The following is a 40756-nucleotide window of genomic DNA, read 5'->3' on the forward strand; positions in this document are numbered from 1 at the left end:
TCCTCCTTTACCCCGCTGCGCAGAGCGCCCGGCACTCGCGAGCCGCAGCGCAGCGTGGGGTGCGGTGGGGGAGGTGTTCGACCGTCCGCGTGCCACAGAGGGGGAGGTCACCGGGTGTCCGGCGCAGCGGCGTAAAGGAGGAGGGGCGGCGAAGCCGCCCCGGGGGACAGCCGCGGAGCCGGGCACCCGGTGGCCTCCCCCGTTCGCGCCGGAAACCAAGAAAGGCGCGTGAACCCTCAGTTCGCCACCGTGAAGCGCTGGCGGGTGTGTTTCGGGTTTTCGATCTCGTCCACGATCGCCACCGCCAGATCGGCCACCGAAATGCCCGACGGCTGATCGCCCGAACCCGGCAACGGCCGGTCGCCGCCCGTGCGGTATTGGCCGGTGCGTTCGCCCGGTGCGAGGAGGATCGGGGGCGAGAGGAAAGTCCAGGCCAGCGCGGTCTCGCTGCGCAACCGCGTGAGCAGGTCGCGCGCGGCCAGTGCACCTTGTTTCCATTCGGCCGGGAACTCGGGCGTGTCCACCAGCTGCTGGCCAGGCGCCACTTCCAGGCTGCCGGCACCGCCGACCGCCAGCACCCGCTGCACGCCGGCCTGCTTCGCACCGGCGAGGATGCCGTCGTAACCCAGGCCGAACAGGCGGTAGATCTCAGGCTCGCTCCAGCCCGGGTTGTAGGCGCTCACGATGGCGCCGTGGCCGGCCACGGCCCGGGCCACCTGCGCGGCGTCGGTCACGTCGGTCTTCACCACCTGCAGCCGGGGCTGGGCGGCCAGCTTGTCGGGGTGGCGGGCGAGGGCGGTCACGCTGTGGCCGCGCGAAAGCAGTTCGGTGAGCACGGCGCTGCCGACGAAACCGGTGGCACCGATGAGGGCGATCTTCATGACGGGACTCCTGAAAAGGTTGGGATGGATCTAGTGTCCTGGCTACACGAAAAGCGCGGTAGGCGGCAAAATCCGCTTTCTTCTTGTAGAAAATCTAATCAATGAGCAGCGAAACCACCGCCTGGACCGACAAGCTCAAACGCATGGCGCTGTTCGCGGAGATCGTGGACAGCGGCTCGCTGAGCGCCGCCGCTCGCCGCCTGGGCAGCACACCCTCGGCCGTGAGCCAGCAGCTGCGCCTGCTCGAAGAGGCCCTGGGACTGGTGCTGCTGCACCGCTCCACCCGCCGCCTCACGCTCACCGAGGCCGGTGAGCGTTATTACCCCGCCTGCGCCGCCATGGTCGCCCAGGCCCGCAGTGCCGACCAGGCGCTGGAGCGCCTGCGCGACGAACCCGAGGGCGAGCTGCGCCTGGCCGCGCCGATCGGCTTCGGCGAGCTGCTGGCCAGCGCGCTCGAACCGCTGCGCCGCCACCCCCGGCTGCGGCTGCACCTGCTGCTGGACGACACGCCCATCGACCTCATCGGCGAGCGGGTGGACCTTGCGCTGCGCATAGGCCGCTTCACCGATTCTTCCCTGGTCGCGCGCCGCCTGGGGGAACTCCAGCGCCAGCTCTGCGCCGCGCCGCGTTACCTGGCCGAACGCGGCTGGCCGCGCCACCCAGGCGAACTCGCCGGGCACGACTGGCTGGGCCTGCCGCCGCGCGGCACGGCGGTGGACACGCTGAGCTTCCAGGGCCCGCAAGGCGAGCGCGAAGAGGTGCGCGTCGAAGCGCGCCTGCTGGCCTCGCAGGTGACCGCGCTGCAGGCCATGGCGCTGGCGGGATGGGGTCTGTACGTGGGCATGGCCGACGACGTGCGCCAGGCCCAGGCCGAAGGTCGGCTTGCGCCCGTGCTGCCGGACTGGCGGCTGGAGCCGGCGGCGGTGTTTGCGGTCACGCCCCGGCGCGGCGAACAACCGGCCAAGGTGCGCCATGCGCTGCAGGCCCTGCAGCAGCACTTCGCGGCCCGGCCGGGCTGAGCGCCTCTTACAGCGCGGCGAGCTTCGCCATGCCCCAGGCGACCACGCCCACCTGCACCAGGTTGAGCAGGATGCCCGCCATGTGCAGGCGCCGGAAACTCGGGATGGCGGAGGCGTCTCCGCCCGCGATCCGTTCCCGCAGCGCGTCCATGCGCGGGACGACCCAGCGGCGCACCGCGAAGACAAAGGCCGCCACACCGCCCATGGCCAGCCCCACCGCGACGCGGCCCACCGCCAGCTGGCCCAGGCCCCCGAGGCTGGCGGCGACCACCACCACCGAGTAGTAGTAGTTGAACAAGCCCCGGACGAAACGCGCGTCCTGCGGCGTGTCGTGTTTCAGGATGAGCAGTGGCGGCGACGCAAAGGTGAAGAACACCATGGGAAAGATCAGCGCGACCAGCGACAGCAGCACGACAGCCTTGGACAGCATGGGGTTCTCCTTGCCGCGGTGGTCTCGGCTGGGGCGCCGCGGGCCATGGGGGCCGGCTGATGCTCATCCGCCAAACTGACGGATGACTTACATCGCACGGCCACCTGTCCGCTGCGGTGCTTGCCGCCACGGGCCTCAGAGCGGTGCGTCGCTGGAAGGGGTCTTCGTGCTGTGGGTGAGGCCCATGTGGATCCCGCTGCCGGCATGGGACCACAGCCGCTTCGCCAGTTCTTTCGAGTGCCGTTGGGCCGCCCGGTCCTTCAGGGCCGACAGCGCCATCAACAGGTCGAGGGGCCCTTTTTGGGCGGCCTCCTTCAGCCCCTCCTGCCAGTCGCTCGGCAGCGGCACGCCACGGGACCTGAAGTGGACTTGAATCCACTGGCGGGCTTTCTCCGTGTCTCGGTGGATGGCCTGGCGCAGGGCGGCCACACCCATGCGGCTCAAGGCCTGAAGCGACTTCACAAGGCCCTTGTACGAGCCTGCCGCGATCTCTGGATGGAGCGCCCGCATTTTCTGCAGTTCGGCGGCGCCCGCGATCTTTTGCGACCGCAGGAACTTGGCCGACCAGAAGGGATTGCCCGTGGCGTGGCCCCTTTTCAGCTGGTCGAGCTCGGTCTGGATCGCCTGGATGTTCTTGGCGCGGGCGGTCTTGTTGGGCCACGCCAGCGCGGCGCGGTAGAAATCGAGCCGGTTCGGGTCCAGCGGGTGGCCCAGCCTCGGTGTCGACGTCGCCACGCCGTGATGTTGGGCGAGCTTCTCCAGGCGAAAGAACGCCTGCAGATGGGTGACGCAGCCGGATGCGTCGGGCGCGGCTTCCGCGCGCTCCCTGGCGGTGTGCAGCTGCGCCTCGAGGCAGGCCAGGGCGGTCTTGCGCTGGCGAGGGTCGCGGCTCTGGAGCGCCTTCTCCAAGGCCCCAGGGGCGCTGTACAGCGCGGCCTGGTGCGTGGGGTCCGCCGACGCCAGCGACAACTTCCCAAGCGAGGTGGAGGACAGGTTCAAAGGGGAGAGGGGGCTGCCCAGGCAACGCTCGAACAGGTACCGGATGAACGCGCCTTCATCGTTCAGGCGGTAGCCCTTAAAACCGAACACACCACCGCCTTCGCCGGCACCGATCGTCCAGGTGTCCAGTTTCTGCCCCGACAGTTGTCGGGCCATCGCCAGCGCGTGCTGGACGTCCGGGTCCTCCACGGAGCGGCCCGCCGTTTCGCAGCGCAGGCGGAGCTCGCGCAAGGCCGCGAGGCGGCAGAGGGCCTCGGGAAAGCCGCCACCCGTGGGGTAGGCATGCAGTGAGGCTACCACCTTGGACAGGGTCTGGCCCCGCAGTTTTTCGGACACGGACAGGAATTGCTGCAGCAACCGCAGCACGGCATCCACGTTGCGTGCATCCATGTCGTGGAGGGAGGTGATGCCCAGCGCGGCATAGAACGCCTCGCCTTCTGAAGGCATGCCCTCGACGGTGGCTTCCACGAGCGCCTGCACGTGCGGCACGAGCTGGCGTTTGCCGGCCGCATCGCTGGCCTGGCAGATGGACATGAACGACGCCAGCGTGTCGGTCTGCAAGGGCGCGGTCCGAGCGTGCCCTTGCAGGACGGTCAGAAAGCCGCCCGCGTCCCGCGGCGAGATGCCGTAGCCGTTCTGAAGGACCTGCTGGTACTTGACGTTGGCGAAATCGTGGTCGTCGCGCAGGCATATTTCGATGTTGCGCCACTGGCCGCCGGCGATCCAGCCGGCGACGGTGGCGCGCGCCTGCGCCTCCTGTTTCGCCTCGTGGCGGCGGGTCTGCAGCAGGTCCCAGGCGTCTTGCGGCGTGTTCATCACCTCGTGGGTGTGCACACACAGGCGGCGCAGGAAGGGCTGGAAGCCCTCATCGTTCCAGTGCCGGTGGATGAGCCGCGGGGTCAGGGACGATTGGCGAAGGTCCCCCATGCCGGAGCCCGGCGCGAGGTGCCGGGTCCAGCGCGGTTGGACCGGCTCGGCCGGGCGGGCGATGTCCGTCGGCGCGTGGCCGAGGGCCTGCCACCGGTCCAGGGCCATCAGCTGGTCCCAGGCGGAAACGTCCGAACGCGCATGGAAGCGCCGCAGCGCCTCGGCCTCCGACGGGGAGCTGGCCTGCGAGCCCAGCTGCACGATGAGCCGGGTGAGCGGCTCGCGGTCGCCATGGATGGCCGCGTCGATCACCGAGGGCGAGAGGCCGAGGGCGATCAGCATCTGCCGGGTGCGGTGTTGTGTGGTTGGCGCCAGAAGCCGATCGACCAGGCTGCGCGCGATGGCCTGGATCGGGCGACCCTGGTCAGGGTCGGCCAGGCCCGGCATCGCGCCGGTCTTGCGGTCGTGGTGGGCCGCCACCGCGCGGCAGGCCTTGTCGTGGCGCTTCTGCTCAGCGGCCCTGACCTTGGCGCGAATGCCGTACCACAGCATGTAGCCGCCCGCGAGGAGGATGCCCACCAGGCCGGGGATGCCCATGGTGGCGGCGCCGAACAAGGCGCCGCCGCCCAGCGCGGTCAGCGCTGTGGCTGCCACGGCACCCCCCAGGCTGGTGCCGCCGTAGATGCCGCGGATCCAGCCGTGCAGGTCCAGCAGGTTGGCGTCCAGCCGTTTCAACTCCCGCCATTGGTGGCGGTGCTCCATCAGCTCCAGCAACTCGGGGCAATCCGCGCCGTGGGCTTCGAAGACGTTCTTGTCGAACCGCTCGGCCAACAGCAGCGTCTTGCGCTCGCGGCGGGCATCCATGCCCTCGCAGACGGCCTGCAGGATGTGGAGGACGCCCGTCACCATGTTCATGGAACCGGAGAGGTAGGGCAGGGCGACGGCGATGTCCTTGGCCGCGCCGGTCAGCGGCCCGCTGGTCGACAGGCCGCTGACCACGGCCGACGGGACGGTCTTGAGCAGGGAGAGCGAGCCGAAACCGACGTCGCGCACCCCGGCCAGCAGGCAGCGGGGGATGAGATGGCCCGGCTCCAGGCACTGCTTGAACGTCGCCGCGTGGGTGTCCGCCAGCGCCCGCAGTCTGGCCTGAGCTTCCTTGAGCAATGACAGGTCGCGCGGGTTCTGCGCGCCTGGAGGCCGTCGCAGGAACTCCGCCTCCAGGCCTGCCAGGGCCTGGAGGCCGGACGCCGCGCTCAGGTAGACGCGGCAGGCTTCCAGTTCCTGCTCGCGGCCCGCCAGCGCGCCGCGGATGCCGTCCCAGGTGATCTTGGTGTCGCCCGCCTGTCCCAGGCCGACGACCATCGCCGGCAGGTTGTGCAGCCCCGAATTCGGGTGCTCGGCGCCCGTCTGGAAATCGATGCCCGTCCCGAAGCCCGCGCCGACGGTGGCGTACAGCAGGACGCACCACACGGGGTAATAGTGTTGGGCGGAAACGAGGGGGTCGAGGTCGTCCTTCAGGGGGGTGAAGGCCACGCTCTGGAGGATGTCGGCCACCCGCTGCTGGACGTCGAGGGAGGGCCCCTCGGCCTGCAAAAAGGACGGCCGCAAGAGCTCGAGGGGAATCTGGCTGGCCTCCCAGGCGGAGTCGGAGGGCGACGATCCGTTGGCCGGGGAGTGGGCGTCTTCGATGAGCGTCCTCTCATCGGAGTCCACCGTCTGGTCGCCGAAGGGCAGAGGGAATGAATAGACCGGCAAGCAGGCGCTGATGGTGCTCAAAATGTCCTCCCTGTTTCAGTTTCGTGGGTGAAAGAACTGAAACAGGGAAGTGATCCGAATCTCTTGGGGGGTTCGGTCTGGCCACCTCGGGATTTCCCAGGGGAGGCGCCCCGGGCCGCCGAAAGGCCTCGTTCAGCCGCGCCGGCTCACCAGCACGATGCCCAGCGCCACGCCCACCAGCGCCACCACCAGCTGTGGCGTGAGCGGCTCGTTGAGCAGCACCACGCCGAACACCAGCGCGAACACCGGGGTGAGAAAGGTGAAGGTCGACATCTGCGTGGCGGGGTAGTGCCGCAGCAGCCACATCCAGGTGAGGTAGCTCGCGAAGGCGCCGACCACGGTCTGGATGCCCAGCGAACCCCAGGCGCGCGCCGAGTAGTCGAGCGACCACACCTCGCCCAGCGCGAGCGAGATGAAAGGCGCGACCACCGCCGTCACCGCCACCTGGTAGAACAGGGTTTTCTCCGCGCTCGCGCCCGAGAGCTTCGTGGCGCGGATGGTGAGCGTGGTCAGGCCCCAGAGCGTGCCGGCGGCCAGCGCCATCGCGTCGCCCAGCCACGCACCGGCCACCGGCGAGCCGTGCATGAAACCTTCGCTGAAGGCCAGCGCCACGGCGGCGAAGGCGATCACCAGGCCCACCCACTGGATGCGCCGCAGCCGCTCACCCGGCACCACGCGCGGCAGCAGCAGGGCCACCACGAAGGGGCTGGTGTAGAGGAACACCGTGAGGCGCGAGGCGCTGGTGTGCAGCAGCCCGAGGTAGATGAAGGCGAACTCGCCGGCGAACAGCGAACCCGCGAGCAGGCCGGCCTTGAGCGTGCCGTCGCGCGCGAACAGCGGCACACCGCGCGCCTGGCACCAGGCCCAGATGAGCACGGCCGCGCCCCAGAAGCGCAGCGAGGCCTGCCACAGCGGTGGCACCTCGGCCACGGTGTCCTTGATCAGGATCTGCTGGAAACCCCAGAAGGCGCAGCACACCACGAGCAGGGTGATGGCGAGGGAGTCGAGGTGGGTCTTGCGGTCGGCCGGTGAAGTCATGCCGGCGATTGTCGGCGCGCGCCGATGTCCCGGCTGTCGCGTGGGCTTCGTGCGGGGTCAGCCGGGCTGCGCGAGCCGGCGCAGCTGGTCCTTGAGCCGGCGCACCTCGGCCGCGCTCAGGGTGCCGAGCACCGCCGCCTCGTGCTCGCGCGCCTGCGCGATCAGCGGCGTCACCTTTTTCTGGCCGGCGGGGGTGATGTTAACCAGCGTGCGGCGCTGGTCGGCCGGGTCGTCGCGCAGCGCCACCCAGCCCTGGGCGGCCAGGCGCTGCACGAGCTTGGTCACGGTGGGTTGCTGGCTCAACACCTCGAACGCCAGCTGGCCCACCGGCATGGGTGGACGGCCGGTGAGCGTGGCCAGCACGCGCCATTCGATGCTGCTCAGGCCGGCGTCGCGCACCACGGCGTCGAAGTCCTTGAACAGCGCATGGTTGGCCTGCCCGAGCAGGTAGCCCAGGTAGTCGTCCGTGAAGCGCTCCGCCGTCATCGCCTTCAGAGCGGGTGCTCGGTGTAGAAGCGACCGCCGTGGAACAGCAGCGGCGAGGCCTCGGGCCGATGCCGGCAGCGCTCCACCTCGCCCACGAAGATCACGTGGTCGCCTTCGGCGTACTGGCTGCGGTTGAAGCACTCGAAGCTCGCGGCGGCGCCGTCGAGCAGCGGCGCGCCGCTGGCCCCGCTGGTGAAACCCACGCCGGCCCAGCGGTCGGTGTCGCGCGCGGCAAAGCGCTCGGCCAGCGACTGCTGGTCGGCCGCGAGCACGTTGATCGCGTAGTGCCGGCCATTGGAGAACGCGGCCATGGAGCCCGCCACGCGCGCCAGGCTCCAGAGCACCAGCGGCGGCGACAGCGAGACCGAGTTGAAGGAGTTGGCCGTCAGGCCCACGAGATCGCCGCTGTCGGTGCGCGCGGTCACGATGGTTACCCCGGTGGCGAACATGCCCAGCGAGGCGCGGAACTCGTGCGCCGAAAAGTCAGGGGGCCGGGCCTGGTGGCCGGCGGAGCGGGCTGGGGACATGGTTGGAATTTATATGAAAATTCATGAATAATGGCAACGCCGGCTGCAAGACCCTGACGCGGTCCGGCCCAAGACAAGGAAAGCCCATGCTGCAGGAGCGGACCGAACCCGCCTGGATCGATGCCTTCGAAACCGTGCTGCGCCGCTGCGCGGTGCAAACCGGCGATACGGTGGCCATTCTCGGCGAAAGCCAGAGCCGGCCCGTGCTGATGGAACTGGCGCGGCTCGCGGCGGCCCGCCTGGGGGCGCGCAGCTTCACGCTCACGCTGCCCTCGGTGTTCAGCACCGGCGAGCCGGTCTCGCGCTCCACCGGCGCCAGCCCAGCCCTGCAGCAACTGGCGCCGGTGATCTCCGCGCTGTCGGGTTGCACGCTGGTGGTGGACTGCACGGTCGAGGGCCTGATGCACGCGCCCGAGCTGCCCGCCATCCTGAAAGGCAATGGCTTCACCCAGCCGCGCGTCGTCTACGTGAGCAACGAACACCCCGAGGCGCTGGTGCGGCTGCTGCCCGACGACGCGACTGAGGCGCGCGTGAAAGACCACGTGAAACGGGTGCGCGGCGCCCAGGCCTTGCGCGTGAGCTCCGCCGCCGGCACCGACCTCACCATCTCGCTGCAGGGGGCGGTGGTGGGTGGCAACTGGGGCAGCACCACACGCGCCGGCACGCTCACGCACTGGCCCGGTGGCATGGTGCTGGCCTTTCCGGCGGCCGGCAGCGTCCACGGCACGCTGGTGCTGGCCGAGGGTGACGTGAACCTCACCTTCAAGCGCTACATCGAGCGCGCCATCACAATGACCATCGAGAACGACCACGTGACGCGCATCGACGGCAGCGGTGTGGACGCCGAGCTGCTGCGCAGCCACTACGCGGCGTGGAACGAGAAGGAAGCCTACGCGGTGAGCCATGTCGGATACGGCCTCAACGAAGCCGCGCGCTGGGACAGCATGGCGCTCTACGACAAGCGCGATTTCAACGGCACCGAATTGCGCGCCTTCGCGGGCAACTTCCTCTACAGCACCGGCGCCAACGAAGTGGCCGGGCGCCACACGCGCGGTCACTTCGATTTCCCCCTGCGCGGCTGCACGGTGGCGCTGGATGGCCGTGTGGTGGTCGACGCCGGCCGGGTGGTGGCCGCATGATCCCGCGCTTCACGACCCTGGGCAGCGGCCCCACCGTGCTGATGCTGCACGGCATCGGCGGCGGCCACGTCGCGTTCGCGCCGCAGGTGGAAACGCTGGCCGCCGCGGGTTACCGCGCGGTGGCCTGGGACATGCCGGGCTACGGCCACAGCGCGCCCATCGAGCCCTACACCTTCAAGGGCCTGGCGCAGAGCTGCATCGACCTGATCGACGCGCTGCAATGCGAGCACGTGGTGCTGCTGGGCCACAGCATGGGCGGCATGGTGGCGCAGGAGGTGGTGGCGCGCCGGCCCGAGCGCGTGAGCCGGCTGGTGCTCTGCGGCACCTCGGCCGCCTTCGGCAAGCGCACCGACGGCCGCAGCGCCGACGCCTGGGCGCAGCAGTTCATCGCCCAGCGCACCGCGCCGCTGGACGCGGGCCAGAGCATGGCCGAGGTGGCGCAGCGGCTGGTGCCGCAGATGGTCGGCCCCGGCTCCCTGCCCGAAGGCCTGCGCCTGGCCGAGCACTGCATGGCCGGCGTGCCCGCCGCCACCTACCGCCGCGCGCTGGATTGCCTGGTCACCTTCGACCGCCAGGCCGCGCTGGGCGACATTCGCGTGCCCACGCTGCTGATCGGCGGCGAGTTCGACCGCGTCGCCGCGCCCGCGGTGATGAAGCAGATGGCCGAGGCCATTCCCGACGCGCGCTACGCCGAACTCAAAGGCATCGGCCACCTGATGAACCTGGAGGCGCCCGACGACTTCGACGCGCTGCTGCTCGACTTCCTGGCGCAGACGCGCGCGCTGCACTGAGCGGCACTTTCCAAGGCGGTCCATGCGGCGAATCCACCTTGCTCTGGCCACCGCTCTGGTGCTGGCCGCGCTGGGGGCCGGGGCCGAGCCCGACGAGGCGCTGCTGGGCAAGGCCCAGGGGTATCCGGTGGGCAACGCCACCACCTGGGGCAACAACCCCTACCGCGTCGGGTCCTGGTCGGCGCTGGACCGTGTGCCGGGCGTGCACGTGGCCCGGGTGGCGCCGGCATCGCACGCGCGGCCGCTGCCCGCCATGGCCGCGCCGCCCGCCGTGCACTACCGCCACCGCGAGCACAGCTACTCGCTGGACGACTACCTGGAGCACCAGCGCGCCACCGGCCTGCTCATCCTCAAGGACGGGCAGATCGTGGCGGAGCGCTACCGCTACGGCCGCGAACCCGGCGCGCGCTTCCTGTCCTTCTCCATGGCCAAGAGCGTGACCTCGCTGCTGGTGGGCATCGCCCAGGCCAAGGGCCTCATCGCCTCGCTCGACGACCCGGCGGAGAAATACGCGCCCGCGCTGGCGGGCACGCCCTACGGCGCCACGCACCTGCGGCACCTGCTCACCATGACCTCGGGCCTGCAGTTCAGCGAGCGCTACGACGGCAACGACGACGTGACGCGCCTGGCCGTGGCCTTCATGCAGTCGCCCCGCGGAGCCATGGAGGTGTTGCAGACCATCACGCAGCGCAACGCGCCGCCCGGCGAGCATTTCGCCTACGCCAGCGGCGAAACCGAGGTGCTGGGCTATGTGTTGCGCGGCGCCACCGGCCAAGGCCTGGCCGCGCTGACCCAGGCCTGGCTGTGGCAGCCCATGGGTGCCGAGCACGAGGCGTTCTGGCGCACCGGCGGCGACGGACAGGAAGGCGCCTTCGCCTTCTTCAACGCCTCGCTGCGCGACTGGGGCCGCCTGGGCGTGCTGCTGGCCGACAACGGCCGCGTGGGTGAGCACCAGGTGGTGCCGCGCGATTACCTGATGGACGCCACCGACGAGTACCGACAGAGCCACGCGCTGCGGCCCGGCCGCAGCATCCCCTATTACGGCTACGGCTACCAGTTCTGGCTGCTGCCCTTCAAGGAGCGCACCTTCCTCATGCGCGGCGTGCACGGGCAGCACCTGTTCGTGCAACCCGCCAGCGGCCTCGTGATGGTCGTCACCTCGGCCTGGGAGCACCCCGGCGGTGGCGGGGACGACAACGCCCGGACTGAGACCGACGCGCTCTGGCGCGGCGTGCTGGCCTCGCTCGGCGGGCGCATCGACTGACCTTTCTTTCCCCCTCGTTTTCAAGGGACACACCCATGGACGCCTTCCCCTCCCTGAGCTTCACCCCCGCCGTGGGCGACCTGCCCTTCACCCCGCTGCAGCGCGAGCTGCTCCAGCGCGCCCACACGCTCGGCCGCGACCGCTTCGCCGCGCGCGCGCCGCAATGGGACCGCGAGGCCAGCTTCCCGTTCGCCAACTACGACGACCTGCGCGAGGCCGGCTTCCTCCGGCTCTGCGTGCCCACCGCACACGGCGGCCTGGGCGCCGACTACGCCACCTACATGATGGTGGCCGCCGAGATCGGCCGCTTCTGCGGTGCCACCGCGCTCACCTGGAACATGCACATCTGCAGCACCATGTGGACCGGCGTGCTGGCCGACGGCATCGCCATGACCGAGGCGCAGCGCGCCGAACACCTGGCGCGGCGCGAGCTGCACTTCCAGCGCATCGTGAACGAGGGCGCGGTGTATGCGCAGCCCTTCAGCGAAGGCAGCGCCGCCGCCGCCGGCCGCGCGCCCTTCGGCACCACCGCGAAGAAGGTCGAGGGCGGCTGGCTGGTCAACGGCCGCAAGATCTTCGCCAGCCTCTCGGGCGCGGCCGACTACTACGGCATCCTCTGCACCGAAGACAAGGGCGACGACCACCCCGACGCGCGCGACACGCTCTACATCAGCGTGCCCGCCACCAGCGCGGGCTTCTCCATCAGCGGCGAATGGGACCCGCTGGGCATGCGCGGCACCGTCAGCCGCAACCTCGCGTTCAAGGACGTGTTCGTGAGCGACGCCGAACAGCTCATGCCGCGCGGCATCTACTTCAAGGGGGCGCAGACCTGGCCCGCCATGTTCTTCACGCTCTCGCCCACCTACCTGGGCATCGCCACCGCGGCCTACGACTTCACGGTGAAGTACCTGCGCGGCGAGGTCGAGGGCGAGCCGCCGGTGAAGCGCCGCCAGTACCCCACCAAACAGATCGCGGTGGCGCAGATGCGCATCCAGCTCGAAAGCATGAAGAGCCTCTTCCAACGCGCCATCACCGAGGCCAAGCCCAACCCCACGAAGGACGAGAAGCTGCGCCTGTACGCCGCCCACTACAGCGTGATGGAAGGCGCCAACGACATCGCGCGCCTGGCCATCCGCACCTGCGGTGGTCAGAGCATGATGAAACACCTGCCGCTGGAGCGCCTGTACCGCGACAGCCGCTGCGGCGCGCTCATGCTGCCCTGGACCGCCGAACTCATCCTCGACCGCATGGGGCGCGAGACGCTGTACGAGGCCGGCGAGCGCGACGAATGAACTGGGAACGAATGGCGGGGCCGGGCTCCTAGAATGCCGGGATGTTCCAAGCCCGCCGGTTCCCTTCCGTTCTGCCGCTGTGCCTGGCGCTGCTGGGCCTGTTGACCACCCCCGCCCAGGCGGCGCCGGCCCACCCCTGCGAGGCCCTGGTCGCGCGCCTGCCCAACCTCAAGCGGGCGCTGTGCGACGCGGCCGAACTCAAGGCCACGCCCGGCCGCTCGGTGCAGGGCCGCACGATCTACGCGCGCGACGTGAGCGCGCCCGACGCGAAGCTGCGCGTGCTGGTGGTGGGCGCGATGCACGGCGACGAACTCTCGTCCGCCGCCGTGGCCCTGCACTGGATCCAGCACGCCGTGCAGATGCCGGCCAACGCGCACTGGCGCTTCATCCCCGCGCTCAACCCCGACGGCCTGCTGGCCCGCCCCGCGCGGCGCACCAACGCCAACGGCGTGGACCTCAACCGCAACTTCCCCACGCCCAACTGGCAACGCGAAGCCAAGGTGTACTGGGAGCAGCGCACCCGCAAGGACCCGCGCCGCTGGCCGGGCTCGAGCCCGCTGTCCGAGCCCGAATCGCGCTTCCTGCACGACGAGATGGCGCGCTTCCAGCCCCACCTCATCGTCAGCATCCACGCGCCCTATGGCGTGCTCGACTTCGACGGCCCGGGCGTGCCGCCGCCCAAGCTCGGGCGCCTGTACCTCGATCAGGTCGGCATCTTCCCCGGCAGCCTGGGCAACTACGGTGGCGTGCACCAGGGCATGCCGGTGGTCACGGTCGAACTGCCCAGCGCGCTGCGCACGCCGCTGGACGCCGAGATGCGCCAGATGTGGATGGACATGCAGCGCTGGATGGGCGAGCGCCTGCGCCCCGAGGACGCCGCCCCGATCGTGCTGCCGGTGAAGACCGCCCGCAAGACCGGCTGAAGGGTCAGGGCGCGGGAGTGGCCGCGTTGCCGCGCACCAGCGACCACAGCGCTTCGGCCGACTCGGTCATCTCCATCGGCTGGCGGTACAGGCGGATCTGCATCGCCAGCGCCCATTCCTCCCCACCGGCGACCACGAGCTGACCGCCCGCGAGCTCGGCCGCCACCAGGCTGCGTGGCAGCCACGCGATGCCCCGGCCTTCCAGCGCCATCGCCTTGAGCACCACCGCGTGGTGCGCGGCGAACACCGTGTGGTGGGGCACCTCACCACCGAGCAGCGGGCGCAGGCAGGCCTGCAGCATGCGGCCCAGGCCCGACGAGGCGTGGTACGCGAGGATGGGCAGGGGCTCCTGCGCGGGCGTGGGTTCGCCCAGGCGGAAGGCGGGCGTGCCATCGGGCCGCGCGGCCGCGACGGGCAGCAGCGTCTCTTCACCGATGGGGTGCATGGGGTGGCCCGAAGCCTCCAGCCGGCCCGGCACCTCGGGATGCCCATAACAGAGCAGGAACTGCACACTGCGCTGCAGCATCAGGTCTTCGCAGGCCTCCAGGTTGTTGGAATGCATCTGCACCGTGCGCGGGCCCAGTGTCTGCTCCACGCGCGAAAACCACGATGGAAAAAATGCCAGCGAGAGCAGGTGCGTGGCCGCGAAACGCAGGCCGGCGGCGGCCTCGTCGTGCGCCGCGCGCGCCAGGCTGCGCGCCGACTCCAGCCGGCCCAGCAGGTCTTCGAGCAGCGGTTTGAAACGCTGACCGGCCGGCGTGAGCACGGCGGGGTGCGCGCTGCGGTCGAACAGCGGCACGCCCGCCCACTCTTCGAGCGACTTGATGTGGCGGCTGAACGCCGGCTGTGCGATGTGGCGCGCCTGCGCCGCGCGCGAGAAATTGCCGCTCTCGGCCAGCGCGAGGAAATCCTCCAGCCAGTCGAGGTCAAGGGGTCGGTTGCCGGGGCCCATGGGCGAAGAGATAGTTGTATGCGATTCAGGTATTGGACGCTGCGCGGCCCGCCGGGAATGATGCCACCCATTCCTTCCTTCTCCACCCCTATCAGCCGCACCATGAAAATCGTCGACATCGCCGAATCCACCCGCCCCATCAAGTCGGACATCCGCAACGCCTACATCGACTTCTCCAAGATGACCTTGAGCCTGGTGGCCGTGGTCACCGACGTGATCCGCGACGGCAAACCCGTGATCGGCTACGGCTTCAACTCCAACGGCCGCTACGGCCAGGGCGGCCTGATCCGCGACCGCTTCCGCCCGCGCGTGCTCGAAGCCGACCCGGCCAGCCTGCTCGACGCCACCGGCGACAACCTCGACCCGCACAAGGTCTGGGCGCAGATGATGATCAACGAAAAACCCGGTGGCCACGGCGAACGCTCGGTGGCCGTGGGCACCATCGACATGGCCGTGTGGGACGCCGTCGCCAAGATCGCCAACCAGCCGCTGTACCAGCTGCTCGCCGAGCGCCACGGCACTGGCACGCCCAACCCGCGCGTGTTCGTCTACGCGGCGGGCGGCTACTACCACCCCGGCAAGGGTCTCGATGGTTTGCGCAAGGAGATGGAAAGTTACCTGGAGCGCGGCTACTCGGTGGTGAAGATGAAGATCGGCGGTGCTTCGCTTGCCGACGACTGCGAGCGCATCGAATCCGTGCTCAAGATCCTCGGCCCTGGCCAGCAGCTCGCGGTGGACGCCAACGGCCGCTTCGACCTGAAGACCGCCATCGACTACGGCAAGGCGATGTCGCAGTACCCGCTGTTCTGGTACGAAGAAGCCGGCGACCCGCTGGACTACGAACTGCAGGCCGAACTCGGCAAGGTGTATGCCGGCCCCATGGCCACGGGCGAAAACCTGTTCTCCATGCAAGATGCGCGCAACCTCATCCGCCACGGCGGCATGCGCCTGGACCGCGACTGGCTGCAGTTCGACTGCGCGCTGAGCTACGGCCTGGTGGAGTACCTGCGCACGCTGGAGATGCTCAAGCAACACGGCTGGTCACCCAACCGTTGCATCCCCCACGGCGGCCACCAGATGTCGCTCGCCATCGCGGCCGGCCTGGGCCTGGGTGGCAACGAGAGCTACCCGGATCTGTTCCAGCCGTATGGCGGCTTCCCCGATGGGGTGAAGGTGGAGCAGGGTTATGTGAGCTTGCCCCCGCTGCCGGGGATCGGGTTTGAGGGCAAGTCGGATCTCATTTCGGAGATGCGGGCGCTGGCAAGTTGAGCCCGTCTGCCATCGGAGCGAATGGCATGGGCACTCGCCTTCTCTTGCGCACGATGACGGGAGCGGGTTGTGGCTGGGGTTGCTGAAAGCCTGAAGACGGGCGATGGTCGTTCTGCGCGCTCTCTGCCTTGCGAAGGGCCGTGCGCACCTTGGCGGCATTCTCTGCGCCGCGAGCAGGCTCACCGTTTCTCTGAGTCGTCAGATTGAGGGGAGGTGTCCTGTTCGAAGCTTTTTTTGCCTTCCTCCAACCCATACGTTTGTGAATGGAGAGAGCCCCACGGATTCTGTAGCGGCAAGCTCCTATTAATCGATCGAATTATCAGATTGAGAATCGGACTTAGGTGATTCATAACTCTTTTTTGCTTTGCGCCATCCAAGAGGATCATGTGTAAAAGCTCTTAGATCCAGTGTTGCCGATTTTGAAGGCCCTCTTTAAATAGCGCCCTTAGCTCGCGATCCTCAAGCATTCCGGATGCCAATGAGGTGAGTGGTCCAACTGCTGAGGCAACTGTGCCTGAAGCACCAAGCGGGTTTGCGACTACTACAACTGTGGAGGCCTTGCCGATATCGTCAAGTATCTTTTTATCAAGGGCCATCACGTATGCCCGAGTCTCAGGGTCACTCATATCCAAGTTCTGCCCCCCACGCACGCACTCGGCAGTAGCACAAGGGAAGTACTTGGGCGTGTAGGTCTCATAACCGTCGATGGGATTGCCCACATCCACGCGCACGGTGTAGCGTCCCTTGTCGTCCAGAGGCAGGCCCGTCAAACGATCACGGCTCGGGTCCAGCGCATCCGGGTTGGTCTGAGGTTTGATCGGCGTTCTCACGATCAAGCCGGTGATGGCCGGATCGGCCAGTCCCTGGTTGATCCACGCTTGGTTCTTCTGCTCCACATCGGCATAGAACAACTGCTGCGCCCCTCCAGGTTGCCCACTGGTTCCGGGCAGCGTGAGAGTGCCGTTCTTTTGTTGATAGTCGATCTTGAGCTCCTGCAGGAACGCATCGGCTGCTTCGAAGTAAGGCACTTCAAAACCCCAGTTGCTGTCCACCGCGTTTTGAGCCGTGTTGGTGAGCATGGCTTGCGCGGCTTCTATTTGCTCACTCGTGGGTTGATTGGTGCCGTAGAGCCTTTGGGCGAATCGGCGCGCGTTCTCCTTGATGAGTTTGGCTTCCGTGGGGTGCAACTGCCGGTTGTTGGCATCCACAGTTGCGGCGCTGGCCGCGCCATAGGCACCACCCACGGCAGCCCCCATGCCCGCCGCCGTGAGCGTGGCGATGCCTTGGGCGATGCCCTTGGCAACACCGTCGCCCAGCCCGGCTTCTTCCAGGCTCTCTTGAAGGTTGTCCTGCATGGCCTGAAGCAGGTTGGCACTGGCACCGCTGACGGCGGCCCCTGCGGCACCGCTCCATCCTCCACCGAGCGCACCCACGGCCGTGTGCAGCGCCACGCGGTACGCACCGCCTTCCTTCCATTTGTCGATCTCAGCCTGGAGCTCTTCTTTCTTGGCCGGGTCAGTTTCATCCTGCAGTTGCTGCGTCAGCGCCCGCCCCCGCGCGGCGGCGTAGCTGGCCACCGCTTTGGGGGCCTCCCGGCTGAAGGCCTCAGTGATCCTGGCCTGGGCCTCAATCTCCTTCTGCACCCGCTCCTTCTCGAAGATGCGCGCGATGCCGGCTTCTGCATCCGTGCTTCGGATGGCCTTGTCACCGGCGATGCCCGAGATGCCCGCCGTGGTGACGCTGCTGGCGTGCCCCGAGTCGCTTCCCACACCGACCCCGACACCGCTGATACCCTTGTTCTTGCCGTCGGTGCCACCGCCGGCGCCCACGCTGGTGCTGCTGGCGCTGTAGTCGGCCTTGTTCTGGATGTCGGTGGTGGTCAGTTCTCCACCCGTGCTGAAGCTGTTCCGGTCTTCTTCCACCGCGCTCTGGTTGCTCGCAATCGCTCCGCCGATGAGTTCGGTGTCGCCCTGCACGTTCACCCGGAAGCCACCATCACCCGCCTTGAAGCCGCTTTGCTCGGCCACGCTGGCGAAGTCGCTGTTGACCTTGCTCTTGCTCGCACTGAAGCTCCCGCTGGCCCCCGCGCCGACCGTCACGCTGGCGCTCACGCTGCTGTGCTGGCTGTCGTAGGTGCTGGTGTCCTGCAGGCTTTCGATCTTGAGGTTGCCACCGATGTCCGCCTGAATCGTGTCGGCTTTGACGAGCGCGCCTTGCAAGGTGGTGTCACCCCCGCTGGTGATGTTGACCTTGGGGTTGCTGGAGTTGACTTCGTTCAGGATCACACGAGCGGGCGTGCTGATCCAGGGATTTCCAGAAACGAATCCGCCGATCTGCGTCTGCACGCTGGTTCGACTGTTGTTGAGGATCGCTCCCCGGCCGTCTATATCGAATTGGCTGTACGAGTTGCGCGAGACGCCGGCCGCGCTGGGCGTCTGGATGTTGACCTGGGGCAGGCCGTTGGCGGTCTGAAGGATGGTCGGGCGCTGGTTGCCGGGGGCCGAAGGGTCGGCCACCACCTGGGCCTGCGCAGGGGCAAGAAGCATCAGCAGCAGAGCTGCGAACGCCAGGGCAGGCGTCGGTGGCGACGAAGGGCTTCCGTGGGAGCTGGCGGTCTCGCACACGGCCATGTGCTGGCCGCGTGCGGCGTTGAAGACGATGCGGTGACGGTTCTTGTTCATGAAAATCCCTGGGTCAGAAGGAAGCGCTGAAGCTGAAGCCAGCCACCTCGCTGTGGGTCTGGAAGTGCGTGGGCTTGCTGATGGACTTGCCGATGAAGAGGTCGTAGTTCAGGCGCTTGAGGTTGCCGCGCATGCCGATCACTGCGCCCGCCAAGTGGCGCCCCACCAGGAACTGGGTGGAGGGGCCACTGACCGAGCCGTAGTCCACGCCCAGGTAGGCCTCGGCGTCCCCCAGCGTCCAGCCCAGGTCGTTGCGTGCGAACCAACCTCGCTCGGCTGAAAGAGAAGACTCACCGTCAAAGCCGCGCACCGTGTAGCGACTGCCGATGGCGAAACGGTCCTGCGGTGTGAGCAAGGTGCCGTTGCGTTGCACCCGCAAAGCGCCCCCATAGCGCAGCTTTTGATCGCCCAGCGTGAAAGGGGCGTTGAGGTTCACATCGAGCGTGGTGATGCGCATGCGCGACGTGCCTTCGTCGAAGGCCTCTTCGGGTGCTGGTGTGGCGCCGAACGCAGCGGTGCCGCGCTTGTGCGCGAGGCTCACATCCAGCGTGCTGCTGCCGATGAAGGCCCGGTGCGCCAGACCGAATTCCCAGCCGCCAGTGGCGCGCCGCTGGGTTTCCACTTCCGTGTCATCGATGTAGTTGCTGGAGCGGCGCAGCCAGCCTTTGAGGCTCGCGCTGGTCTTTTGGCTGGCGTTGCGGTGCAGCAGCCGCGAGAGTTTGATTTCGGCGTTTTCGCTTCGGCCGCTGTACACATAGTCTTGATTCAGTCCGGCCACGCTCTGGTGGTAACGGTTGGCAGATTGAGCGATGCCCAGCAGCCAGAAGTCCATCGGAACCGAGTAGTGAACCGTGTGCCCCTGCGTGCCGCGCTTGCCCGGCTGGCCACCGCCCAGGTCCTGGTTTAACGTGACGTAGAACAGGTCGTTGAGCGTCCACCAGTGGTCGTAGCTGAGGGTGGCGCTGCCCTGGTATTTGCCCGTGCTTTTGGAGCCGCTGTCGTCCAGCGTGGCATTGAAGCGGAAGGGCAACACTTGCCGCCAGGAAACGACAAGGTCGCTCTGCGTCGGCGCGCCCCCGGGTTCGATCTGGAGATCTGCGGCCACTGTGGGCAGACGCTTGAGGTTTTCCAAGCCCTGCTCCACGTCGCGCAGGTTCAGGATGTCGCCAGGCTTGGCTGGCAAGGCGTTCCACAGGTTGGCGCGGGGATCAGGGACCGCGAAGCGAAAGGTCCTGATGCGGCCGGGCAGCAGGGTCAGCGTGAGGCGCCCGTGGGCAAGATGTTGTGCCTGAAGAACGATGCGCGAAGTGACGTACCCGCGCTCCATCAAGGCCTGTTGGGCGCGGCCAGCGGCAACGTTGACCCCTTCGATGCCCAGGCATCGGCCGATGGCAGGATCGTGGCCGGCGATCAAGCCATCGAGTGCCCACTGAAAGGACCCGCTCGAATCACCGGTCAATGCGACTTCGTGGATGGGCAGACAACGAGCCTCGACCTCTGGCCACGGTTTGAGCGGTTCAAGTGCTGGTGGTGGCGGTGCCTTGGGCTCGGCCTGAAGCTGCCTACGCTGCGCGCTTTCGCGCTCCTGCTGCAAGCGCTCTTGCTGTTCACCCTGCTGACGCAGCCCTTGCGATGGCGCCGTCGGCGCTTGCGCGTGCGCAGTTCCCGCCATGCTCCCTAAGAGCAACACCGCCCAGCTCAGTGCATGCCGACGAATGTCCTGCTCATGGATGCCCTTGCGCATCCCTCCCACGTGCAACCAATTCACATCCCACCCCAGATCTGTTGTTCCAGAACGGGGAAGTCAGATGGTCGTTAAGCTTTTGGCCGCGTCATCGTTCCTCCCCGAAGAGCGCGGAGTTTTTAAGTGCGACTTGGGCTTGTGGGATGAAAGTGCCGGAGTGCAGTGTTTGAACTACAAAGTGACTGAAAGGGGGACCAAAACGATTTGTCAGCTGCGTGACGTTGTTTGCAACCGCCGCACGCCAGCCGGCGCGGTCGCCTGCGTGCGGGTTCCCATGCCCTGGAACCCGAAGTTCATCGCTGGTTGCTCACCGTGGATGAGTTCTGCAATCGCTTTGCCGGAGCCCGCGCCATGCGTCCAGCCCAGCGTGCCGTGGCCGGCGTTGATCCACAGCTTGCGCAGCTTGGTGCGGCCGATCAAGGGGATGTTCGTCGGCGTGGCGGGGCGCAGGCCGCACCAGAACTGCGGGTCACCGCCTTCGTCGGCCGTGCGGGTGTCGGCCACACCGGGGAACACCTGTTCGATGCGGCGCACCAGCATGTCGCAGCGCTTGCGCGCCAGCGGCGTGTCGAGCGAGAGATCGAAGCCGCCGAGTTCGATGGTGCCGGCCACACGCAGCTGGTTGCCCAGCCGCGAGACGGCGCATTTCATCTGGTCGTCGAGCAGGCTCACAGAGGGCGCGCGCTCGGGGTTCAACAGGGGCAGGGTGGCGCTGTAGCCTTTGCCAGGGTAGATCGGCACGTTCACACCCACCGAGGCGAGCAGCGGCGTGGAGTACGAGCCACAGGCCACGACGAAGGCGTCGGCCTTGAGCACGCTGGCCAGGCCGGTGATGCGGTCGCGCACGCGCACCTGGCGCACTTCGCGGCCGTCGCTTTCCAACTGCTCGATGTCGTGGCCGAACAGCAGCCGCGCGCCGCGCTGGCCGCACAGGGCCGCGAGTTGCTGCGTGAACACGCGCGCGTCGCCCGATTCGTCGCTCTGGGTGTAAGTGCCACCGACGATGCAATCGCCAAAGGCCTGGAGCGCTGGTTCGATGGCAAGCAACTCTTCGCGAGTGACCACGCGGCGCTGCACGCCGAAGCGCTGCATCACCGCGGCCGCGTCGGCCGCGCCATCGAAGGATTTCTGGTCGGTGTAGTAGTGCGCGATGCCGCGTTCGAGGCGGTTGTATTCGATGCCGGTCTCGGCCACCACGTCCTTCAGGGCCGCATGGCTGTAGGCGCCCAGCGCCACCAGTTGCGCCACGTTGCGCACGAAGGCCTTGTCGTTGCACTGGGCCAGGAACTGCAGGCCCCAGCGCCATTGCGCCCAGTCGAGCTGTGGGCGGAACAGCAGCGGCGATTCGTCGAAGAACATCCACTTCAGGGTCTTCAGTGGCGCGTCCTTGTTGGCCCAGGGTTCGCAATAGCTCACCGAGATCTGCGCCGCGTTGGCGAAGCTGGTCTCCAGCGCGGCGTCCGGCTGCCGGTCGACCAGGGTGACCTCGTGGCCTCGCTGCAGCAGGTGCCACGCCGTGCTGACTCCGATGATGCCCGCGCCCAACACCGTGACTTGCATGATCCGCTCCACAAAAAAGGGGATGGTGAATGCGCCGCAGTATGGAAAATATCGGGTGCTTGGTGAAGTGAAATTAAACTAAAATCGCGTTCATCAGAACGACTTATGTGCAGGCCACAAGCCGCGCACGCCGCTCTCTGCCGGAGGTTTCCCATGAGCACCTTTGATCCAGACGCCCTTGAATGCCTGGCCGCCATCATCGAAGAGGGCGGTTTCGAGCGCGCCGCGCAGCGCCTCTCGATCACGCAATCCGCCGTCTCGCAGCGCCTGCGCGCGCTGGAGGCGCAGGTCGGCACGGTGCTGATCGTGCGCAGCCGCCCGCTCAAACCCACGGCGGCGGGGCAGCTCATGCTCAAGCACGCCAAGATGATGCGGCTGCTGCGGGCCGATCTGGAGAAGGACCTCAAGGAGCTCGCGCCCAGTTCCACCGGCAACGGGCGCGACGACGAGCGCATCTCGGTGGCGATCAACGCCGACAGCATCGCCACCTGGGCCTTGCCCGCGCTCGACGCCCTGGCGCAGGGCGGCCTGCCGATCGAGATCATCACCGACGACCAGGAGTTCACCCACGAGTGGCTGCGCGAAGGCCAGGTGCTGGGCTGCGTGACCTCGCTGGGGCAGGCCTTGCGGGGCTGCAAGATGGAAGCCCTTGGCACCATGGACTATGTGGTGGTGGCGCAAGCCGCCTACGCCGCCGAGCATTTGCCCAAGGGCCTGAACGCGCACAACTTCCACAAGGTGCCCTTCGTGGCCTTCAACCGCAAGGACAACCTGCAGCACGGCTTCGTGTCCAAGGCCTTCGGTCTTTCGCGCGTGATGCTCAAGCAGTTGTTCGTGCCGTCCAGCGAAGGCCAGGTGCGCGCGGTGATGGCGGGCTGGGGCGTGAGTGTGTTGCCCGAATTGCGCGTGCGCGACCTGTTGGCCCGCGGCGAGCTGGTGAACCTCGCGCCGCGCCATCGGCTGGGCGTGGCGCTGCATTGGCATTGCTGGAACCTCAATTCCGACGTGCTCGATGCGCTGAGCACGGCCCTGCGCCGCGCCGCCGCCCACAACCTTCGAGGCGTCGAGGCGGTGGCGGCCTGAGGTCGGAAAACCCGTTCGGCCGAATGGTGACTCACCGGTCATGATGTCGACGCATGCGTCGATCTGATGCAGAATCCGGGACCAGTCACAAGGGCTTCCATGGTCAGCGCCGTCGCCAAATCCCCCGTTCTTCCGGTTCCCAAGCGCAGTTTCCGCGCGCAGATGCACCTGGCGCGCGAGGACGCGATCATCACGGCGGTGAACCGCCTGCTGGCCGAAAAGGGCTTCGAGGCCATGACCCTGGACGAGGTGGCGATCGAGGTCGGCATCGCCAAGGCCAGCCTCTACAAGCATTTTTCCAGCAAGGAAGACCTCGCGGCGGCGGCCATGGTGCGGGTGATGGAGCGTGCCCAGGCGTTTCTTGACAAGCTGCAGGGCGAGTCCACCGGCGCGCGACCGATCGACCAGCTCAAGGCCGTGGCGCGCTGGACGATGGAGGTGCAGCTCGCCGGTGAAATGCCGTCGCTGCCGAGCGAGAACTCCAGCCTGCGCGCCGCGCTGACCACCAACAAGGCCTATGTGGATGGCCTCATGGAGGTGAGCGAGCGCCTGGGCGCCTGGATCACGGCGGCGCAGGCCGACGGCAGCCTGAACCCGGCCCTGCCGCCCATTGCCGTGCTCTACACCTTGTACGCACGCGCCTGCGACCCGGTGCTTGGTTTCCTCAAAGGCAGCGAGCAGTACGACAACGAGCAGATCATCCAGATGGTGCTGAGCACCTGTTTCGACGGGCTGCGGGCGCGCTGACGGCGCTGGCCGCACGACCATGAAAAAGGGCCGCGGATGCGGCCCTTTCTGCGTGGGAGCGGGGGATGTCAGCGCACCAGCAGCACCGGCACGCCGCAGTGGGCCAGCACCTGCGTGGCGACCGAACCCATCACCAGGTTGCCCAGGGCGCTGTGGCCGTGCGAACCCATCACCAGCAGGTCGAACTTGCCGCCGTCGGCCGCCTTGGAAATCTGTTCGCCGGGCGAGCCGACCTTGTGGATCGCCTTGGCATCGATGCCATGGCGCTTGAGGAACTTGGCCACCGTGCCGGTGACCTTGGCGGATTCTTCCTCGTAGTACTCGTTGGCCGCCGCGGCGCCCACGGCCGCGCGTGCGCGGGGAGGCAGCGGGGCTTGCACGGTGATCATCGAGAAGCTGTTGTTCGAGCCGAACATCTCGCCGTGCGTGGCCAGGTAGGCCAGCATCTTCTTGGTGTAGGCGCTGCCATCGACAGCCAGCAGAATCTTCATAGGTTCTCTCCTTCTAGGTTGAATCAGTGCGCAGTGTATGTCCTTGGCGCACAAGGACCTTGCGCTGGCTCAAACCGCGGCAAGGCCCGGCCGCGCCGGCACGTCGATCAACTGGTCCGGCAGAAAACCGTCCTGTTCGTTCTTCACCGCGTAGCCCAGCGGGTTGGCCACGATGCGGCAACGCCCGACCTGCACGTCCGTGGGGCAATGCAGGTGCCCGTGCAGCCAGAGGTCGGCCTGCGGCAGCCAGGCGTCCAGCCCGTTGCAGAAGCCGGCCGTGCCCGGGCTCAGGCCGTAGCGCGGGTCGGCGCTGTGCAGGGTGGGCGCGAAGTGGGTGACGACGACGGTGGGGCCGTCGAACGGTTCGGCCAGGGCGCCGCGCAGCCAGTGCTGGCACTCCAGGGCGAGGGCGCGCATGGCTTCGGCGTCGAACAGTTGCCCGTCGCGCTGGCCGGCCATCTTGACGAGGTAGTGGTTGGCGGCGCGGTAGGCCTTCTCGCGCTCGCCGAGCACGTCGTAGTCGCTCCACAGCGTGGTGCCCACGAAGCGCACGCCCTGCATCACGCGCGTCTCGCGCTCCAGCCAGATCAGGCCCAGGCGCTCGCAGGTCTCGCGCAGGCGGTCGTGGGCGTCGTCCACATCGAGCGCGTCGTACTCGTGGTTGCCCGGCACGAACAGCACCGGCACCGGCCAGTCGGCAAAACGGCCCAGGCCCCAGTCGGCTTCGTTCATGGCGCTGCCGTCGCGGCGCAGCTGGTACGAGCCGACATCCCCGGCCAGCACCAGCAGGTCGGCGCCCGGTGCCGGCATGGGCACAAAGTCGGGGTTGGCTTCGAGGTGCAGGTCGCTGAGCAGCTGGAGTTTCATGCGCGCATTGTGGTCCAGGGCGCTCAAGCCTTGGGCTTGCGGGGGCGTTGCGGCGGTGGTGCGTTGGTGGGTGGGGCAGGGCGAAAACCGATGTTGGCGGCGCGCGCCACCGTCTCCCGCAGCCAGCGGTGCGCCATGTTCTGTGTGGCCTGGCGGTGCCACAGCGAGTCCACGTGCACGGGGGGCACCTGCAGGGGCAGGTCGCACAGGGCCAGCTCGTGCTCCATGCCGGTGGCGCCGACGAAGTGGCGCGGCAGCACCGTGAGCAGGTCGGTCGTGGCCACCACCCGGCCGGCGGTGAAGAACTGGTTGACGGTGATCACGACGCGGCGCTGGCGCGAGATGGCCGCGAGCGCCTCGTCCACGAAACCGAAGGGGCGGCCCGAGAAGCTCACCAGCATGTGGCGCGCATCGCAGTAGCTGTCCAGGCTCAGGGGCTGGCCGGCCAGCGGGTGCCCGCGCCGCATGACCACCACGTACTCGCCGTCGTACAGGCGCTGGTGGTGGAAGTGCGGGTCGTTTTCCTGCAGGTGCATGGCGCCCAGTTCGGCCAGCACGCCGGGAAAGTGCCCGATCGCCAGGTCCACCGTGCCCGACTCCAGCAGGCCGCGCGGGTCGCGCGTGGTCAGCGGCAGCACGCGCAGGTTCACGCCGGGCGCCTCGCTCTCCAGCAGGTCCATCAGCCCGGGGATGAGCTTGGCGGCGGTGGCGTCGGCCATGGCGAGCACGAAGGCGTTGCGCGCGCTCGCCGGGTCGAAGGCGCCCGGGGCGAGCGACTCGCGCAGCATGTGCAGGGCATCGCGCACCGTGGGCCACAGGGCCAGCGCCACCGGCGTGGGCTCCACCCCATAGCCCGAGCGGCGCACCAGCTCGTCGCCCATCACCTCGCGCAGGCGGCGCAGCGCGTTGCTCACCGCCGGCTGCGTCATGGCCAGGTTGTGGGCCGCGCGGGTGAGGCTGCGCTCGGTCATCACCTCGTCGAAGACGCGCAGGAGGTTCAGGTCGAGGGTTCGGAAATTCAGGCCATTTATCACCCGGGTGAATATAAGACATCACAAAGATAAAGTGGCTAAATACTAGGGCAAACCCTAATATTCGCTTGTCCAAAAGACATTTTTCTATTTCTGGAGTTCGCCATGAGCACATACGCATCCCTTCCTTCTGCCCCGCTGGGCCTGCGCCCGGCATCCACGCCCGCGCACAAGGGTGTCGACGGCATTCAGCGCCGCAACGACAGTGCGCGTGGTCTTTCCGTCATGCTGCTGGCCGCCGTCGTGGCCGCCATGGTCGTGGTCGCCGATCGCCTGATCAGCACCTGGGCCGATGGCCAGCTGTTCCTGGCCTGGGTCTTCCTGTGGGTCGTGGTCTTCGCCGGCATGGCCCTGTTTGCCGACACGGCCCGTTCGCTGGCCCGCCGCGCGGTGGTTTCGCTGGACGGCTGGTCGCAAGCCCTGGCCGAAGCGCGCGCCGAAACCCGTCTCTGGGAAATGGCCCGCATGGACCACCGCCTGATGAACGAGCTGATGGCCGCCCGCGCCCGCGCTGCGGACGAGAGCGAAGTCGAGGCCCCGGTGGCGCAGGCGACGTCCTTCACCGAAGCCCTGGAGCCGCTGGGTCTGCCCGAAGCCACCCGGGCCGCTGAACCGCAGGTGGGCTACTGGGAACGCCTGGGCACCGCCCGCGCGCGCAACCGCCTGATGTACTACATCTGAGCGTTCCACGCGCCCACAAAAAAGCCACCGGGTCCGGTGGCTTTTTTTTGCCCTGGCCGGTGGGTCCGGGGCGCGCCGGTGGGCCGCAGATCGTGCGGACCACCGGTGTGATCGAGTGCGGCCTGTCTCAGGCCGCCAGGCGCTTCTCGATCTGCGCTTTGGTCTCCTCGAGTTCCCGGGGCAAGTGGTAGGCCAGCTGGGTGAACAACTCGGCGTGCAGCTCGAGTTCCTGGGCCCAGGCGGCGCGGTCGATGTGGGTCACGGTGCGGTACTGGTCGGCGGAGAAGTCCAGGCCGTTCCAGTGGATGTCTTCGAAGCGCGGGCTCACGCCGAAGGCGTGTTCGGTGCCGGCGCCGGCCTGGCCTTCGAGGCGGTCGATCATCCACTTGAGCACGCGCATGTTCTCGCCGAAGCCGGGCCAGACGAACTTGCCGGCCTCGTCCTTGCGGAACCAGTTCACGCAGTAGATCGCCGGCAGCTTGGCGCCCTGGCTGGCCAGCTTGCCGCCCACGTCGAGCCAGTGCTGGAAGTAGTCGCTCATGTTGTAGCCCGTGAAGGGCAGCATGGCGAACGGGTCGCGGCGCACCACGCCTTGCGCGCCAAAGGCGGCAGCGGTGGTTTCCGAACCCATGGTGGCGGCCATGTAGACGCCTTCGGTCCAGTTGCGGGCCTCGGTCACCAGCGGCACGGTGGTCGAGCGGCGGCCGCCGAAGATGAAGGCGTCGATCGCCACGCCCTTGGGGTCGTCCCAGGCCGGGTCGAGTGCGGGGTTGTTGGTGGCGGCCACGGTGAAGCGCGCGTTCGGGTGGGCGGCCTTGGCGCCGGTTTCCTTGGCGATCTGGGGCGTCCAGTCCTTGCCTTGCCAGTCGATGGCGTGGGCCGGGGCTTCGCTCATGCCTTCCCACCACACGTCGCCGTCGTCGGTCAGCGCGACGTTGGTGAAGATCACGTCGCGGTCCAGGCTGGCCATGCAGTTCGGGTTGGTCGCCGTGTTGGTGCCCGGCGCCACGCCGAAGTAACCGGCTTCGGGGTTGATGGCGTACAGGCGGCCGTCCTTGCCGGGCTTGATCCAGGCGATGTCGTCGCCGATGGTCGTCACGCTCCAGCCCTCGAAGCCCTTGGGCGGGATCAGCATGGCGAAGTTGGTCTTGCCGCAGGCGCTGGGGAAGGCGGCGGCCACGTGGTACTTCTTGCCCTGTGGGTTGGTCACGCCCAGGATCAGCATGTGCTCGGCCAGCCAGCCCTGCTGGCGGCCCATGTTGGACGCGATGCGCAGCGCAAAGCACTTCTTGCCCAGCAGGGCGTTGCCGCCGTAGCCCGAGCCGTAGCTCCAGATCTCGCGCGTCTCGGGGTAGTGCACGATGTACTTGGTGGTCGGGTTGCAGGGCCAGGCGGTCTGATCGGTTTCGCCTTCGGCCAGCGGTGCGCCCACGGTGTGCACGCAGGGCACGAACTCGCCGTCGGCGCCGAGCACGTCGAACACGGCCTTGCCCATGCGGGTCATGAGCTTCATGTTGACGGCCACGTAGGCGCTGTCGGAGAGCTCGATGCCGATGTGGGCGATCGGGCTGCCCAGCGGGCCCATGCTGAACGGCACCACGTACATGGTGCGGCCGCGCATGCAGCCGTCAAACAGCGGCTGCAGGGTCGCGCGCATCTCGGCGGGCGCCTTCCAGTTGTTGGTCGGGCCGGCGTCTTCCTGTTTTTGCGAGCAGATGAAGGTGCGGTCTTCCACGCGCGCGACATCCGAGGGGTCGGAGCAGGCGAGGAAGCTGTTGGGGCGCTTGACCGGGTCGAGCCTCTTGAGCGTGCCGGCGTCCACCAGCTGCTGGCACAGGCGGGCGTACTCCTCCTCGCTGCCATCGCACCAGTAGATGCTGTCGGGCTTGCACAGGGCGGCCATGTCGGCCACCCAGGCGATCAGCCGGGCGTTCTTGACATAGGAGGGGGTGTTGAGGGCCAGGCCCTGCATCACGGGTGAGTTCATGGAGTCGCTCCAGAAGTTTGTAAACCGGCATGCCTCAGAGACACCGACAGCCGCGGGCGTCATGCAGATGACGGGGCGGCTGTCCAAGGGGTCCCTTTGGCGAAAAAGGGCGGTCGGCGCGTGGGGGGGCTGCGGTGCGGATGGCGGGGCAGCAGGGGGAGATGAAACCCGGGTCGGTGGATCCGGGCTTGATCAGCGTGTCGGCCAATGCCCCGATTTTAAGAAAGCGACCGCTCCGTTACGAGGCGGTTACATGCAAAACCCGCATAACGTGATGCATTAAACGGTTGGGCCGGGTGTGGGGCAGGGCGCCCAAAAAGAAAGGCCGAAGGCCCCGGCGGGCGTTCGGCCTGGCGGAACCCGGGCGGGTTCAGGCCATGTAGATCGCGATGAAAGCGAGCAGGAACATCAGCACGCCACCTGCGACCGGCAGCACGACGGGCATGTAGGGGACGATGGATTCCACCATGTCCTGGGGCTGGTCGTGGGGGGTGTGCTGCTGGTGCTGGGCCATGTGACGCTCCGTCGAAAGTTCAAAACTCCCGGGATTTTACGGGATGCGGCGCGGCAGGTTCAGAGCAGGGCGTAGGTCGTGCTCGCGCGGCACACGCTTTTGCCGTCGCTGACCCCGCTGATGTCGATCTCGCCGAACACCAGGTTCTTGCCCGCGCGCACCACGCGCGCGGTGATGCGCGCGTCCTGACCGGAGAGCGGCTTGAGGAAGCTGGTGTTGAGCTGCACCGTGGTCATGGGCCGGCGGGTGCCGAGCTGGGTGACGATGGCCAGCACCATGGCGGTGTCGGCGGCCGACATCATGGCCTGGCCGCACAGCATGCCGCCCACGCGCGAGAGCTGGTCGCTCTGCGGCAGGCGCAGGGTGACTTCGCCGTCGGCGAAGGACTCGACCCGCAGGCCCATGGCCTGGATCCAGGGCGCGAACCAATCGGCCAGCAGGCCTTGAAGCAAATCAACGGTGACGGGGGTCTCGGGGTTCTGCGTCATGCGCTCAGTCCTCGCGGCGGAATTTGGAGAGCCAGTGGTCCATCAGCTTGCCGGCCGCTTCGCGCCCACCCAGACCGAAGGACAGCGCCACGGCCACGGCCACCGCACCCAGCGTGAGGCCGAAGGCCAGGTTGACGATGTCGTCAGCGATGCCCATGGCGCGCAGGCCCATGGCGATCACCAGCGCCAGGATGGCGTAGCGCCCGATGCGCGCCAGGCCCTTGGTGCCGGGGCCGCTGGCGCGGTCGATGGCGTCGTAGGCCAGGTTGGCGAGCCAGAAACCGATCACCAGGATGGCCGAGCCCAGCAGGATGTCGCCACCAAAGCGGATGAAGCTGGCGACGATGCTGCTGACCTGTCCGAAACCGAGCTGCGCGGCCGCCTCCACGGTGGCGAACAGCATGGCGAAGAACAACACGACCCGGCCCACGGCGGTGGAGGCGCTGGTCTTCTCGAAGGCATGGGCCATGTTCACGCGCGCGGGCAGGGTGTCAAAGCCCAGCGTGGCCAGCAGGGTCGCCAGCAGCTTGCTGGCGAACGAGGCCACCAGCCAGGTGACGACCAGGATCAGCGCGGCGGCGATCAGGTTGGGCACGGCCTGCAGCAGGGTGTTGAGCATGTCGGTGGCCGGGCGCGAGATGGCTTCGATCTTGAGCGCGTCGAGCGCGGCGATCAGCGACGGCAGGAACACCGCCACGAACACCAGCATGCCGATCACCCGCGAGAGCTGCACCGTGTCGGCCAGCCCGGCGCGGCTGCCGAGCTGGTCCACGCCGGCGGTGCGGCTCAGGTGGGTGGTGAGGTTGCGCAGCACCGTGGCCACGATCCAGCCCACGCCACCGATCACGAACGCGGCCACCGCGTTGGGCAGCATGTCCAGGGTCTTGGTGACCATGGCGCGCAGGGGGTCGAGCAGGCCGTCCATCTGCAGCGCGCCCAGGATGGCCGGCACGAACAGCAGGATCACCAGCCAGAACAGCGCGCCGGCGAGGCTGTCGCTGATGGGCGCCATGTCGGCGTGCTCCGAGAGCTTTTCGTCGAGCGTGGTCTTGTCCAGCAGCTTCTGTGAGAGCGCGCGCACCACGCCGGCCACCAGCCAGGCCACCAGCGCGAGCAACAGGCCACCCATCAGGCGCGGCGCATATTCAAAGAGCTGGGTGGTGAAGACCGAAAACGGGCCGGAAACGATGGCGAGGTTCAGCGAGTTGAACACCGCCACCAGGGTGAGCAGGATCACGATCCAGAACAGCGCGAGAGCGACCGCGCCCTCGATGTCCACGCGCGTGTTGGTGAGTTTGCCGAAGCGGTGGTTGACGCCCACGAAGCCCAGGCTCTTGCGCGTCGCGGCGCGCACCAGCACCGCGATGAGCCAGCCCAGGATGAAGATGGCGAGCGCGCCGAGCAGTTGCGGGATGTGGGTGCCCAGCGTGCTTTGCAGCGAGTTCCACAGCGTGTTCGTGTCCATGCCCTACCTCCTGTCGCGTTGGCCGTTGATCGGCCGATGATGCCGGAGGCCTTGCCGCAGCGTCAACCGGTGGGCGCGCGGGTCAGAGCAGGGTGGTGTCGAAGCCCGCTTCGCGCAGGCGCTCGATGACCTGTTCGATGTGTTCGCGCCCACGCGTCTGCAGCACGAGTTCGATCGCCACGTTCTGCGCCGCCAGCAGCGTGAAGGCGCGCTGGTGGTGCACTTCGTCGATGTTGGCGCCGGCCTCGGCCACGGTGGCCGTGATGCGCGCCAGGTTGCCGGGCACGTCGCGCGCGTTGACCTGGATGCGCGCCAGGCGGCCCGCGCGCACCATGCCGCGCTCGATGATGGAGGCCAGCAGCATCGGGTCGATGTTGCCGCCGCTCAGCACCAGACCCACGCGCTTGCCCGCGAAACGCTGCGGGTGTTTGATGAGCGCGGCCAGGCCGGCGGCGCCCGCGCCTTCCACCAGCGTCTTCTCGATCTCCAGCAGCATCACGATCGCCTGCTCGATGTCGCCCTCGTCGACCAGCAGCAGGTCGTCCACCCGCTGGCGGACGATGGCCTCGGTGACCACGCCCGGCGTGCCCACCGCGATGCCCTCGGCAATCGTGCTCGTGCCCTGCGGCAGGTTCGTGCCCTTGATGGCGTTGACCATGGCGGCAAAGCGCTCGGTCTGCACGCCCACGATCTCGATGTCGGGCCGGATCGCCTTGGCGGCCGTGGCGATGCCGGCGATCAGGCCGCCGCCGCCGATGGCGATCACCAGCGTGTCCAGGTCGGGCTGCTCGCGCAGCATTTCCAGCGCCACCGTGCCCTGGCCGGCGACGATCGCCTCGTCGTCGTACGGGTGCACGAACACCAGGCTCTGCTGCTGCGCCAACTCACGGGCGTGCGCGCGAGCCGCATCCAGCGTGTCGCCGTGCAGCAGCACCTCGGCGCCGAAGCCGCGCGTGCGCTCCACCTTCACGCCCGGCGTGAAGCGCGGCATGACGATCACCGCGCGCACGCCCAGCCGGTGCGCGTGGTAGGCCACGCCCTGGGCATGGTTGCCCGCGCTCATGGCCACCACGCCGCGCGAGCGCTCCTCGGGCGTGAGCTGCGCCAGCTTGTTGCAGGCGCCTCGTTCCTTGAAAGAGGCGGTGTATTGCAGGTTCTCGAATTTCAGGAAGACCTGACAGCCGGTGAGCTGGGAGATGGTGCGCGATTCGACGAAGGGCGTGTCCAGCACCTGACCGGCGAGGCGACCGGCGGCGGTCTGGATGTCGTGTAGTTGCAGCATGGCGCGATTGTGTACCGGCCGTGACGGTGTGGTGCGAGGGCAAAGCCCGACAAATTGCTCAAACCGTTCGTATCACTCTCTTCCATGATTCATCAAGCTGGGTTATGGTCCGCTGAAATGTCGGCTCCCCTGGCATGGCGTCACGGGAAGGCATTTCTGGAGGTGTCTGGATGACCAAGCGCTCGCTGCAGTCCGCTGCATCGGCGGCCCGCACCGTACTCGATGCACGCGAAGGCCGTGCCCCTCTCGCGGGCGAGGGGCGCGTTTTCGTGCCCCATGGCCTGCGCCAGGCGCCCGTGCTCGACCTCATGTGCTCGCATTTCGTGCTCACGCTGGCCGCGCGCCAGGGCCCGCGCTTCAACGTGCGGCGCGACCTCAACACCTTGCTCTCGCTCGCCGGCCGCCACCTGGTGTGGCCCCACACCGTGCTGCTGCGCCTGCGCGAGTTCCTGCAGCGCCGCTGCAAGGACAACGAACTCTGGAGCGGCCACGACGGCCTGACCACCAACGCCTTCATGGAGCGCTACGGCGTGTGGCGCGGTCCGTACGAAGAAGGTACGCTGTTCTTCTACCTGGACGAGTACGCCAAGGAGTCGCCCAAGGACCTGCTGTCGGTGCTGGCGGTCACCGGCGACTGGCTCAGCCACTCGCTCAAGAAGCAGTCCACGCTGGTGGAGAAGAACATCGACGCGCTGGCCAGCCTGCTGCAGCTCAACCGCGCCGAGCGCGCACTGCTGCTGTACGGCACGCTCGCGCGCTACCAGCGCGACCTGCGCTCCATCCTGGTCGAGTTCAAGGTCAACAACGCGCCCGAGGCCTACGCGGCCATCGCCGACGTGGCCGGCGTGAAGGCCAGCGAGGTGGGCGAGGCGCTGCGCGCCGGCTCGCGCCTGGAGCGCATCGGCATGGTGGAGAACCTGATCTCCGAGCACAACATCACCGACCTGGCCGACCTCATGAAAGTGAGCGAGAAGCTGCCACCGGTGCTGATGCGTGAGTACCGCACGCAAAGCGAGCTCATGGCCGTGTTCACCCGGCCGGCCGCGCGCTCGGCGCTGACCGCGAAAGACTTCGACTATGTGGGCGAAGACGTGCGCCTGCTCTGCGGCCTGCTGCGCGAGGCCGTGGCGCGCAAGGAGCCGGGTGTGAACGTGCTGATGTACGGTCCGCCCGGCACCGGCAAGACCGAACTCGCGCGCGTGGTGGCGCAGGCCGCCGGCCTGGAACTCTTCGAGGTGGAGTACGCCGACCGCGACGGCAACGCGCTCTCGGGCCGCGACCGCTACCGCTCGCTGCAGATCGCGCAGGTGTTCCTCAAGGGCACGGCGCACTCGGCGCTGCTGTTCGACGAGGTGGAAGACGTGTTCCCGCCGATCTCCAGCGAGGCGGCGCAGATCATGGCGCGCGCCGAACACGTGGCGGCCGCGCACACCGGCAGCGTCAGCGGCAAGGCCTGGGTCAACCAGATCCTGGAGACCAACGCCGTGCCCACGCTGTGGGTGACCAACCGCATCGAGCAGATCGACCCGGCCTTCCGCCGCCGCTTTGCCTACCACCTCGAACTCAAGAGCCCGCCGCCCGGCGCGCGCGAGCAGCTGGTGCGCAAGACGCTGGAAGGCGCGCCGGTGTCCGATGGCCTGGTGGCGCGACTGACCGAACGCAAGGGCCTCACGCCCGCGCAGATCCGCACCGCGCTGCGCTTCGCGCAGCTGGCGGGCCAGCCCGCGCCCAAGCGCGGCAGCAAGGCGCGGGCGGCCGAGGCGGCCGCGCCCGTGCTCGACGAACTGATCGAGCGCCAGCTCAAGAACGCCGACCTGGCCCTGGGCCGCAAGCCCGACCTGGTGCAGCGGCCCAGCGCCACGCAGTACAGCCTGGACATGCTCAACGTCGAATCGCGCTACGAACTGCCGCGCGTGATCGCCGCGCTCAAGGCGCGCGGCCATGGCTGCCTGTGTTTCCACGGCGCGCCCGGCACCGGCAAGACCGCGCTGGCCGAGCACATGGCCCAGCAGCTGGACCGCCCGCTGATGATCCGCCGCGCGAGCGACCTGGTGAGCAAGTTCGTGGGCGAGACCGAGCAGCAGATGGCGGCCATGTTCCGTGAGGCCGAGGCCGAGAAGGCGGTGCTGCTGCTCGACGAGGCCGACAGCTTCCTGCAGGACCGGCGCGGCGCGCAGCGCACCTACGAGGTGACCGAGGTCAACGAGATGCTGCAGGGCATGGAGCGCTTCGCCGGCATCTTCATCTGCACCACCAACCTGATGGACAGCATCGATCAGGCGGCACTGCGGCGCTTCACCTTCAAGATCCGTTTCAAGCCGCTCACGGCGAGGCAGCGCGAGACCATGTTCGTGGTGGAGGCCCTGGAGGGCGATGCCACGCGCCTGGACGCGGGCTTGGCCGCCCGGCTGGCCAAGCTGGAGCAGCTCTGCCCGGGCGACTTCGCGGCCGTGAAGCGCCAGGTGGAGATCCTGGCCGAAGCGCTGGCCCCCGAGGAGTTCATGGCCCAGCTGGAGGCCGAGCACCGCATCAAGCCCGAAGTGCGCGAGGCCAGGGGCATCGGCTTCGTGCACTGATCGAACGAGGCAAAAGAAAAGGCCACCCGAAGGTGGCCTTTTCTTATCCAGTGGCAGCGCGGAACCGGCTTTGCCGGGCCGCTGCCGCCGCCCCTGGGGGTGACGCCGCAGGCGGCGCAGGGGGGATGGTCAGTGCAACAAGGCCATCGGGCCGCTGGGCAGGTCGTCCGCCGAGTACTCGGGGTGGTTGGAGACGAAGAAGCGCAGTTTCTGGTCGAGCCGGGCGACGCGGCTGTTGGCCACGCTTTCGCAGTGGTGCTTGGAAATCAGGCTGAACAGCTTGCTGCGCAGGAACCAGAGATCCTTGGGCGTCTGGCAGGACATCAGCGCGGCGTGCACGCGCTGGCGCACCGGGTCCTTGATGTCGGCCATGGCTTCATGGAACTCGTCAACCAGAAAATCCAGTTCCAGCACCTGGGTGTCGTGGTACTGCGGCTGTACCTGCCGGGATTTGCCAAACCATGGCAACCTGAAAAACATGACGCGCTCCGTTTCGTGGGTCTCAGGCCGAGGGGACAAGAAGTCCTCCGGCTACATCTGAAACATCGGCGCGGCAGGCGCAAGCTTGAGCGGCAGCGGGGCCCGACAGGCGGTGCGCCGACAGGCGGTTGAGGGTCTAGAACCTAGGTAATCAAAGGCCGGGAAAGCGCCCGGCTGGCATCAGACGAAAGCACTCACGACCCGAAGCACGTCCGAGCCGTAGGCTTCGCGCTTTTTCTGGCCGATGCCGGCAATGCCGTCCAGATCGGCCAGGGTTTCGGGTTTGCGGCCGGCGATCGCGCGCAGGGTCGCGTCGTGGAAGATCACGAAGGCCGGCAGGTTGTGCTCGCGCGCCACGCCCGCGCGCCAGGCCTTGAGGGCCTCCAGGCATTCGCGTTCGGACAGGCTGAGCGGCACGCCATCGTCCTTGGCGGTGGCGCGCGAAGCGCGTTGCCGGCCGCTGCGCGCCGAGCTGGTGGCCTTGTCCGCCAGCGACTTGAGCCACACCGGGCTCTGGCCCTTGAGGATGTCGCGCGCCGCGTCGGCCAGGTGCAGGGTGTTGTAGGGCGCGTCGTGCACCTGCACCGCCTCGCGCGCGATCAGCTGGCGCAGCAGCGCGCGCCACTGGGTTTCGGAGAGGTCGGCGCCGATGCCGAAGGTGGACAGCTTCTCGTGGCCGTACTGCTTGACCTTGTCGGTGGCCTTGCCGCGCAGGATGTCCATGATGTGGCCGGCACCGAAGGCGGTGCCGCTGGCCTGCTGCACGCGGTAGATGCACGAGAGCAGCTTGCGCGCCGATTCGGTCGCGTCGTGCAGCTCGGGCGGCGTGAGGCAGTTGTCGCAGTTGCCGCAAGGCTGGCTGGCTTCGCCGAAGTACGACAGCAGGCGCACGCGCCGGCAGTCGCTGGCTTCGGCCAGCGTGAGCAGCGCGTCGAGCTTGCCGCGCAGCACCTGCTTGAATTCGTCCGCCGCCGGACTTTCGTCGATCATGCGGCGCTGGTTCACCACGTCCTGCAGGCCGTAGGCCATCCAGGCGTTGGCGGGCTCGCCGTCGCGGCCCGCGCGGCCGGTCTCCTGGTAGTAGCCCTCGATGTTCTTGGGCATGTCCAGGTGGGCCACGAAGCGCACGTCGGGCTTGTCGATGCCCATGCCGAACGCGATCGTGGCCACCATGATCAGGCCCTCCTCGCGCAGGAAGCGGTCCTGGTGGCGCTGGCGCACGGCCGCGTCCAGGCCCGCGTGGTAGGGCAGCGCGTTGAAGCCGGCCTCGCACAGCATCGTGGCCACTTCCTCGACCCGGCGGCGCGACTGGCAGTAGACGATGCCGGCGTCGTGACCGTCGGCACCGGTGTGCTCGTCGCGGATGAAGCGCTGCAGCTGGGTTGTGGCGTCCTTCTTCTCCACCAGCTGGTAGCGGATGTTGGGCCGGTCGAAGCTGCTGATGAAGGTGCGCGCTTCCTGCAGCTGCAGGCGCTCGACGATGTCGGCGCGCGTGAGGTCGTCGGCGGTGGCCGTCAGGGCCACGCGCGGCACGCCGGCGTAGCGCTCGTGCAGCACCACCAGGGCGCGGTACTCGGGGCGGAAGTCGTGGCCCCACTGGCTCACGCAATGCGCTTCGTCGATGGCGAACAGGCTGAGCTTGCCGCGCTCGTGCAGCGAGTCCAGCAGGGCCAGGAAACGCGGCGTGGTCAGGCGCTCGGGCGCCGCGTAGAGCAGGGTGAGCTCGCCGCGCAGCATCTGCTTCTCGACCTGCTGCGCGTCTTCCAGCGACAGGCTGGAGTTGAGAAAGGCCGCGGCCACGCCAGCCTCGATCAGCGCGCCCACCTGGTCGTGCATCAGCGCGATCAGCGGCGAGATCACCACGGTCAGGCCCTGGCCGGCGCGCTCGCGCACGATGGCCGGCACCTGGTAACACAGCGACTTGCCGCCACCCGTGGGCATGAGCACCAGCGCGTCGCCACCGGCGCCCACGTGCGAGACGATGTCGGCCTGCGGGCCCCGGAAGGCGTCGTAGCCGAACACCTCGTGCAACACGCCGAGGCTGGTTTCCAGGATTTCGCTGCCGGGGGCGATGTCGATGGCTTCGGTCATCCGTTTTACATCTGCTCCCAGGGCAGGCCGTCGTGGCGCCAGCCGTTGAGGCTGGAGCGCTTGAAGTCGTCGTTGAGTTCGCCCTCGAAGCCGTGCAGCACGTGCGCCACGTCGCTGAAGCCGGCGGCCTCCAGGGCCTGGCCCGCGTCCAGCGTGCGTTTGCCGCTGCGGCAGATCAGCAGGATCGGCCGGTGCTTGCCGCCGGCCTCCTGTTCGACCGACGACGCAAAGCGCGCCGGGTCGGGCGTGAGGTCGGGGTATTCGTACCAGGGAATGTTCTCCACGCCGGGCGGGCGGCCCACGTAGAGCGACTCGATCTCCATGCGCACGTCGACAAACAGCGGGGGCTCTTCGCCACGGGCCGCGCGCTGCTCGCGTTCGGCCTGCAGCCAGGCCCAGGCCTGCTGGGGCGTGAGGTGTTTCATGGCGGGTATTGTCGGGGAATTCGCAGGGCCGCCCGGATGACCGTGGGCCCTGGGCCTGGGAGGCTACCTACAATCCAGGGCATGAACGCCCCTGCCTACACCCGCGCCCAGGCGCTGCCCGAGATCCTGAAGCACCGCATCGCCATCCTCGATGGCGCCATGGGCACCATGATCCAGCGCTTCAAGCTGGGTGAGGTCGAGTACCGGGGCGAGCGTTTCAAGGACTTCCACAAGGACGTCAAGGGCAACAACGAGCTGCTCAGCCTCACGCGCCCGGACGTGATCCGCGACATCCACGAGGGTTACCTCGCCGCCGGCGCCGACCTGATCGAGACCAACACCTTCGGCGCCACCACCATCGCGCAGGACGACTACGAGATGGGCCACCTCGCGCGCGAGATGAACCTGGCCTCGGCCCGCCTGGCCCGCGAGGCCTGCGACAAGTTCAGCACGCCCGACAAGCCGCGCTTCGTGGCCGGCGCCCTGGGCCCCACGCCCAAGACCGCGAGCATCAGCCCCGACGTGAACGACGCCGGCGCGCGCAACGTCACCTTCGAGCAGCTGCGCGCGGCCTACCTGGAGCAGATCGAGGCCCTGGTCGAAGGCGGGGCCGACGTGCTGCTGGTCGAGACCATCTTCGACACGCTCAACGCCAAGGCCGCGCTGTTCGCGGTGGACGAGTTCTTCGAACAGTCGGGCCAACGCCTGCCGCTGATCATCAGCGGCACCGTGACCGACGCCTCCGGCCGCATCCTCAGCGGCCAGACCGTGACCGCCTTCTGGGCCAGCGTGCGCCACCTGCAGCCGCTGGCCGTGGGCCTGAACTGCGCGCTGGGCGCGGCGCTGATGCGCCCCTACATCCAGGAACTGGCCAAGGCCGCGGGTGACACCTTCATCAGCTGCTACCCCAACGCCGGCCTGCCCAACCCCATGAGCGACACCGGCTTCGACGAGACGCCGGCCGACACCAGCCGCCTGCTGCGCGAGTTCGCGGCCGAAGGTCTGGTCAACATCGTGGGCGGCTGCTGCGGCACCACGCCGCAGCACATCGAGGCGATCCGCCTGAGCGTGGAGCCCATGGCGCCGCGCAGCGTGCGGCGCGACTTCTTCTACAAGGAAGCGGCCTGAAGCCCCACGGCGGCGCGGGGTTTGAAGGACCTCGTGCATAATCGCCGTTCCCTTCAAGGGGAGTAGTCAGTCCACCACCCGGCGTCCAGCCGGGCCTCGGTGGGCGGGGTTTCCGTCATTACGTGGCCTGCGGGCCACCGGGAATCCAGAGCCGCGCCACGCGCGGTGGTGACAAGACCTTGGGGTGTTTGTTCAACACCAACCTGAGGTTTTTCAATGGAAAGCATTGCCCCGCTGTGGCTGTGGGTCGTCTTCGTCGTGTTCGTCGTGGCGGCTCTGTTCGTGGATTTCGTCGTGCTCAAGAAGCAGGGCTCGCACGCCGTGGGCGTGAAGGAGGCGCTGAACTGGTCGTTCGCCTGGGTGGCGCTCAGCCTGCTGTTCAACGGCCTGTTCTGGTGGGCCGTGAAGGACGCCACCGGTTCGAGCGCGATCGCGACCGAGAAGTCGCTCGAGTTCCTCACCGGCTACCTGATCGAGAAGAGCCTGGCGGTCGACAACATCTTCGTCTTCCTGCTGATCTTCAGCTACTTCGCCGTGCCGGCGGCGTTCCAGAAGCGCGTGCTCATGATCGGCATCCTGGGCGCGATCGTGTTGCGCACCGTGATGATCCTGGTGGGCGGCTGGCTGCTGGCGCAGTTCCACTGGATCCTCTACGTGTTCGGCGCCTTCCTGGTGCTCACGGGCGTGAAGATGTGGTGGGCCGCCGGCCAGGAGCCCAGCCTGGACGAGAACCCCGCGCTGAAACTGCTGCGCCGCGTGCTGCCCGTGAGCAAGGGTTTTGACGGCGAGAAGTTCTTCACCGTGGAGAACGGCAAGCGCATCGCCACGCCGCTGCTCATGGTGATCTGCCTGGTCGGTTTCACCGACGTGATCTTCGCGGTCGACTCCATCCCGGCCATCTTCGCGGTCACGCGCGACCCGTTCATCGTGCTGACCAGCAACGTGTTCGCCATCCTGGGCCTGCGCGCCATGTTCTTCCTGCTGCAGGCCGCGGCGAGCCGCTTTCACCTGCTCAACTACGGGCTGGCGCTGATCCTGGTTTTCATCGGCACCAAGATGCTGCTGATCGACATCTACAAGATCCCGGTCGCGGTGGCGTTGGGCGTGGTGCTGTCCATTCTGGCCATCACCATGCTCTGGAGCGCGCGCACGGCGAAGGCCTGACGCTTCAGTCCAGGTCGGGCACCAGCCGGTCGATCTCCTGCTGCATGGAGAACACCAGCTGGCTGTAGAGCTGCAGCTTGCTGTCGGCCTCGCGCAGGCGCCGGCTCAGGCGCAGCGCCACGGCGCTGAGCAGCTTGGCGGCGGTGGCGGGCTCTTCGGCGATCAACGCTTCCAGCGCATCGCGCGTGAGCACCGCGCAGCGCACTTCGGTGCTGGCGGTGCAGGTGGCCGAGCGCGCCGCGCCGTCCATCAGCGACATCTCACCCATCAGGTGGCCGGGGCCGAGCACGTTGACGGTCTGGGCGTCGACGCGGCTCACGTTGAGCGCCTCGACCGTGACCTCGCCTTCCACCACCAGCGCCATGAAGCCGTCGTCACCGCTGCCCCCGCTGTCGCCCTGGCGGATGATGGCCTCGCCCTCGGCGCAGCGCCGCACCTCCATGTAAGCCACCACCGTGAGCGCCTCGCGCTCGCTGAGCTGGATCAGCGCGTTCGCCGAGCGCAGCAGCTCCGCCGCGCGCCGGGCCGTGCCCGAAGCGCTCGCGCGGGCGCGGCGCTCGTTGGGGCGCGCGCCGAACAGGGTGTTGAACAAGGCCATGGCGGGTGACGGGTGGGCGG

Annotated in this window: 35 protein-coding genes; 13 read left to right on the top strand and 22 right to left on the bottom strand. The window is 68.1% G+C overall.

The features are described 5' to 3' along the window. Nucleotides 1–236: 236 nt before the first annotated feature. Nucleotides 237–881, bottom strand: coding sequence for an NAD(P)-dependent oxidoreductase (locus tag AC3WPZ_RS18110; protein ID WP_492440829.1), 645 nt, complete (start codon nt 879–881; stop codon nt 237–239). A gap of 101 nt (nt 882–982) precedes the next feature. On the opposite strand from AC3WPZ_RS18110, the gene AC3WPZ_RS18115 reads away from it, so the two are divergent. Continuing rightward, nucleotides 983–1900: a LysR family transcriptional regulator gene (locus AC3WPZ_RS18115; RefSeq protein ID WP_492440831.1), complete on the top strand. Its 918-nt coding sequence runs from the start codon at nt 983–985 to the stop codon at nt 1898–1900. A gap of 7 nt (nt 1901–1907) precedes the next feature. Here AC3WPZ_RS18115 and AC3WPZ_RS18120 read toward each other — a convergent pair whose 3' ends face one another. The 5 genes from AC3WPZ_RS18120 to AC3WPZ_RS18140 form a co-directional block, all read right to left on the bottom strand. Then, nucleotides 1908–2330 carry a hypothetical protein gene (locus AC3WPZ_RS18120; protein WP_444687824.1) on the bottom strand — a complete coding sequence of 141 codons (423 nt, stop codon included), beginning with the start codon at nt 2328–2330 and terminating at the stop codon, nt 1908–1910. A 135-nt stretch (nt 2331–2465) separates the two neighbouring features. Then, complete coding sequence (locus AC3WPZ_RS18125) at nt 2466–5972, bottom strand: hypothetical protein (protein ID WP_492440833.1); 3507 nt, start codon at nt 5970–5972, stop codon at nt 2466–2468. A 132-nt stretch (nt 5973–6104) separates the two neighbouring features. Further along, nucleotides 6105–7010 carry a DMT family transporter gene (locus AC3WPZ_RS18130; RefSeq protein ID WP_444687826.1) on the bottom strand — a complete coding sequence of 302 codons (906 nt, stop codon included), beginning with the start codon at nt 7008–7010 and terminating at the stop codon, nt 6105–6107. 57 nt (nt 7011–7067) lie between these two features. Further along, nucleotides 7068–7496 (bottom strand): MarR family winged helix-turn-helix transcriptional regulator, encoded by a 429-nt coding sequence (locus AC3WPZ_RS18135; RefSeq protein WP_382322696.1) that lies wholly within the window; start codon nt 7494–7496, stop codon nt 7068–7070. Between the two features lie 5 nt (nt 7497–7501). After that, nucleotides 7502–8023, bottom strand: coding sequence for a flavin reductase family protein (locus tag AC3WPZ_RS18140; protein WP_382322697.1), 522 nt, complete (start codon nt 8021–8023; stop codon nt 7502–7504). 86 nt (nt 8024–8109) lie between these two features. Between AC3WPZ_RS18140 and AC3WPZ_RS18145 the strand changes: the two genes are divergently transcribed. The 5 genes from AC3WPZ_RS18145 to AC3WPZ_RS18165 are packed head-to-tail and all read left to right on the top strand — an operon-like array spanning nt 8110 to nt 13432. After that, nucleotides 8110–9162: a 2,5-dihydroxypyridine 5,6-dioxygenase NicX family protein gene (locus tag AC3WPZ_RS18145; protein ID WP_492440836.1), complete on the top strand. Its 1053-nt coding sequence runs from the start codon at nt 8110–8112 to the stop codon at nt 9160–9162. Further along, nucleotides 9159–9953 (top strand): alpha/beta fold hydrolase, encoded by a 795-nt coding sequence (locus tag AC3WPZ_RS18150; protein WP_382322698.1) that lies wholly within the window; start codon nt 9159–9161, stop codon nt 9951–9953. Before AC3WPZ_RS18145 ends, AC3WPZ_RS18150 begins: the two co-directional genes overlap by 4 nt. Nucleotides 9954–9975: 22 nt before the next feature. Further along, nucleotides 9976–11217, top strand: a complete 1242-nt coding sequence (locus AC3WPZ_RS18155) for a serine hydrolase domain-containing protein (RefSeq protein ID WP_444687829.1) — start codon at nt 9976–9978, stop codon at nt 11215–11217. A gap of 35 nt (nt 11218–11252) precedes the next feature. Then, entirely contained in the window at nt 11253–12509 is a 1257-nt protein-coding gene (locus tag AC3WPZ_RS18160; RefSeq protein ID WP_444687830.1) for an acyl-CoA dehydrogenase family protein, read from the top strand. 41 nt (nt 12510–12550) lie between these two features. Then, nucleotides 12551–13432 carry a M14 family murein peptide amidase A gene (locus AC3WPZ_RS18165; RefSeq protein WP_382163472.1) on the top strand — a complete coding sequence of 294 codons (882 nt, stop codon included), beginning with the start codon at nt 12551–12553 and terminating at the stop codon, nt 13430–13432. A gap of 4 nt (nt 13433–13436) precedes the next feature. On the opposite strand, the gene AC3WPZ_RS18170 is transcribed toward AC3WPZ_RS18165, so the two are convergent. Beyond that, nucleotides 13437–14384, bottom strand: a complete 948-nt coding sequence (locus AC3WPZ_RS18170) for a LysR family transcriptional regulator (RefSeq protein WP_382322702.1) — start codon at nt 14382–14384, stop codon at nt 13437–13439. Between the two features lie 102 nt (nt 14385–14486). On the opposite strand from AC3WPZ_RS18170, the gene AC3WPZ_RS18175 reads away from it, so the two are divergent. Then, entirely contained in the window at nt 14487–15653 is a 1167-nt protein-coding gene (locus AC3WPZ_RS18175) for a mandelate racemase/muconate lactonizing enzyme family protein (RefSeq protein WP_492440839.1), read from the top strand. 398 nt (nt 15654–16051) lie between these two features. Here the strand turns inward: AC3WPZ_RS18175 and AC3WPZ_RS18180 are convergent, their stop codons facing one another. The 3 genes from AC3WPZ_RS18180 to AC3WPZ_RS18190 all read right to left on the bottom strand — a co-directional run bounded on the left by AC3WPZ_RS18180 (nt 16052) and on the right by AC3WPZ_RS18190 (nt 21638). Beyond that, entirely contained in the window at nt 16052–18334 is a 2283-nt protein-coding gene (locus tag AC3WPZ_RS18180) for a hemagglutinin repeat-containing protein (protein ID WP_492440841.1), read from the bottom strand. Nucleotides 18335–18347: 13 nt separating this feature from the next. Continuing rightward, nucleotides 18348–20078: a ShlB/FhaC/HecB family hemolysin secretion/activation protein gene (locus AC3WPZ_RS18185; RefSeq protein WP_492440843.1), complete on the bottom strand. Its 1731-nt coding sequence runs from the start codon at nt 20076–20078 to the stop codon at nt 18348–18350. 207 nt (nt 20079–20285) lie between these two features. After that, a complete protein-coding gene (locus tag AC3WPZ_RS18190) occupies nt 20286–21638 on the bottom strand; it encodes a D-amino acid dehydrogenase (protein ID WP_492440845.1) in 1353 nt (450 codons plus the stop codon). A gap of 153 nt (nt 21639–21791) precedes the next feature. Here AC3WPZ_RS18190 and AC3WPZ_RS18195 point away from each other — a divergent pair, with 153 nt between their 5' ends. Beyond that, nucleotides 21792–22721 (top strand): LysR family transcriptional regulator ArgP, encoded by a 930-nt coding sequence (locus AC3WPZ_RS18195; RefSeq protein WP_382322707.1) that lies wholly within the window; start codon nt 21792–21794, stop codon nt 22719–22721. Nucleotides 22722–22820: 99 nt separating this feature from the next. Continuing rightward, the gene (locus AC3WPZ_RS18200; protein WP_492440847.1) at nt 22821–23468 is read left to right on the top strand and encodes a TetR/AcrR family transcriptional regulator; all 648 of its coding nucleotides are present in this window, start codon (nt 22821–22823) and stop codon (nt 23466–23468) included. A gap of 68 nt (nt 23469–23536) precedes the next feature. On the opposite strand, the gene AC3WPZ_RS18205 is transcribed toward AC3WPZ_RS18200, so the two are convergent. The 3 genes from AC3WPZ_RS18205 to AC3WPZ_RS18215 form a co-directional block, all read right to left on the bottom strand. Next, entirely contained in the window at nt 23537–23959 is a 423-nt protein-coding gene (locus AC3WPZ_RS18205) for a universal stress protein (RefSeq protein WP_291120438.1), read from the bottom strand. A 69-nt stretch (nt 23960–24028) separates the two neighbouring features. After that, nucleotides 24029–24826 (bottom strand): metallophosphoesterase, encoded by a 798-nt coding sequence (locus AC3WPZ_RS18210; RefSeq protein ID WP_382163458.1) that lies wholly within the window; start codon nt 24824–24826, stop codon nt 24029–24031. 23 nt (nt 24827–24849) lie between these two features. After that, complete coding sequence (locus AC3WPZ_RS18215; protein ID WP_492440855.1) at nt 24850–25857, bottom strand: LysR family transcriptional regulator; 1008 nt, start codon at nt 25855–25857, stop codon at nt 24850–24852. Between the two features lie 105 nt (nt 25858–25962). Here AC3WPZ_RS18215 and AC3WPZ_RS18220 point away from each other — a divergent pair, with 105 nt between their 5' ends. After that, a complete protein-coding gene (locus AC3WPZ_RS18220) occupies nt 25963–26538 on the top strand; it encodes a hypothetical protein (RefSeq protein WP_382322708.1) in 576 nt (191 codons plus the stop codon). A 127-nt stretch (nt 26539–26665) separates the two neighbouring features. Here the strand turns inward: AC3WPZ_RS18220 and AC3WPZ_RS18225 are convergent, their stop codons facing one another. From AC3WPZ_RS18225 to AC3WPZ_RS18245, 5 genes are all read right to left on the bottom strand, one after another. Then, a complete protein-coding gene (locus tag AC3WPZ_RS18225) occupies nt 26666–28525 on the bottom strand; it encodes a phosphoenolpyruvate carboxykinase (GTP) (RefSeq protein ID WP_382163452.1) in 1860 nt (619 codons plus the stop codon). A 370-nt stretch (nt 28526–28895) separates the two neighbouring features. Further along, entirely contained in the window at nt 28896–29039 is a 144-nt protein-coding gene (locus AC3WPZ_RS18230) for a hypothetical protein (RefSeq protein ID WP_382163450.1), read from the bottom strand. 59 nt (nt 29040–29098) lie between these two features. Continuing rightward, entirely contained in the window at nt 29099–29527 is a 429-nt protein-coding gene (locus AC3WPZ_RS18235) for a PaaI family thioesterase (RefSeq protein ID WP_382322709.1), read from the bottom strand. Between the two features lie 4 nt (nt 29528–29531). Continuing rightward, nucleotides 29532–30992: a mechanosensitive ion channel gene (locus tag AC3WPZ_RS18240; protein ID WP_492440849.1), complete on the bottom strand. Its 1461-nt coding sequence runs from the start codon at nt 30990–30992 to the stop codon at nt 29532–29534. Between the two features lie 82 nt (nt 30993–31074). Continuing rightward, the gene (locus AC3WPZ_RS18245) at nt 31075–32274 is read right to left on the bottom strand and encodes a threonine ammonia-lyase (protein WP_382163442.1); all 1200 of its coding nucleotides are present in this window, start codon (nt 32272–32274) and stop codon (nt 31075–31077) included. Nucleotides 32275–32582: 308 nt separating this feature from the next. On the opposite strand from AC3WPZ_RS18245, the gene AC3WPZ_RS18250 reads away from it, so the two are divergent. After that, nucleotides 32583–34850 carry an ATP-binding protein gene (locus tag AC3WPZ_RS18250; protein WP_382163792.1) on the top strand — a complete coding sequence of 756 codons (2268 nt, stop codon included), beginning with the start codon at nt 32583–32585 and terminating at the stop codon, nt 34848–34850. A gap of 129 nt (nt 34851–34979) precedes the next feature. Here the strand turns inward: AC3WPZ_RS18250 and AC3WPZ_RS18255 are convergent, their stop codons facing one another. From AC3WPZ_RS18255 to AC3WPZ_RS18265, 3 genes are all read right to left on the bottom strand, one after another. Next, nucleotides 34980–35330, bottom strand: a complete 351-nt coding sequence (locus tag AC3WPZ_RS18255) for a hypothetical protein (RefSeq protein WP_291120422.1) — start codon at nt 35328–35330, stop codon at nt 34980–34982. 180 nt (nt 35331–35510) lie between these two features. Continuing rightward, nucleotides 35511–37421 carry a DNA helicase RecQ gene (gene recQ / locus AC3WPZ_RS18260; protein WP_492440851.1) on the bottom strand — a complete coding sequence of 637 codons (1911 nt, stop codon included), beginning with the start codon at nt 37419–37421 and terminating at the stop codon, nt 35511–35513. Nucleotides 37422–37426: 5 nt separating this feature from the next. After that, entirely contained in the window at nt 37427–37846 is a 420-nt protein-coding gene (locus tag AC3WPZ_RS18265) for a rhodanese-like domain-containing protein (protein WP_382163436.1), read from the bottom strand. A gap of 81 nt (nt 37847–37927) precedes the next feature. Between AC3WPZ_RS18265 and AC3WPZ_RS18270 the strand changes: the two genes are divergently transcribed. Together AC3WPZ_RS18270 and AC3WPZ_RS18275 are read left to right on the top strand one after the other, a co-directional pair. Continuing rightward, on the top strand, nt 37928–38974 hold the full coding sequence (locus AC3WPZ_RS18270; protein WP_382322711.1) for a homocysteine S-methyltransferase family protein: 1047 nt from the start codon (nt 37928–37930) through the stop codon (nt 38972–38974). Nucleotides 38975–39190: 216 nt separating this feature from the next. Next, nucleotides 39191–40138 carry a TerC family protein gene (locus tag AC3WPZ_RS18275; RefSeq protein ID WP_492434568.1) on the top strand — a complete coding sequence of 316 codons (948 nt, stop codon included), beginning with the start codon at nt 39191–39193 and terminating at the stop codon, nt 40136–40138. A gap of 4 nt (nt 40139–40142) precedes the next feature. On the opposite strand, the gene AC3WPZ_RS18280 is transcribed toward AC3WPZ_RS18275, so the two are convergent. Beyond that, nucleotides 40143–40756 (bottom strand): cyclic nucleotide-binding domain-containing protein (locus AC3WPZ_RS18280; protein WP_492440853.1); only part of this gene is annotated, 614 nt, incomplete at its 5' end.

The organism is Hydrogenophaga sp. FW305-3-2-15-A-LB1, from assembly GCF_058787875.1.

Bases quoted from the DNA above. Each gene is read 5' to 3' on its own strand.
- AC3WPZ_RS18110 (WP_492440829.1), bottom strand. From the start codon at position 881: ATGAAGATCGCCCTCATCGGTGCCACCGGTTTCGTCGGCAGCGCCGTG.
- AC3WPZ_RS18115 (WP_492440831.1), top strand. From the start codon at position 983: ATGAGCAGCGAAACCACCGCCTGGACCGACAAGCTCAAACGCATGGCG.
- AC3WPZ_RS18120 (WP_444687824.1), bottom strand. From the start codon at position 2,330: ATGCTGTCCAAGGCTGTCGTGCTGCTGTCGCTGGTCGCGCTGATCTTT.
- AC3WPZ_RS18130 (WP_444687826.1), bottom strand. From the start codon at position 7,010: ATGACTTCACCGGCCGACCGCAAGACCCACCTCGACTCCCTCGCCATC.
- AC3WPZ_RS18135 (WP_382322696.1), bottom strand. From the start codon at position 7,496: ATGACGGCGGAGCGCTTCACGGACGACTACCTGGGCTACCTGCTCGGG.
- AC3WPZ_RS18140 (WP_382322697.1), bottom strand. From the start codon at position 8,023: ATGTCCCCAGCCCGCTCCGCCGGCCACCAGGCCCGGCCCCCTGACTTT.
- AC3WPZ_RS18145 (WP_492440836.1), top strand. From the start codon at position 8,110: ATGCTGCAGGAGCGGACCGAACCCGCCTGGATCGATGCCTTCGAAACC.
- AC3WPZ_RS18150 (WP_382322698.1), top strand. From the start codon at position 9,159: ATGATCCCGCGCTTCACGACCCTGGGCAGCGGCCCCACCGTGCTGATG.
- AC3WPZ_RS18155 (WP_444687829.1), top strand. From the start codon at position 9,976: ATGCGGCGAATCCACCTTGCTCTGGCCACCGCTCTGGTGCTGGCCGCG.
- AC3WPZ_RS18160 (WP_444687830.1), top strand. From the start codon at position 11,253: ATGGACGCCTTCCCCTCCCTGAGCTTCACCCCCGCCGTGGGCGACCTG.
- AC3WPZ_RS18165 (WP_382163472.1), top strand. From the start codon at position 12,551: ATGTTCCAAGCCCGCCGGTTCCCTTCCGTTCTGCCGCTGTGCCTGGCG.
- AC3WPZ_RS18170 (WP_382322702.1), bottom strand. From the start codon at position 14,384: ATGGGCCCCGGCAACCGACCCCTTGACCTCGACTGGCTGGAGGATTTC.
- AC3WPZ_RS18175 (WP_492440839.1), top strand. From the start codon at position 14,487: ATGAAAATCGTCGACATCGCCGAATCCACCCGCCCCATCAAGTCGGAC.
- AC3WPZ_RS18180 (WP_492440841.1), bottom strand. From the start codon at position 18,334: ATGAACAAGAACCGTCACCGCATCGTCTTCAACGCCGCACGCGGCCAG.
- AC3WPZ_RS18185 (WP_492440843.1), bottom strand. From the start codon at position 20,078: ATGCGCAAGGGCATCCATGAGCAGGACATTCGTCGGCATGCACTGAGC.
- AC3WPZ_RS18190 (WP_492440845.1), bottom strand. From the start codon at position 21,638: ATGCAAGTCACGGTGTTGGGCGCGGGCATCATCGGAGTCAGCACGGCG.
- AC3WPZ_RS18195 (WP_382322707.1), top strand. From the start codon at position 21,792: ATGAGCACCTTTGATCCAGACGCCCTTGAATGCCTGGCCGCCATCATC.
- AC3WPZ_RS18200 (WP_492440847.1), top strand. From the start codon at position 22,821: ATGGTCAGCGCCGTCGCCAAATCCCCCGTTCTTCCGGTTCCCAAGCGC.
- AC3WPZ_RS18205 (WP_291120438.1), bottom strand. From the start codon at position 23,959: ATGAAGATTCTGCTGGCTGTCGATGGCAGCGCCTACACCAAGAAGATG.
- AC3WPZ_RS18210 (WP_382163458.1), bottom strand. From the start codon at position 24,826: ATGAAACTCCAGCTGCTCAGCGACCTGCACCTCGAAGCCAACCCCGAC.
- AC3WPZ_RS18220 (WP_382322708.1), top strand. From the start codon at position 25,963: ATGAGCACATACGCATCCCTTCCTTCTGCCCCGCTGGGCCTGCGCCCG.
- AC3WPZ_RS18225 (WP_382163452.1), bottom strand. From the start codon at position 28,525: ATGAACTCACCCGTGATGCAGGGCCTGGCCCTCAACACCCCCTCCTAT.
- AC3WPZ_RS18230 (WP_382163450.1), bottom strand. From the start codon at position 29,039: ATGGCCCAGCACCAGCAGCACACCCCCCACGACCAGCCCCAGGACATG.
- AC3WPZ_RS18235 (WP_382322709.1), bottom strand. From the start codon at position 29,527: ATGACGCAGAACCCCGAGACCCCCGTCACCGTTGATTTGCTTCAAGGC.
- AC3WPZ_RS18240 (WP_492440849.1), bottom strand. From the start codon at position 30,992: ATGGACACGAACACGCTGTGGAACTCGCTGCAAAGCACGCTGGGCACC.
- AC3WPZ_RS18245 (WP_382163442.1), bottom strand. From the start codon at position 32,274: ATGCTGCAACTACACGACATCCAGACCGCCGCCGGTCGCCTCGCCGGT.
- AC3WPZ_RS18250 (WP_382163792.1), top strand. From the start codon at position 32,583: ATGTGCTCGCATTTCGTGCTCACGCTGGCCGCGCGCCAGGGCCCGCGC.
- AC3WPZ_RS18255 (WP_291120422.1), bottom strand. From the start codon at position 35,330: ATGTTTTTCAGGTTGCCATGGTTTGGCAAATCCCGGCAGGTACAGCCG.
- recQ (WP_492440851.1), bottom strand. From the start codon at position 37,421: ATGACCGAAGCCATCGACATCGCCCCCGGCAGCGAAATCCTGGAAACC.
- AC3WPZ_RS18265 (WP_382163436.1), bottom strand. From the start codon at position 37,846: ATGAAACACCTCACGCCCCAGCAGGCCTGGGCCTGGCTGCAGGCCGAA.
- AC3WPZ_RS18270 (WP_382322711.1), top strand. From the start codon at position 37,928: ATGAACGCCCCTGCCTACACCCGCGCCCAGGCGCTGCCCGAGATCCTG.
- AC3WPZ_RS18275 (WP_492434568.1), top strand. From the start codon at position 39,191: ATGGAAAGCATTGCCCCGCTGTGGCTGTGGGTCGTCTTCGTCGTGTTC.